Source organism: Mesorhizobium sp. M0018 (assembly GCF_040323955.1).
Taxonomy (GTDB): Bacteria; Pseudomonadota; Alphaproteobacteria; order Rhizobiales; family Rhizobiaceae; genus Mesorhizobium.
This window is the reverse complement of sequence record NZ_JAMYVL010000013.1, coordinates 54,547-109,017: the sequence shown is the minus strand read 5'-3', so window position 1 is coordinate 109,017 and position 54,471 is coordinate 54,547. Positions and strand designations below refer to the sequence as shown.

58 protein-coding genes, 1 tRNA gene and 1 pseudogene (1 of these 60 only partly in view) are annotated in these 54,471 nt (G+C 62.7%); 25 read left to right on the top strand and 35 right to left on the bottom strand.

The genetic code is table 11. The features are described 5' to 3' along the window. A protein-coding gene (locus NKJ81_RS19500) for a cysteine desulfurase-like protein (RefSeq protein ID WP_352541420.1) crosses the window boundary here: on the top strand, positions 1–1,202 show its 3' portion. The gene continues 64 nt to the left of window position 1, outside the view; the window shows 1,202 of its 1,266 coding nt (coding positions 65–1,266); its start codon lies off the left edge, out of view; its stop codon occupies positions 1,200–1,202. Positions 1,203–1,220: 18 nt separating this feature from the next. Here the strand turns inward: NKJ81_RS19500 and NKJ81_RS19495 are convergent, their stop codons facing one another. The 5 genes from NKJ81_RS19495 to NKJ81_RS19475 are packed head-to-tail and all read right to left on the bottom strand — an operon-like array spanning position 1,221 to position 6,720. After that, entirely contained in the window at positions 1,221–2,252 is a 1,032-nt protein-coding gene (locus tag NKJ81_RS19495) for a histone deacetylase family protein (protein ID WP_352541419.1), read from the bottom strand. Further along, positions 2,249–2,761, bottom strand: coding sequence for a GNAT family N-acetyltransferase (locus NKJ81_RS19490; RefSeq protein ID WP_352501604.1), 513 nt, complete (start codon positions 2,759–2,761; stop codon positions 2,249–2,251). Before NKJ81_RS19490 ends, NKJ81_RS19495 begins: the two co-directional genes overlap by 4 nt. A gap of 9 nt (positions 2,762–2,770) precedes the next feature. Next, the gene (gene kce / locus NKJ81_RS19485) at positions 2,771–3,700 is read right to left on the bottom strand and encodes a 3,5-dioxohexanoate:acetyl-CoA acetone transferase (RefSeq protein ID WP_352541418.1); all 930 of its coding nucleotides are present in this window, start codon (positions 3,698–3,700) and stop codon (positions 2,771–2,773) included. Positions 3,701–3,710: 10 nt separating this feature from the next. After that, complete coding sequence (locus tag NKJ81_RS19480) at positions 3,711–5,078, bottom strand: aminotransferase family protein (RefSeq protein WP_352541417.1); 1,368 nt, start codon at positions 5,076–5,078, stop codon at positions 3,711–3,713. A 1-nt stretch (position 5,079) separates the two neighbouring features. Next, complete coding sequence (locus NKJ81_RS19475) at positions 5,080–6,720, bottom strand: N,N-dimethylformamidase beta subunit family domain-containing protein (RefSeq protein ID WP_352541416.1); 1,641 nt, start codon at positions 6,718–6,720, stop codon at positions 5,080–5,082. A gap of 155 nt (positions 6,721–6,875) precedes the next feature. On the opposite strand from NKJ81_RS19475, the gene NKJ81_RS19470 reads away from it, so the two are divergent. The 5 genes from NKJ81_RS19470 to NKJ81_RS19450 all read left to right on the top strand — a co-directional run bounded on the left by NKJ81_RS19470 (position 6,876) and on the right by NKJ81_RS19450 (position 9,638). Further along, positions 6,876–7,124: a ParB N-terminal domain-containing protein gene (locus tag NKJ81_RS19470; RefSeq protein WP_023674751.1), complete on the top strand. Its 249-nt coding sequence runs from the start codon at positions 6,876–6,878 to the stop codon at positions 7,122–7,124. Positions 7,125–7,245: 121 nt separating this feature from the next. Beyond that, positions 7,246–7,731, top strand: coding sequence for an SRPBCC family protein (locus NKJ81_RS19465; RefSeq protein WP_352541415.1), 486 nt, complete (start codon positions 7,246–7,248; stop codon positions 7,729–7,731). A gap of 24 nt (positions 7,732–7,755) precedes the next feature. Continuing rightward, complete coding sequence (locus NKJ81_RS19460; RefSeq protein ID WP_352541414.1) at positions 7,756–8,712, top strand: alpha/beta fold hydrolase; 957 nt, start codon at positions 7,756–7,758, stop codon at positions 8,710–8,712. A 195-nt stretch (positions 8,713–8,907) separates the two neighbouring features. Then, on the top strand, positions 8,908–9,306 hold the full coding sequence (locus tag NKJ81_RS19455; RefSeq protein ID WP_352541413.1) for a GFA family protein: 399 nt from the start codon (positions 8,908–8,910) through the stop codon (positions 9,304–9,306). A gap of 119 nt (positions 9,307–9,425) precedes the next feature. Further along, the gene (locus NKJ81_RS19450) at positions 9,426–9,638 is read left to right on the top strand and encodes a hypothetical protein (protein ID WP_352541412.1); all 213 of its coding nucleotides are present in this window, start codon (positions 9,426–9,428) and stop codon (positions 9,636–9,638) included. Positions 9,639–9,651: 13 nt separating this feature from the next. Here NKJ81_RS19450 and NKJ81_RS19445 read toward each other — a convergent pair whose 3' ends face one another. After that, positions 9,652–10,566, bottom strand: a complete 915-nt coding sequence (locus tag NKJ81_RS19445; protein ID WP_352541411.1) for a hypothetical protein — start codon at positions 10,564–10,566, stop codon at positions 9,652–9,654. Positions 10,567–10,825: 259 nt separating this feature from the next. Between NKJ81_RS19445 and NKJ81_RS19440 the strand changes: the two genes are divergently transcribed. After that, the gene (locus tag NKJ81_RS19440; protein ID WP_352541410.1) at positions 10,826–11,845 is read left to right on the top strand and encodes a glycoside hydrolase family 25 protein; all 1,020 of its coding nucleotides are present in this window, start codon (positions 10,826–10,828) and stop codon (positions 11,843–11,845) included. Positions 11,846–12,077: 232 nt separating this feature from the next. Continuing rightward, complete coding sequence (locus NKJ81_RS19435) at positions 12,078–12,449, top strand: endonuclease domain-containing protein (protein ID WP_352467292.1); 372 nt, start codon at positions 12,078–12,080, stop codon at positions 12,447–12,449. 264 nt (positions 12,450–12,713) lie between these two features. On the opposite strand, the pseudogene NKJ81_RS19430 reads toward NKJ81_RS19435, so the two are convergent. The 7 genes and pseudogenes from NKJ81_RS19430 to NKJ81_RS19400 form a co-directional block, all read right to left on the bottom strand. Then, positions 12,714–12,827 (bottom strand): annotated as a pseudogene (locus tag NKJ81_RS19430) (type II toxin-antitoxin system HicB family antitoxin); the annotation flags it as partial. Between the two features lie 111 nt (positions 12,828–12,938). After that, positions 12,939–13,541 (bottom strand): hypothetical protein, encoded by a 603-nt coding sequence (locus NKJ81_RS19425; protein WP_352541409.1) that lies wholly within the window; start codon positions 13,539–13,541, stop codon positions 12,939–12,941. Positions 13,542–13,577: 36 nt separating this feature from the next. Further along, positions 13,578–17,342 carry a vitamin B12-dependent ribonucleotide reductase gene (locus NKJ81_RS19420; RefSeq protein ID WP_352541408.1) on the bottom strand — a complete coding sequence of 1,255 codons (3,765 nt, stop codon included), beginning with the start codon at positions 17,340–17,342 and terminating at the stop codon, positions 13,578–13,580. 651 nt (positions 17,343–17,993) lie between these two features. Further along, entirely contained in the window at positions 17,994–18,482 is a 489-nt protein-coding gene (locus tag NKJ81_RS19415) for an NUDIX hydrolase (RefSeq protein WP_352541407.1), read from the bottom strand. A 222-nt stretch (positions 18,483–18,704) separates the two neighbouring features. Then, positions 18,705–19,205 (bottom strand): xanthine phosphoribosyltransferase, encoded by a 501-nt coding sequence (gene gpt / locus NKJ81_RS19410; protein ID WP_352474044.1) that lies wholly within the window; start codon positions 19,203–19,205, stop codon positions 18,705–18,707. A gap of 112 nt (positions 19,206–19,317) precedes the next feature. Next, the gene (locus NKJ81_RS19405; protein WP_352474045.1) at positions 19,318–20,151 is read right to left on the bottom strand and encodes a universal stress protein; all 834 of its coding nucleotides are present in this window, start codon (positions 20,149–20,151) and stop codon (positions 19,318–19,320) included. Between the two features lie 78 nt (positions 20,152–20,229). Beyond that, positions 20,230–20,979, bottom strand: a complete 750-nt coding sequence (locus NKJ81_RS19400; RefSeq protein WP_352541406.1) for a competence/damage-inducible protein A — start codon at positions 20,977–20,979, stop codon at positions 20,230–20,232. A 146-nt stretch (positions 20,980–21,125) separates the two neighbouring features. Between NKJ81_RS19400 and NKJ81_RS19395 the strand changes: the two genes are divergently transcribed. Further along, complete coding sequence (locus NKJ81_RS19395) at positions 21,126–22,112, top strand: alpha/beta fold hydrolase (protein WP_352541405.1); 987 nt, start codon at positions 21,126–21,128, stop codon at positions 22,110–22,112. Positions 22,113–22,200: 88 nt separating this feature from the next. On the opposite strand, the gene NKJ81_RS19390 is transcribed toward NKJ81_RS19395, so the two are convergent. The 8 genes from NKJ81_RS19390 to NKJ81_RS19355 form a co-directional block, all read right to left on the bottom strand. Continuing rightward, on the bottom strand, positions 22,201–23,094 hold the full coding sequence (locus tag NKJ81_RS19390) for a carbohydrate ABC transporter permease (protein ID WP_023674766.1): 894 nt from the start codon (positions 23,092–23,094) through the stop codon (positions 22,201–22,203). A 1-nt stretch (position 23,095) separates the two neighbouring features. Then, positions 23,096–23,947, bottom strand: coding sequence for a carbohydrate ABC transporter permease (locus NKJ81_RS19385; protein ID WP_376705884.1), 852 nt, complete (start codon positions 23,945–23,947; stop codon positions 23,096–23,098). Between the two features lie 186 nt (positions 23,948–24,133). Further along, positions 24,134–25,459, bottom strand: coding sequence for an ABC transporter substrate-binding protein (locus NKJ81_RS19380; RefSeq protein ID WP_352541403.1), 1,326 nt, complete (start codon positions 25,457–25,459; stop codon positions 24,134–24,136). Positions 25,460–25,492: 33 nt separating this feature from the next. Continuing rightward, positions 25,493–26,578, bottom strand: a complete 1,086-nt coding sequence (locus tag NKJ81_RS19375) for an ABC transporter ATP-binding protein (RefSeq protein ID WP_352541402.1) — start codon at positions 26,576–26,578, stop codon at positions 25,493–25,495. Positions 26,579–26,742: 164 nt separating this feature from the next. Continuing rightward, on the bottom strand, positions 26,743–26,982 hold the full coding sequence (locus NKJ81_RS19370) for a DUF2188 domain-containing protein (RefSeq protein ID WP_023674770.1): 240 nt from the start codon (positions 26,980–26,982) through the stop codon (positions 26,743–26,745). 28 nt (positions 26,983–27,010) lie between these two features. Next, positions 27,011–27,304 carry a DUF982 domain-containing protein gene (locus tag NKJ81_RS19365; protein ID WP_352541401.1) on the bottom strand — a complete coding sequence of 98 codons (294 nt, stop codon included), beginning with the start codon at positions 27,302–27,304 and terminating at the stop codon, positions 27,011–27,013. A gap of 61 nt (positions 27,305–27,365) precedes the next feature. Beyond that, positions 27,366–27,683, bottom strand: coding sequence for an SH3 domain-containing protein (locus NKJ81_RS19360; protein WP_352541400.1), 318 nt, complete (start codon positions 27,681–27,683; stop codon positions 27,366–27,368). Between the two features lie 109 nt (positions 27,684–27,792). Beyond that, the gene (locus NKJ81_RS19355) at positions 27,793–28,896 is read right to left on the bottom strand and encodes an NADH:flavin oxidoreductase/NADH oxidase (RefSeq protein WP_352474055.1); all 1,104 of its coding nucleotides are present in this window, start codon (positions 28,894–28,896) and stop codon (positions 27,793–27,795) included. Between the two features lie 153 nt (positions 28,897–29,049). On the opposite strand from NKJ81_RS19355, the gene NKJ81_RS19350 reads away from it, so the two are divergent. Continuing rightward, positions 29,050–29,628 carry an NUDIX domain-containing protein gene (locus tag NKJ81_RS19350; RefSeq protein WP_352541399.1) on the top strand — a complete coding sequence of 193 codons (579 nt, stop codon included), beginning with the start codon at positions 29,050–29,052 and terminating at the stop codon, positions 29,626–29,628. Positions 29,629–29,676: 48 nt separating this feature from the next. After that, entirely contained in the window at positions 29,677–30,066 is a 390-nt protein-coding gene (locus tag NKJ81_RS19345; RefSeq protein ID WP_352541398.1) for a hypothetical protein, read from the top strand. 101 nt (positions 30,067–30,167) lie between these two features. Here the strand turns inward: NKJ81_RS19345 and NKJ81_RS19340 are convergent. Next, positions 30,168–30,256 (bottom strand) — tRNA-Leu (locus NKJ81_RS19340). A gap of 57 nt (positions 30,257–30,313) precedes the next feature. Further along, positions 30,314–30,646, bottom strand: coding sequence for a tyrosine-type recombinase/integrase (locus tag NKJ81_RS19335; RefSeq protein ID WP_352541397.1), 333 nt, complete (start codon positions 30,644–30,646; stop codon positions 30,314–30,316). Between the two features lie 349 nt (positions 30,647–30,995). Between NKJ81_RS19335 and NKJ81_RS19330 the strand changes: the two genes are divergently transcribed. From NKJ81_RS19330 to ade, 3 genes are all read left to right on the top strand, one after another. Further along, positions 30,996–31,478 carry a class I SAM-dependent methyltransferase gene (locus NKJ81_RS19330; protein ID WP_352541396.1) on the top strand — a complete coding sequence of 161 codons (483 nt, stop codon included), beginning with the start codon at positions 30,996–30,998 and terminating at the stop codon, positions 31,476–31,478. A 572-nt stretch (positions 31,479–32,050) separates the two neighbouring features. Continuing rightward, positions 32,051–32,503 carry a cupin domain-containing protein gene (locus NKJ81_RS19325; protein WP_352474063.1) on the top strand — a complete coding sequence of 151 codons (453 nt, stop codon included), beginning with the start codon at positions 32,051–32,053 and terminating at the stop codon, positions 32,501–32,503. Positions 32,504–33,188: 685 nt separating this feature from the next. After that, complete coding sequence (ade, locus tag NKJ81_RS19320; protein ID WP_352541395.1) at positions 33,189–35,000, top strand: adenine deaminase; 1,812 nt, start codon at positions 33,189–33,191, stop codon at positions 34,998–35,000. 140 nt (positions 35,001–35,140) lie between these two features. Here the strand turns inward: ade and NKJ81_RS19315 are convergent, their stop codons facing one another. From NKJ81_RS19315 to NKJ81_RS19305, 3 genes are all read right to left on the bottom strand, one after another. Then, complete coding sequence (locus tag NKJ81_RS19315; RefSeq protein WP_352541394.1) at positions 35,141–36,304, bottom strand: alpha/beta hydrolase; 1,164 nt, start codon at positions 36,302–36,304, stop codon at positions 35,141–35,143. Positions 36,305–36,436: 132 nt separating this feature from the next. Beyond that, entirely contained in the window at positions 36,437–37,510 is a 1,074-nt protein-coding gene (locus NKJ81_RS19310; RefSeq protein WP_352451120.1) for an alpha/beta hydrolase, read from the bottom strand. A gap of 104 nt (positions 37,511–37,614) precedes the next feature. Beyond that, the gene (locus NKJ81_RS19305) at positions 37,615–39,009 is read right to left on the bottom strand and encodes a hypothetical protein (RefSeq protein ID WP_352541393.1); all 1,395 of its coding nucleotides are present in this window, start codon (positions 39,007–39,009) and stop codon (positions 37,615–37,617) included. Positions 39,010–39,135: 126 nt separating this feature from the next. On the opposite strand from NKJ81_RS19305, the gene ilvA reads away from it, so the two are divergent. Together ilvA and NKJ81_RS19295 are read left to right on the top strand one after the other, a co-directional pair. After that, positions 39,136–40,392: a threonine ammonia-lyase IlvA gene (gene ilvA / locus NKJ81_RS19300; RefSeq protein WP_352541392.1), complete on the top strand. Its 1,257-nt coding sequence runs from the start codon at positions 39,136–39,138 to the stop codon at positions 40,390–40,392. Next, positions 40,389–40,961 carry a DUF1697 domain-containing protein gene (locus tag NKJ81_RS19295; RefSeq protein WP_352541391.1) on the top strand — a complete coding sequence of 191 codons (573 nt, stop codon included), beginning with the start codon at positions 40,389–40,391 and terminating at the stop codon, positions 40,959–40,961. Before ilvA ends, NKJ81_RS19295 begins: the two co-directional genes overlap by 4 nt. A gap of 8 nt (positions 40,962–40,969) precedes the next feature. Here NKJ81_RS19295 and NKJ81_RS19290 read toward each other — a convergent pair whose 3' ends face one another. Further along, positions 40,970–41,263, bottom strand: coding sequence for a DUF2218 domain-containing protein (locus NKJ81_RS19290; RefSeq protein ID WP_352472739.1), 294 nt, complete (start codon positions 41,261–41,263; stop codon positions 40,970–40,972). A gap of 78 nt (positions 41,264–41,341) precedes the next feature. Then, positions 41,342–41,782 carry a lactoylglutathione lyase gene (gene gloA / locus NKJ81_RS19285; protein WP_352541390.1) on the bottom strand — a complete coding sequence of 147 codons (441 nt, stop codon included), beginning with the start codon at positions 41,780–41,782 and terminating at the stop codon, positions 41,342–41,344. Between the two features lie 236 nt (positions 41,783–42,018). Here gloA and NKJ81_RS19280 point away from each other — a divergent pair, with 236 nt between their 5' ends. The 4 genes from NKJ81_RS19280 (at position 42,019) to NKJ81_RS19265 (ending at position 44,473) form a co-directional block, all read left to right on the top strand. Beyond that, positions 42,019–42,594, top strand: coding sequence for a cold-shock protein (locus NKJ81_RS19280; protein ID WP_352541457.1), 576 nt, complete (start codon positions 42,019–42,021; stop codon positions 42,592–42,594). 19 nt (positions 42,595–42,613) lie between these two features. After that, positions 42,614–43,177, top strand: a complete 564-nt coding sequence (locus tag NKJ81_RS19275; RefSeq protein WP_352458459.1) for a DUF192 domain-containing protein — start codon at positions 42,614–42,616, stop codon at positions 43,175–43,177. 20 nt (positions 43,178–43,197) lie between these two features. Next, a complete protein-coding gene (locus tag NKJ81_RS19270; protein ID WP_352472740.1) occupies positions 43,198–43,965 on the top strand; it encodes an alpha/beta fold hydrolase in 768 nt (255 codons plus the stop codon). A gap of 166 nt (positions 43,966–44,131) precedes the next feature. Further along, on the top strand, positions 44,132–44,473 hold the full coding sequence (locus NKJ81_RS19265; RefSeq protein WP_352501630.1) for a hypothetical protein: 342 nt from the start codon (positions 44,132–44,134) through the stop codon (positions 44,471–44,473). A gap of 42 nt (positions 44,474–44,515) precedes the next feature. Here NKJ81_RS19265 and NKJ81_RS19260 read toward each other — a convergent pair whose 3' ends face one another. Beyond that, entirely contained in the window at positions 44,516–45,130 is a 615-nt protein-coding gene (locus NKJ81_RS19260) for an HD domain-containing protein (RefSeq protein ID WP_352501631.1), read from the bottom strand. 159 nt (positions 45,131–45,289) lie between these two features. Here NKJ81_RS19260 and cysE point away from each other — a divergent pair, with 159 nt between their 5' ends. Both cysE and NKJ81_RS19250 read left to right on the top strand, forming a co-directional pair. Further along, the gene (gene cysE, locus NKJ81_RS19255) at positions 45,290–46,138 is read left to right on the top strand and encodes a serine O-acetyltransferase (protein WP_023717455.1); all 849 of its coding nucleotides are present in this window, start codon (positions 45,290–45,292) and stop codon (positions 46,136–46,138) included. Positions 46,139–46,303: 165 nt separating this feature from the next. Next, positions 46,304–46,507 (top strand): DUF3126 family protein, encoded by a 204-nt coding sequence (locus tag NKJ81_RS19250; RefSeq protein WP_023674799.1) that lies wholly within the window; start codon positions 46,304–46,306, stop codon positions 46,505–46,507. A gap of 264 nt (positions 46,508–46,771) precedes the next feature. Here the strand turns inward: NKJ81_RS19250 and NKJ81_RS19245 are convergent, their stop codons facing one another. Continuing rightward, positions 46,772–47,503: a hypothetical protein gene (locus NKJ81_RS19245; RefSeq protein ID WP_352541389.1), complete on the bottom strand. Its 732-nt coding sequence runs from the start codon at positions 47,501–47,503 to the stop codon at positions 46,772–46,774. A gap of 118 nt (positions 47,504–47,621) precedes the next feature. Between NKJ81_RS19245 and NKJ81_RS19240 the strand changes: the two genes are divergently transcribed. Next, positions 47,622–47,966: a DUF6949 family protein gene (locus NKJ81_RS19240; RefSeq protein ID WP_352541388.1), complete on the top strand. Its 345-nt coding sequence runs from the start codon at positions 47,622–47,624 to the stop codon at positions 47,964–47,966. 18 nt (positions 47,967–47,984) lie between these two features. Beyond that, on the top strand, positions 47,985–48,512 hold the full coding sequence (locus tag NKJ81_RS19235) for a gamma carbonic anhydrase family protein (protein WP_352541387.1): 528 nt from the start codon (positions 47,985–47,987) through the stop codon (positions 48,510–48,512). 57 nt (positions 48,513–48,569) lie between these two features. Here NKJ81_RS19235 and NKJ81_RS19230 read toward each other — a convergent pair whose 3' ends face one another. Next, complete coding sequence (locus tag NKJ81_RS19230; protein ID WP_352541386.1) at positions 48,570–49,316, bottom strand: SDR family oxidoreductase; 747 nt, start codon at positions 49,314–49,316, stop codon at positions 48,570–48,572. A gap of 30 nt (positions 49,317–49,346) precedes the next feature. After that, complete coding sequence (locus tag NKJ81_RS19225; protein WP_352541385.1) at positions 49,347–50,534, bottom strand: MFS transporter; 1,188 nt, start codon at positions 50,532–50,534, stop codon at positions 49,347–49,349. A gap of 96 nt (positions 50,535–50,630) precedes the next feature. Here NKJ81_RS19225 and NKJ81_RS19220 point away from each other — a divergent pair, with 96 nt between their 5' ends. Continuing rightward, positions 50,631–51,527, top strand: a complete 897-nt coding sequence (locus tag NKJ81_RS19220) for a LysR family transcriptional regulator (RefSeq protein ID WP_352541384.1) — start codon at positions 50,631–50,633, stop codon at positions 51,525–51,527. Between the two features lie 301 nt (positions 51,528–51,828). Here NKJ81_RS19220 and NKJ81_RS19215 read toward each other — a convergent pair whose 3' ends face one another. The 3 genes from NKJ81_RS19215 to NKJ81_RS19205 form a co-directional block, all read right to left on the bottom strand. Further along, entirely contained in the window at positions 51,829–52,428 is a 600-nt protein-coding gene (locus NKJ81_RS19215) for a transglutaminase-like cysteine peptidase (RefSeq protein ID WP_352472794.1), read from the bottom strand. A 396-nt stretch (positions 52,429–52,824) separates the two neighbouring features. Then, complete coding sequence (locus tag NKJ81_RS19210) at positions 52,825–53,442, bottom strand: PilZ domain-containing protein (RefSeq protein ID WP_352541383.1); 618 nt, start codon at positions 53,440–53,442, stop codon at positions 52,825–52,827. Between the two features lie 117 nt (positions 53,443–53,559). Next, the gene (locus NKJ81_RS19205) at positions 53,560–54,198 is read right to left on the bottom strand and encodes a PAS domain-containing protein (RefSeq protein WP_023674809.1); all 639 of its coding nucleotides are present in this window, start codon (positions 54,196–54,198) and stop codon (positions 53,560–53,562) included. Between the last annotated feature and the right edge of the window lie 273 nt (positions 54,199–54,471).

Below are 54,471 nucleotides of genomic sequence, written 5' to 3'. Positions count from 1 at the left end.
GCCGGCGCATCTATCTCGACAATCCTGCCGGCACGCAGGTGCCGCAGTCGGTGGCCGACGCAGTATCGCGTTGCTTGCTGACCACGAATGCCAACCTCGGCGGCTTCTTCGACACCACCGTTGCAGCACAAGGCATCGGGGACGAGGCCCATCTGGCGATGGCGGATTTTCTCGGCGCTGCGAGCCCGCAGGAAATTATCATCGGTGCCAACATGACGACATTGACCTACCACATGTCGCGAACGCTCGGCCGCACGATGAAGCCCGGGGACGAGATCATCCTCACCCGCACGGACCATGAGGGCAACGTCTCGCCTTGGCTGCAACTGGCAGAAGACCTTGGCCTTGTCGTGCGCTGGCTGCCCTTCGACCAGCAGAGCTGGCAGATCGAAGAGGCGGCGCTCGCCGCGCTGCTTTCCGAGAGGACGCGGCTCGTCGCGCTCAACTACGCCAGCAATCTCACCGGGTCGATCAACCGGGTGAAGGCGTTGACCGGCATCGCCAGGCGGGCTGGTGCGTTGGTCTACGTCGATGCCGTCCAGTTCGCGCCGCATGGCCTGATCGACGTCCAAAACCTCGGCTGCGATTTCCTGATCTGCTCGGCTTACAAGTTCTTCGGCCCGCATATGGGGATTTTGTGGGGCAGGCTGGACGTTATCGATGCGCTTAAGCCGTATAAATGCCGTTGCTCGTCCAATGCCTTGCCGGAGCGCTTCGAGCTCGGCACGCCGCAAATTGAATTGATGGCCGGCCTGTCGGCGGCTGTCGATTATTTTGCCGAGTTGGGCGCGGCAGCCGGCGCGCAAGGATCGCGTCGGCTGAAAATCGCCAAGGCCTTCGAAGTTTCAATCGCTTACGAGAACCCGCTGGCGCAACAGCTGATCGACGGTCTGTCGGATATTGCCGGCCTGACCATCCACGGCATCACCGATCCGAAGCGGATCAATGAGCGTGTGCCGACGGTGTCGTTCACTGTCGAAGGCATCGTGCCGGAGACGATCGTGCGGCAGATGAATGCCGAAAACATCTTCCTGTGGTCCGGCCACAACTACGCCTGGGAGATCGTCCACCAGCTCGGCATTCCGGCCGAGCAGGGGGTGGTGCGCATCGGCATCGCTCATTACAACACTTCAGCCGAAATCGACGAGACGCTGGAGAGCGTGCACCGCGTTGTCGCCATGCTGAGGCAGGAACGATCCTGAGCGGCCCTCGCGGGCGGATCATCGCTTGTGGGCGCCGTCAAAACCGGTGAGGAAGGCGGTGAGATTGTCGCCGAGCTCGTCGCAGAGATAGCCGCCTTCCTGGACGATGACCGTTGGCAAGCCGAGCCCGGCGATCACCTCGCCAATGCGCGAAAAACCAGGCGTGCTCACCGACAGCCCGCCGAACGGATCACCTTCGAAGGCATCTAGCCCCAGCGCCACCACAAGCGCATCGGGCGAGAAGGTGTTGACGCGCTGGAACGATGCCTCCAGCGCTTCGAGGAACGCTGCATCGCCGGATTTGCGCGGCAGCGGCAGGTTGAGATTGTAGCCGAGGCCGGCGCCTTCGCCGCGCTCGTCGCCATAGCCCCAGAAAAACGGGTAGAAGCGCACCGGGTCGGCATGCAGCGACACGGTGAGCACGTCCGGCCGGGCATAGAAGATGCCTTGCGTGCCGTTGCCGTGGTGCAGGTCGACATCGAGGATCGCCACCCGCGCCGCCTGCTTGCGCAGAACCTGTGCAGCGACGGCCGAATTGTTGACGAAGCAGAAGCCGCCGGCGACATCGGCAAAGGCGTGATGGCCGGGCGGCCGGCACAGCGCATAGGCGGCCGGCGCTCCCGACATCACCGCCGCGGCCGTTTCAACCGCGCTCCAGGCGCTCCAAAGCGCGCTCTGCCACGTCTCGCCGGAGATCGGGCAGGCGGTGTCGGCCATGTGGTAGCCGGCCTGGCCGACCGCCGAGGCCGGATAGGAGCCGTTCCGCGCGATCGGATGGATATTGGGGATGACCTCGGCCGACGCGCCCTCGATGCGCTGCCAGCGCGCGAAGATATGCTGGAGAAAATAGAGATATTCCGGCGTATGCACCGCCGCAATCGGGCCGAGCCCGTGATCCCGCGGCCGTTCGATCGTGCAGCCGGCAGCCTTTGCGCCGGCCAACAATCGCTCGACCCGTTCCGGCTTTTCCGGATTGGGCTGCGGCGCGCCGCTCGAGAGGAACGCCTTCGGGTCGTGGCGCTTCTGTTCTTCGGCATAGAAGGCTTTCATGTTGGCTCCTCCGGTGCATCGGCAAAAGCGAAAAAGGCGTCGCCGACGATCTTCTGCACCTGCTCGTAGCTGGACCAGGCAATGCCCAATCGTTCGTAAAAAGCCTTGGCGGTCTCGTTGTCGGTATCGACGGACAGCCTGAGATAGGCGCCGCCGTTCTTCCGGCATTGCGCCGCGACTCGGCGCAGCAGGCGTTCGCCGATCCTGCGGCCACGAAAACGGTCCTCGACATAGAGGTCCTGCACATAGACGCCGGGCCGTCCCATCCATGTCGAGAAGATCGGGAAATACAGGCAAAGCCCGGCAAATTCGCCACCGATTTCGGCGATCAAGGTCGAGAAGGCAGGCTTTTCGCCAAAGCCATAGGTGCGGAGATCCTGAGCTGTCGAGGTGATCTCCTGATGTGCGCCGACATGCGCGCCGAGCCGCAGGAGCGCGGCGTGGATGGTTTCGACGTCCTCGACGGTCCCGGGCCGGATGACAATGTCTCTTGACGGTGGGTTGGTCACGGTCGCATCTCAGAACGCCACGCGGTCGCCGCCTTTGAGCGCCAGCATCTGCCGCGCCTCGGCCGGCGTCGCGACGTCCAGCGACAATCCGTCGAGCACGCCGCGGATGCGGCGCACCTGGTCGGCATTGGACTTGGCGAGCTGGCGCCCGTCGTAGAGGCTGTCCTCCAGCCCGACGCGGACATTGCCGCCCATCGCCGCCGCAATCGAGATCATCGGCATCTGGTGGCGTCCGGCGGCCAGCACCGAAAACCGGTAGCTGTCGCCGAACAGTTTGTCGGCGATGCGCTTCATATGGATCAGGTTTTCTGGATCTGCGCCGATGCCGCCAAGAATGCCCAAAACAAACTGGATGAATAAAGGTCCGGACACCAGTCCACGATCGCGAAAATGCGCCAGCGAATAGAGATGGCCGACATCGTAGCACTCGAATTCGAAGCGCGTGCCGCAACCACGCCCGAGCTTCTCGAGCACCGTCTCCATGTCGGCAAAGGTGTTCTTGAAGATCGTGTCATGGGTAGCCTCGAGCAGCTTCGGCTCCCATTCGTGCTGCCATTCGCGCGGCCGGTCGAGCATCGGGAACAGCGCGAAATTCATCGAGCCCATATTGAGCGAGCACATTTCGGGCTCGGCCCTGAGCGGGGCGGCCAACCGCTGGTCGAGCGTCATCAGCGACGATCCGCCAGTGGTGATGTTGATCACCGCATCGGTCGCCTGCTTGATGCGCGGCAGGAACTGCATGAACACCTCGGGGTCGGCGGTCGGCCGCCCGTCGCTGGGGTCGCGGGCGTGAAGATGCAGGATCGCGGCGCCGGCTTCGGCGGCGGCGATCGCGTCTGCGGCGATCTGGTCTGGCGTCACGGGCAGATGCGGCGACATCGACGGGGTGTGCACCGACCCGGTGATGGCGCAGGTGATGATGACTTTTCGCGACGCCATGGTTCGCCTCTCAGCCTTCGACCGGCAGGTCGAGCTCGCCGGCCAGCACCTCGAGCGAGTCGCCGATGATGGATATGATCTCGCCGATCTGCGCGGCGGTGACGATCATCGGCGGCGCGACCATGAAATTGTCGCCGTCGACGCCGCCCTTGACCTTGCGTCCGTAGATGATCAGGCCGCGCTCATAGGCGAGGTCGAGCAGGCGCTGGGTGGCCTTTTTCGCCGGCTCTATCGGCCTCAGCGTGTCCGGATCGGCGACCATTTCGGCACCGGTGAGCAGGCCCTTGCCGCGGATGTCGGCGATGAACGGAAACCGCTTCGCCAATCGCTTCAACTCGTCCATCAAAAGCTCGCCCATGTCAGCCGCATTGGCGATCAGGCCGAGACGGTCCATTTCGCCGAGTACGGCGAGCCCGGCGGCGCAGGCGAGCGGGTTGCCGGCGTAGGTGTGGCCGTGCTGAAAGCCGCCCGACGCGAGCAATGGCTGCACCAGCCGCATCGGTGCCGCCAGCGCGCCGAGCGGCGCGTAGCCAGAGCCCAGCCCCTTCGACAGCGCGACGATGTCGGGCTTGCAGTTCCAGTGGTCGCCGCCGAGGAATTTTCCGGTGCGGCCGGCACCGCTCATCACTTCGTCATGGATGAGCAGGATGCCGTAGCGATCGCAGATCTCGCGGATGCGCGGATAGTAGCTGTCGGGCGCCACCAGTGCTGCCGTGGCAGCGCCGCCGACTGGCTCCATGATGAAGGCGAGCACGCTCTGCGGTCCCTCGGCGAGGATCTTTTCCTCCAGCATGTCGGCGTAGCGGATGCCGCGCTGTTCCATCGAAAGATTGTCGCGGTCGCGCCAGGCGATGGGCGCCGGCACGGTCGGCATCATCTGCATCATCGGCACAAATGTTTCGGACAGCGCATCGTCGCCGGTAACGGCGAGCGCGCCGAGCGTGCCGCCATGATAGGAGGGAAAGCGCGAGATCACCTTCCAACGGCTGGGCTGGCCGGTGGCGACCGCCCATTGCCGCGCCAGCTTGATGCAGGATTCGGTCGCTTCCGAGCCGCCGGAGACAAAGAAGATGCGGTCCATGCCTTCAGGGAGTTTGGCCGCCAGCTGCCGCGCGAGCTCCTCTGCCGGTTCGTTCTCGAAATGCAGACGGTAGGCGAAGGTGGCGCGGTCCATCTGCCTTTTCATCGCGTCGAGCACGTTGCGATTGGAGTGGCCGATATTGGCAACCATCGGACCGCTCGATCCGTCGATGAAGCGGCGGCCATCCTGCGTCCACATGTAGATGCCTTCGGCGCGGTCGATCAGCGGCCGGCGCAGGCTGGATAGATAAAACAGATGCGAGGCTTCGCGAGTTTCCGGGGCAGGAGACTTCAACATGTCATGGCTTTCCAAGATAGCGGTCAAGGACATTTCTGGTGACGCGCTCGACAATCGCATCCTGCCTTAGCAGGCCGGCAACCCATTCGCAGCTTCCGGCGTGAAACACCTCGCCTTTGCCGCGCGGGAAATTGACGATCATGCCGTTGCCGCGTTTGACCTTGTCGAGGTTGGCATCGCTTGCCTCGCCGAACAGCGTCTCGGCGGTGAAGCGTCCGTCCTCGTCGCCGAGAAACTGGTCCTCGAACGCAATGTCGGCGCTTTCCTCGACCTGGCTCGCCATGCCGACCGCGAGCACCTGCAGGCCGTCCGGCGCACCGCTAGTGGTCGTGGGGTAGGGCAGGCCGCCGCGGATCTCGAAATCGAGCCCGTCGACCTCGTAGCCATAGACATGGCTGTCGGCGCCGAGCAGATCGCCATAGTAGATGCCGGTGCCGGCAAACGCCCAATGCTCCGGCCGGTAGACCGGAAAGCCGCGTACGCCGCGCGGCGCGCAGCCGCCCCAGCCGGCATAGACGCCTCTTGTCGCGTTGAGACCGAAGGTCGCGGCACCCGGCCGGCCGATTTCCGGCGCTTCCCAGGAATTGGTGGCGCGCCTTATATCGCCGCCGCGATAGGCCGGGTCTTCGGCGCGAGCGCAGTATTTGTAGCAGACCTGCCGGCGGCCTTCGTCCTCCAGCCTGGTCTGCCACATGAAATTGCCGGCAAAGCGCGCCGCATGACCGCCGCGCTCGACATAGGTGTCGACCGCATCGCGCATTTCCCAGGTCCAATATTCGTCGTGGCCGACCAGGACGACGCAGTCATAGCCGTCGAGAATGTCGGGCGAAAAATGCAGATCGTGCTGGCTGGCGAGATCGACGGCGTAGCCGGCACGCTCGGCGAAGCGGAAGAAATGGCTGTCGTAGCTTGCCCAGCCGGACGAGGCGTATTTCTTCGAATGGCCGGTAGCAAAGGCCCATTCCATGTGCGGATAGCGCGGCACGGTTTTTGGCGGCACGGCGACTTCGAGCGGCACGCGCGGCGCGTCCCTGGGCAGCACGACGAAGCCGCGGCACCACGGCCGTTGGGTCGACACCATTCGTGCAAACTGGTCGCGGGCCGGCCCGGTGATGCCTTCGTAATGGTTGGAACCGCCCCATGTGTTGTAGGCGAGCCAGGTGCCGGTGGCCGCGACCTGCAGCACGCGGCCGGGTTTCTTGCCGGGCTGCGGCGAGACGATAAAAAGGTGATGACAGCGGATCGGCTTGCCGTCGCGAGCGTCCGCTTCAAGCGTGACGCGATAGGCGCCGGACGGCCAGTCGTCGCCGATGCGAAACTCGAACGACGCTTGCCAGCCGCAGCCTTCGACCGAACATTGGTCCGGCGTATCTTGCCAGCGCGCCGCGATTCCGGTCCCTTCGAACATTGTCGTTTCCGCGCCGCCGTCGCGGATGATCGCGATGCCGAAACTGACGGCCGTCGAACTGACATGCAGTGCCACCATCTCGCCAGGACGGTAGGAAAAACGGTCGCTGTAGCACCAGATTTCGCCGCGCCCGCCATCCATCCCCGGCCATTCCCAGTAATGGCTGCGCACCGCCTGGCCTCGCTGCTCCGGCGTCAGTCCGAAATCGGGAAACTCGGTCGGCAGGTGGTTCATGGACACCGCTAAGGTCGAAGGCCGCCATTTCGGCCATCCGCCGGCCAAGCGTCAATTGGAAACGATCGGGCCAGCCATTGCCGGGCGCTCCCTTGGCGTTGCCGGACAAACAGACTATCTCACAAAACGCGGCCTTGTCCGCCACGGGAGCCGACATGCTGAGAGTGCAAAAGGTCAGGGTCAACGATATCTACGTGCCGACGGCGCGCAAAAAGACGCTGCATCCCGAGACCGTCCGCCATCTGGCCGAGGACATTCTGGAAAACGGCATGAAGATGCCGATCCAAGTGCGCCATGACGGCAAGCGCCATATCCTGGTCGAAGGGTTGCATCGGCTGGAAGCGGCCAAGTGGCTCGGCGAGACCGAGATCGACGCCTATCTGGTGCAAGCCAAGCGCCACTGAAGCCACTTATTTCCGTCGTTCGAATCTCCTGTCCCGCGGATTTTTTCGCGGGCCGTGTCGGCTTGCGTCGTGTCGGTTCGTCCTAGACACGGAAGCCAAAACCGACGTGTGAGGAAACACCATGACCACCAAGCTCGACATCGCCCCCAACTCCGACCGCGAGCTGGTTCTCGCGCGCATCATCGATGCGCCGCACGAGAACGTCTATCGCTGCTGGACCGAGCCAAAGCTGTTGACGCAATGGTTCTCGCCGAAGCCGTGGATGACGCCGCGCGCCGAATTGGATGTGCGGACCGGTGGCTCCACCCTTGTCGTCATGGCCGATCCCGACGGCAAGGAGTTCCCGAATCCAGGCATCTTCCTCGAAGTCGTACCGGGCAAAAAGCTCGTCTTCACCGATGCCTATACGAAGGCGTGGGAGCCGTCCGAAAAGCCGTTCATGACGGTCGTGCTGACCTTTGAGGACGAGGGCGAGGGTAAGACCCGCTACATTGCCCGCGTCGCGCATTGGTCGGTCGCCGACCGTGAACAGCACGAGAAAATGGGTTTTCACGAGGGCTGGGGCCAGTGCGCCGAACAGCTTGAGGAGGTCGCAAAGCGACTTTGATGCAAACGGGAGAGGGAGACTGACGTGTCCAGATCGGTATTTTTCGCCATACTCGCCTCGGCCGCCGCGCTATTTGCCGCACCGGGCACCATCAACGCAGAGGAGGCCAAGCCCGCCATGACGACCGCAACCGCAACACTGCCGACGCCGGAAAAATCCGGCCTGCTGCCGATCAACGGCCTGAACTATTATTACGCCGTCTACGGCAAGGGCGAGCCGCTGCTTCTGCTGCATGGCGGTCTCGGCACGACCGACATGTTCGCGCCGATCCTGCCGAAGCTTACCGAGAACCGCACCGTCATCGGCGTTGACCTGCAGGGCCATGGCCGCACCGCACTCGGCGACCGGCCGCTCAGCCTGGAGGCGATGGGCGACGACATGGCGGCGATCGTCAAGGCGCTCGGCTACGACAAGGTCGACGTGATGGGTTATTCGCTGGGTGGCGGCGTCGCCTTCCGCATGGCCGTCCAGCAGCCTGAAGCGGTGCGCCGCCTGGTGCTGGTCTCGACCGGCTATGCCGCGGACGGCTTCTATGCCGAGATGCGTGGCGAGCAGGCACAGGTCGGCGCGGCGATGGCCGACATGATGAAGGACACGCCGATGTACAAATCCTACGTCGCGGTTGCGCCGCATCCTGAGGATTTTCCGAAACTGCTCGATCAACTTGGCGCCTGTATGCGCAAGGACTACGATTATTCCGCCGACGTGCCGGAGCTGAAAATGCCGGTCATGCTGGTGTTCGGCGACAGCGACATGTACCGGCCCGAGCACGAGATCAAGTTCTACCAGATGCTTGGCGGCGGGTTGAAGGACGCCGGCTGGATGCGCGAGAACCTGTCGCAAAACCGCCTGGCGATCCTGCCGAACCGCACCCACTACGACGTGTTCTTCGCGCCGGAACTGACAGCTGCCACGCTGCCGTTCCTCAATGGCGAGACCAAGGTCAAGACCTGGGATGAGGTCGTCAACCAAACGAACTGACGCCCGGTTAATTGTCTGCCGGCCGTCTCCTGCGCGATGGCCGGCATTTCGTTGATGAGGCCTTGGCGCGGCGCATCTAGCCGATCGCCCATCGGCCGGATCACAGCTTTGGATGGCGCCATCAAAGCTTTTCAATTGACGCCGCCACGCCTATCGATAGGTATCGCCTATCCTCGCAGGGAAGGGACACGGGCGATGGCAAGATATCAGGGCGGGTGTTTGTGCGGTGCGGTGCGCTACCGTGCCGAGGCGGCACCGATCAATGAGCGCGTCTGCCATTGCCGGCTCTGCCAGAAGGCACTGGGTGCCGCCTTCAACGCGCGCGTGCTGTTCCGCATCGACGATGTGACGGTCGACGGACCGCTGGCGACGGTGAATTCATCGCCCGATCTCAAGCGCGGCTTTTGTCCCCGCTGCGGCACGACGATGTTTTCCCGACGCGATTCCGGCGGCATCATCGGCATCACCACCGGCTCCCTCGATGATCCATCGGTGTTCAGGCCTGAGATGCATATCTGGACCGCCTCGAAGCAGCCCTGGGTGCAGATCGATGACGGCCTGCCGCAATATGAAGGCGCGCCACCTCCGGCTTGAGGTGAAATCTGGACAAAAATTTAATCCGAAGCGACACGAGATAGCCGGCAAAGCGTCATTGGCGGGCCATCATTGCTGCCTATCTATTGCGTGCGGGCGGCAGTCGAGGAGGCGACGGAATGAACGACAGCATCAACACCCTGGACGAGCTCTTGAGCGATCCGATGATCAAGCTGGTGATGGAGCGCGACCGCGTGCAGCCGGCAGAACTTCGTACGCTGCTCGAGGAAAAGGTCCGCCGGGCGGACGATGATGTGGCGGTCAACGATCGTTTTGTACCGCCGGCCCACCTGATGGCCACGACCTGCCACAAGCTGTGGTTGTGCAGCTAGGGTCTTGAAGCGGTCAGCCGGAATTTGCCGGCAAATAGCTGTAATGGCTGCGGAAATAGGCAAGCTTGAAGCCGAGGCGCGCATAGTTGCGATACGCCGGCCCGTCGCGTTCGGCGCGCGGCGCCTCGATGTCGGCCACGAACGGTTTTGCACCGGCCGCAAGTCCGTCGCGCACCATCGCTTCGCCAAGCATTGCATCGAGGTCGAAGCTCGGCGCCATGATGCCGGGAACCGGCGCGTCGATGCCGCTCCAGGCCATGCCGTCGACACCGATGAACATCGAGCGCACCGCCGCCACCGCGCCGTCCCGCCGCAGCATGTAATGATGCCAGCCGCGTCGGCCGGCCAGCGCCAGCAACCACGGTGAGGTCGGCAACCGATATTGGCTGTCGATGAACCCAGCCCATTCCCTTGCCGTTGCCGGCGTCACCCGCTCGACCGAGACATTCTTCTTCGGGAAAAGCGGCTCCGTTGGCAATGGGGCGGCGTCGCGAAAGATGCGTTCCCACCCGCCCTGACGCTGCAGGCCGCGCGCCTCGAGCCAGCAGCTGAGCGTCGCCGGCTCGGTATGTGGATTGGTGTAGAACCAGGGCCTCAGAATACCGGCCTCGCGATAATGCGCCAGAAGCGCGTCAAGCCGGCTCTCGGTGGCTGCGCTATCGACACCGAAATTCTTGACGCAGTTGAAATGGATGAACGGGATCGTCGTGCAGGTGGTCCAGACGAGATCGCCATCTTCGGCGATGGCAAGGCCTTGCCTTGCGGCAAAGTCTGCCGGGGCGGCGCGATAGAGATCGAGCCAGGCATCGACCTCGGCGCGTTCGATGACGCGGCTGAGATCGCCAGATATCTCGTCGATCCCGATGGCGGGCGAGTGTGGCTCGGGCGGGGCTACGGGCTGCAATTCTGACAAGGCGGCGGGCTGCATGACTTCCTCCCAAGTATGGCCTTACACCGTAAGATTAGTGGAGACTAATCTCATGCCGTGAGTTGTCAAGCGGGATTGCGAGGCAGCCAGGTGGCCGAACGCTGGGGGATAGCGCACCTCCGTCCGGGCCAACGTCCCGATGCAAAGCCCTAACAATTCGATTCAAACTTTGTTGGTAGTTTCTTGTTAGGAATCCAGCTTGGTTTGTCCGGCGGCGTTGTCCTGCCTACGGTCTGTTGTGTTTTGCGTACAGGTCCAGATGCGGTTATCAGGCGTCGTCATCTTCTCGATCGCAGCGCTGTGCCTTGCCGGCTGCACGTCGACCTCCGGCGTCGATGCGCTGCAAGTGCCGTCCAGTGAGACCACCAGCTCGGTTGTGCGGCCACCCGCGCCGGTGGCATCCGTGGCGAAAACTGATGCTGCGCCAGCCTTCGCGGAACAGGAGCAGGACGAACAACAGGTCGCGATGGACGTACCCGACCAAAGCATCGATCCGCCGGCCGAGGTGATCGCGCTGATGGCGCCGCCGAAGCGGCTGACACGCGCAGCACCGGCGATGCTTGCCGAGCCGGTCACGCGCTATGGTTTTCGCGACGCCAAGCCGATCAATTTCGGTAAATCCTCCTCGCCGAGGCGCCTTGCCGTCCACGGCGTCGACGTTTCGCGCTGGCAGGGCAATGTGAACTGGCAAAAGCTGCGCGCCCAGGGCGCCAACTTCGCCTACATCAAGGCCACCGACGGCGGCGATCATCTCGACCCGATGTTTACCAGGAACTGGCGCAATGCCGACGCTGCCGGCCTGAAGCGCGGCGCCTACCACTTCTTCTACTGGTGCCGCACCGCCGGCGAGCAGGCCGACTGGTTCATCCGCAACGTGCCGAGGGTCGAGGGCGCGCTGCCGCCGGTGATCGACGTCGAGTGGAACGGCGAATCCAGCTGCAAGCGCCGCCCGTCGCGGCAAAAGGTGCTGGAGAAGATGCAGGTGTTCATGGACATGCTCGAGCGCTACTACGGCCAGCGCCCGATCATCTACACCGCGCCTGACTTCTACCGTGACAATCTCAGGGGCGCCTTCCCCGATTATCCATTCTGGCTGCGCGCTGTGGCGGCGCACCCATCAAAGGTCTATCCCGACCGCAAATGGCTGTTCTGGCAATATTCCGGCTCCGGCCTGTCGCACGGGGTAAGGGGTCGCATAGACCTCAACGTCTTCCACGGCGATGAGAAGGCGTGGCGCGACTGGGTTGGTGGAAGGCAGATGGTGGCCGAGGCGGAGTAGCGCGGCAGCTTCTTCCTTCTCCCCATGTGGGAGAAGGTGGATTGGCGCGCAGCGCCGAGCCGGATGAGGGGTGTTGGACGGATCGCCGTCGGTGCCAAGCTGGAACACCCCTCATCCGACCTCGCTTCGCGAGGCCACCTTCTCCCACAAGGGGAGAAGGGATAGCGCTCGGTTTTCCACACTTGGTCTCAAATTCCTTGGACGTCATGCCCAGATTGGATACCCTCGTCCCATGCCGCACCAGCCCGTCGCGCCGACCAAGCGTCGTTTCGCCCGCTCTATGCGACGCGAGCCGACCGAGGCGGAAGACCGCCTGTGGCATGAGCTGCGCGGACGCAAGCTCGACAGCATCAAATTCCGGCGTCAGGTCCCGGTCGGCCGGTTCATCGCCGATTTCGTTTGCGCCGAGGGCAGGCTGATTGTCGAGATCGACGGCAGCCAGCACGCGGATTCGGGCTATGATCGGGAGCGGGATGCCGAATTGAAGGCGAGGGGCTTTCGCGTGCTGCGCTTCTGGAACGATGACGTGCTGCGGGATCTGAACGCCGTCTGCGATACCATCATCGCCTACGTACGGGACGAGAGTTTGCAGCCTTGGCGGTAGCGCGCTCTTCCCTTCTCCCCCTGTGGGAGAAGGTGGCTCGGCGCGGAGCGCCGAGACGGTTGAGGGGTGTTGGACGGAGCGCCGCCGGTGCCAAGCTGGAGCACCCCTCATCCGACCTCGCTTCGCGAGGCCACCTTCTCCCACAAGGGTAGAAGGGGAGATCGCACCTTCTACGCCTCTACATATTCCGCCAGGCTGACCCCCTTTGGGTACATCCAGCCCATTGGCCCGCAGGCCTTCGATATGAAAGCGTATTGCGTCACGAATTTCGGCTTCAACCTCAGGCACCGTCGCACCGGTGGCGATGCAGCCGGGCAGATCCGGCACATAAGCGGAAAAATTGTTTCCGGCTTTTTCAATCACCACCGCGTAACGCATGTCATCGCTCCTTTAGGCGGACTGCCGGCCACGGCGACGAAGGGGCTGGCGGCATTGACGCGATAGACGGCAATTGCTGGCAGAAGCAATTGGGCGGCTATCTTGGCGTCGTTAGCTCGGGTGGCGCATCCCATGCCAGGTTTCGCCGGGGTCCTTCGGGATCAGCTTCGGGCGCCACGTTATCGAGGAAGTCGGATCTAGCCCCTTTGAAAGCGTCGCATCTGCTCGTTCTAGAAGGTAGTCTGGTGACTCGCCGATAGACGCCCTGCCTTCCCAAAGAGCGCCGCTCTCGAACTGATGGAATTGGATGCGAAATACCGGCCAACTTTTCTTCTTCGCGCGCATTAGCTGGGTGGCCTGATTGTACTCGCGCGATGCATAGATATGCATACAGTGGTAAAGAATGGTGTCAATCGAGGTGCGTCCTGAGAAGATCGTTATGAATTCGACTCCATTTGTGGAGGTCTTAGATAGGATCCAGCAATTTTTTATTATTGAGTATTGGCGATTAAAGTAGGAACGAAACAGGTAAATTTGATACTTGATAAACTCTTGGCCAGTTTTTCTATCTTGAAAATACTTTTCGATCTCGCGTTCTATTTCTATTTTCGACGCGCCTGAACGGATCGCGTTTGAAATGGCAGTAAGTGCTCGGCGTTCGTCGTTTGGGTGTACGGCGAAAGGGGCGCTATCAAAGGCAAACGCCCCCTTCAATTGTCTACGCCAATCGGCCATCGAAGATGTGAGCGCTCAACTACACCCGCTCGTCGCCCCGCAAGTATCGCACTTCTCGCAAGTGCCGTTCCGCACCATCGTGAAGTTATGGCATTCCGAGCATTCGTTGCCGGTGTAGCCCTGCATCAGTGATTGCTGGCGCCGGTTGGCGGCGAGTGCTTTGGCTTCGGCTGCTTCTTTCGCGGCCTCATCGGTGAACAGCTCCGTCGGGTCGGAGGCTTCCGCGTAGACGATGTCCTCGACCAGTTCCCTGGCGCGCTCCTCGTAGTCGCGCTTATAGGCGATGGCTTCGTCGCTGGCCGGCTTCAGCGTCAGCACGTTGGAGCCGGAGAAGGCGGTCGGGGCGGTACGGGCTGGAGTTCCGGAGCCCGAGCCAGCAAAGCCTTTCGGCTCGGCGCCCATGCCCGACACCAGCTTGACCGGCGAGGCGCCGCGGGTCAGGCCCTTGGAGAAGGGCGTTGCCTTGCCTTCGTTGATGCCGCGCCCGAGCGCAGTCTTGTCGAAGTCCGACTGGTCGACATGGGCGAGGTCGTTGCGGCCGAGATAGGAGACGGCGAGTTCGCGGAAGACATAGTCGAGGATCGACGTGGCGTTCTTGATGGCGTCATTGCCTTGCACCATGCCGGCCGGCTCGAATTTGGTGAAGGTGAAGGCTTCGACGAATTCCTCGAGCGGCACGCCATATTGCAGGCCGAGCGAGATGGCGATGGCGAAGTTGTTCATCATCGCCCGGAAGGCGGCACCTTCCTTGTGCATGTCGATGAAGATCTCGCCGAGGCGGCCGTCGTCGAACTCGCCGGTCCTGAGATAGACCTTGTGGCCGCCGACGACCGCCTTCTGGGTATAGCCCTTGCGGCGGTTCGGCAGTTTCTCGCGGTCGCGGTAGAGACGCTCGACGACGCGCTCGACGATCTTCTCGGTCACCTGCACGGCGCGCTGCGCGGCCGGTGCCGCGATCAGCTGCTCGATGGCTTCGTCCTCGTCGTCTTCGACGTCGGCAAGCAACGAGGCGTTGAGCGGCTGCGACAGCTTCGAGCCGTCGCGATAGAGCGCGTTGGCCTTCAGCGCCAGCTTCCACGACAGCATGTAGGCGCCTTTGGCGTCTTCCACCGTCGCGTCGTTCGGCATGTTGATGGTCTTGGAAATGGCGCCGGAGATGAAGGGCTGCGCCGCCGCCATCATCATGATGTGGCTGTTGATCGACAGCGAACGCTTGCCGATCTTGCCGCACGGGCTGGCGCAGTCGAACACCGGCAGGTGTTCGGCCTTCAGGAACGGCGCGCCTTCCAGCGTCATCGCCCCGCAGACATGGATGTTGGCGGCCTCGATGTCCTTCTTCGAGAAGCCCAGCGCCGGCAGCATCTCGAACGAGAAATCGTTGAGCTGCTCATCGGTGAAGCCGAACGTCTCCTTCACCCAGTCGGCGCCCAGCGTCCACTGGTTGAAGACGAACTTGATATCGAAGGCCGACTTCAATGCCGCATTGAGCGCGGCGATCTTGTCGTCGGTAAAGCCTTTTGCCTTGAGCGAGCCGGGGTTGATGCCCGGCGCCTGGTTGAGATTGCCGTGGCCGACGGCATAGGCCTCGATCTCGGCGATCTGGGCCTCGGAATAGCCGAGCGTGCGCAGCGCTTCCGGCACCGCGCGGTTGATGATCTTGAAATAACCGCCGCCGGCGAGCTTCTTGAATTTCACCAGCGCGAAGTCGGGCTCGATGCCGGTGGTGTCGCAATCCATCACCAGGCCGATCGTGCCGGTCGGCGCGATCACGGTTGCCTGTGCGTTGCGGTAGCCATGCTCCTCGCCAAGCTCGATGGCGCGGTCCCAGGCGGCCTTGGCATGGTCGGCAAGCTCCTGCTGCTTGAGATCCGAGGCGACCAGCGGCACCGGGTTGACGGCTAGCCTCTCGTAGCCGTCCCTTTCGCCATAGGCCGCGCGGCGGTGGTTGCGCATGACGCGCAGCATGTTCTGCGCGTTGCGGTCGTAGTCGGGGAAGGCGCCGAGCTCGGCGGCCATTTCGGCCGAAGTGGCATAGGCGGTGCCGGTCATGATCGCGGTGAGGGCGGCACAGATGGCGCGGCCCTCGTCGGAATCATAGGGAATGCCCGAGGTCATCAGCAGGCCGCCGATATTGGCGTAGCCGAGGCCGAGCGTGCGGTACTCGTAGGAAAGCTTGGCGATCTCCTTCGACGGGAACTGCGCCATCATGACGGAGATTTCCAGCACCATGGTCCACAGCCGCACCGTGTGCTCGTAGGCAGCGATGTCGATGGTGCCGTCGGCATTGCGGTAGGGCAGAAGGTTGATCGAGGCCAGGTTGCAGGCGGTGTCGTCGAGGAACATGTATTCCGAGCACGGGTTGGAGGCCCGGATCGCACCGGCCGAGGCGCAGGTGTGCCAGTCGTTCATCGTCGTGTTGAAATGCAGGCCCGGATCGGCCGACGCCCAGGCGGCATAGCCGATCTTTTCCCAGAGATCGCGCGCCTTCAGCGTCTTCAGCACCTTGCCGTCCTTGCGAGCGGTGAGATGCCAGTCGCCGTCCTGCTCGACGGCGCGCAGGAAATCGTCCTTCAGCGACACCGAATTGTTGGAATTCTGACCGGAAACCGTGAGATAGGCGTCCGAATCCCAGTCGGTGTCGTAGGTCTTGAACGACATCGAGGTGTAGCCCTGCTTTGCAAACTGGATGACGCGGTAGATGTAGTTCTCCGGCACCGCGTCCTTCTTGGCCGCCTTGATCTCGCGCTTCAGTGCGGTGTTGACCGCCGGGTCGAAGCAATCGTCGCCATTGCCTTCGCAGTTGATGCAGGCCTTCATGATCGCTTCGAGATGCTTCTTGACGATCTTCGAGCCGGTGACCAGCGAGGCGACCTTCTGCTCCTCATTGACCTTCCAGTCGATGAATTCCTCGATATCGGGATGATCGGCGTCGACGATGACCATTTTCGCGGCGCGACGCGTCGTGCCGCCCGACTTGATGGCGCCCGCCGCGCGGTCGCCGATCTTGAGGAAGCTCATCAGCCCCGACGAGCGGCCGCCGCCCGACAGCTTTTCGCCTTCGCCGCGCAGGAACGAGAAGTTGGAGCCGGTGCCGGAGCCGTATTTGAACAGGCGCGCCTCACGCACCCACAGGTCCATGATGCCGCCTTCATTAACGAGGTCGTCCTGCACGCCCTGGATGAAGCAGGCATGCGGCTGCGGATGCTCGTAGGAAGACTTCGACTTGGTCAGCTTGCCGGTGAACGGGTCGACATAGAAGTGGCCCTGGCTCGGACCGTCGATGCCATAGGCCCAGTGCAGGCCGGTGTTGAACCATTGTGGCGAGTTCGGCGCGACGCGCTGGGTGGCCAGCATATAGGCGAGCTCGTCGCGGAAGGCGCGCGCGTCTTCCTCCGACTTGAAGTAGCCGCCCTTCCAGCCCCAATAGGTCCAGGTACCGGCAAGCCGGTCGAAGACCTGGCGGGCGTCGGTCTCGGAACCGTAGCGCTCGGCTTCCGGCAGCTTGGCCAGTTCAGCCTCGTCGGCGACGGAGCGCCACAGGAAGGAGGGGACTTGCGTCTCTTCGACCTTCTTCAGCCGTGCCGGGACGCCCGCCTTGCGGAAATATTTCTGCGCCAGGATATCGGCGGCAACCTGGGAGAACTGCGCCGGCACGTCGATGTTGTCCAAGCGGAACACCACCGACCCATCCGGATTCTTGATCTCGGAAAGCGCCTTGCGGAATTCGATCTCCGCATAGGCAGATTGTCCTGGCTTGGTGAAACGACGCTCGATGCGCATTGGTCCGGTCCCTTTTGTCTACATATAGCGCTTTTCCCAGAGGATTTCTGCCCTCTTGACGAAACGCGCATGTCCGCCGTCTGCCGGCGTTCGAAACCCGCCGGCCCTCATTCTTCACAGTCTCCGCCGCCCTGCCGGTCGAACCTCTTGCGAGGCCGCTGTCCAACGCGCTCACGGACCCTGTGGGTCCCTCAAAACTGAAAACTTTTTGTAACGCCCTCGATCGAGGGAAATTCACATTATCTAGCGTCGAACCTACCTGCAAACACTAAATATAGTATTAACAGACAATTTATTCAAGTCCGACAATCCTCCCCTTTCGCCCCCCAAGGCTTCAAAATCCCACGCCTTCGCCGGCCTCGTAAACAGGCGGGAATGCGGCTCAAAACGCACATATTCCGGGAAAAAGACCGGCCTCGAAACTTTTCCGGTCGCACTCTCAACAGGAGCGCATGGCCTATAAAAGGCGACTCGTTTTGCGCCGTCAAGGATTCGTTTGCGTAGCTTTTATGACCCCCACATCTTGTGTGTCACATATGTGGATAACGGGGATAGAAGCGGAGCGCAGCGAGGAAGGTTCGGCTCTGGGTGGAGGCGCTTCGGCAACGACGTTCACAGCACCTGAGCGAATAGGCTATGCGCGACTGAGACTCAGGAGAACCGATGCGGATCCGCGCAGAAATGGGCGATGATCTGGCTGAGGTCGGGTTCGTTGACCATGCGCACAGCCTCGGCGGCGCTGACCCATTTGCGGGTGCGTGCCCGCTTTTCCTTCCATCGGTCGGCGACCTTGTCGACCTGCAGCGGGAACACCAGCACCTCGCACGGCACTTCCTCGCCGGAATCCAGCACCTTGGCGTAGAAATAACGGCCGGCCTCGTGATGCGAGATCGTGCCGCGCAGCCCGGCCTCCTCGCCCGCTTCGCGTGCCGCCGCTTCACAAAGCGGCTCCTTTGCTTCCGGCCAGCCCTTGGGAAGCACCCAGCGGCCGGTATCGCGGCTGGTGATCAGCATGATTTCGACGCCGTCCCCGCTATCGCGCCAGGGCAGCGCTGCAACCTGCAGGCGGTACGGCACCGCGCCTAAGAGTCGCCGGACCCTTTCGGCCTTATGGTTGTGCGTCGTTGGCCTCGTCAACATCGGAGAAGCTTGCCCCAGCTTCCAGAATCATTTGCCGTCTCACGAATCTTACGGCTAATTATAAGCAATGAAAGTAAAAAATGTTTCACGGATCGGCCAGATTCCGTCAATCTGCGCCGATCTCAGCCTAATGGCGCGACTGCAGCAGCGTCGCGCCACGCCTTTATCGGTGTGCGGAGGTCCTCTGGGCGGACTCGGTGCATCAAGCGGCGTTGCCGCGAATCAGCCGGCGTGGTCGTCGGCGATCGGCTTCTGGTAGGTGAAGCCCATGTCCCAGGGGAAATAGATCCAGGTGTCCTGGCTGACCTCGGTAACGAAAGTGTCGACCATCGGCCTGCCTTTCGGCTTGGCATAGACGGTGGCGAAATGCGCCTTGGGCATCATCGCGCGCACGATGCCCGCCGTCTTGCCGGTGTCGGTGAGGTCGTCGATGATCAGCACGCCGGCCCCGTCATCGACGAGCAGCGCCGGCGTGACCTCCTTCAGCACCTGCAATTGCCCCTGGCTGGTATAATCGTGGTAGGAGGCGACGCAGACCGTCTCGATGATGCGGATGCCAAGCTCGCGCGAAATGATAGCCGCCGGAACCAGGCCGCCGCGCGTAATGCAGACGATCGCCTTCCATTGCCCCTTGTTGGCGCCGGCAAGCCGCCAGGCGAGCGCGCGCGCATCGCGGTGGAACTGGTCCCAGGAGACCGGGAAGGCTTTTTCGGGCAGGGACATCTTTCGCGCACTCCGCAAAGCGCGCATCGCGCGCAGACACCATGGAATGCGCGCGGAATTAACTGGAAAGGCTTGGCCTTGGCAAGGGGCGTGGAAAGCTATCCCTGTGAACCTACCGCGACAGAAAGGCCGCCACGGGTGCGGTGCGCAGCACCGTTCGCGTCACGCCGCCGAACAGCAGCTGGCGCAGCCAGGAATGGCTGTAGGCGCCGAGCACGAGCAGGTCCGCACCCGACTCGGCGACCCTGGTCTGGATGATGTCGTCGACCGAGGCGCCGCCGGACCTCAGCACCGAGACACTGACGGTCGCGCCATGCCTGGACAGCGAGGCGGCGATCTCGGCGCCGGCTGTTTCCGGCGCCTCGTCGAGCGTATCGGGCGGGTCGATGACGACGATGTCCGTCTTTTCGGCCTCGATAATGAAGGGCAGGGCATCGAAGGCGGCGCGCGCGGCTTCCTTGCTGCCGTTCCAGGCGAGCAGCACATGCTTGAAGCTGGTCACCAGCGAACCCGAATGCGGTACCACCAGCACCGGCCGGCCGGCATCGTAGACCAGGGTGTCGACGTCGGCGCTCGGGTCGCTGCCCGATTCGCGCTGCGCGGCGATGATCAGGTCCGCGGTGCGAACGGTCGAGATGCCGGTCAGCGCACTGTCGCCGGAAAAACTCTCGAGGCTGCGCCACTCGAACGACAGGCCGGAATTCTCGATGCGCTTGTGAAAGGCGGCCTGCAACTTCTCGGCGCGCTCCCGGTTCATATCGGCGGAAACCTGCAGGAACTCGGTGTCCGGAAAGCCGGTGGCAGAGGTGTAGGGCACGGGCAGCGCCTCGGCATGGATGCCGATCAGATGGCTCTGGAATCGGCTGGCCAGCGGGATCGCGCAGTCGAGGACGCGCTCGGCATCCGGTTCATTCTGCAATATGGCGACGATGGTCTTGAAGCGCATGGCAGTCCCTCACTTCATACGGCGATCCCACTCGTGACAAACGTCACTGCGCGATGCTGGTTCCGTCGGGCCGGCCGATCAGCCTTCCCTGCTTGCCCTGATCAAGCCCGCCACCATAGCCTCTACGTCGGCGCGTGCGGAGTCCAGCGCCTGCTGGCTGCGGGCGCGCACCACCAGTTCCGTCCAGAACTTGCCGTCGCTATATTTCGGGTAGGAGCCGATGATCGTGTCCGGATGCGCCTTCTGGATGTCGCCCAGCGGCCCGCCGATCAGGCCTTCGCCGAACGGGCATTCCACGGTTGCCGACAGCATTTTGGTGCCGGCCCGCAATGTCGGCACGACATTGTCGAGCATCGCCTGGAAAATCGCCGGCACGCCGGCCATGACATGGACGTTGCCAATGCGAAAGCCCGGCGCAACCGACACTGGATTATCGATGTGGTCTGCCCCGCGCGGCATCCGCGCCATGCGCTTGCGCGCTTCGGTGTATTCGATGCCGCGGGCGGCGTAGCTTGCCTCCAGCAGGGCGTAGGCCTTGGCGTCGTATTCGCATGGCACGCCAAAGGCCTTGGCAACCGAATCGGCGGTGATGTCGTCATGCGTCGGGCCGATGCCGCCGGTGGTGAAGACATAAGTATAGCGGGTGCGCAGCGCATTCACCGCAGCGACGATCTCGTCTTCCTCGTCCGCAACGATGCGCACTTCCTTCAGGTCGATGCCGATCGCCGTCATGATCTCGGCGAGGTGGCCGATGTTCTTGTCCTTGGTGCGGCCGGACAGAATCTCGTCGCCGATGACGAGCATGGCGGCGGTGACGATTTCGGTCATGGCAGGCTCCGGCAAACGGGTCGCCTGAGATAGCGCGGCAAACGGCCGGCGGCAATGCCGCCAAACGACGGATCCACCTGTGCCACCTCCCTTGCAGTGGAGCCGTCGGCGGGTGATGCTGCGCCGGTTTGGGCGCTGAGGGAAAGATGCCGGTATCAATTCTGCTATGGCTACCCGGCGCGCTGTTTCTGCTGGCGCTCGTCGTGGCAGCCTATCCGCTGCTGGCGACGCTGCGGATCGCGGCGAAGGCCGAAAGGCTGGTGCCGGCCAGTGGCAGATTCATCGAGATCGACGGCAACCGCATCCATTATGTCGAGACGGGCGAGGGGCGGCCGATCGTCTTCCTGCACGGCCTCGGCGCGCAGCTTCATCAATTCGGCCACACGCTGTTCGGACGGTTCGGCCCGAACTATCGGCTGATCGCGCTCGACCGCCCGGGCTCCGGCTATTCGGTGCGGGCCAGGGCCGCCAGCGGACGGCTGTCCGAGCAGGCCGAGGTCGTGCGGCATTTTATCGACGCGCTTGGGCTGGGAAAGCCGCTGGTCGTCGGTCATTCGCTGGGTGGCGCCATCGCGCTGACGCTGGCGGTCGAGCATCCAGAGGCGATTTCCGGCATCGCCTTGCTGGCACCGCTGACCCATCTGGAGCCGGACGCGCGCGAGAAGTTCGGCCCGCTGTACGTCAAGTCGCCGCTGCGGCGCCGGATCATGGCTTATACGGTGGCGATCCCGGCGGCTCTCAAATATGCCGAAGCGACGCTTGCCTTCATTTTCGCGCCGCAGACGGCGCCGGCCGACTATATGGTCGAGGGCGGCGGCTGGTGCGGGCTCAGGCCAAGCCATTTCTATGCAACGTCGACCGATGTCGTGGCCATCGAGCATGACCTTGGCCGCATCGAGCAACGCTATGGTGAAATCACCATGCCGGCCGGCATTCTGTTTGGTGCTTCCGACCGCGTGCTGGGGATCGATATCCACGGCTGGCCGGTGATGGAAAAGATCAGCGGGCTCGATTTCGAACCTGTCGAGGGGCTTGGCCACATGCCGCAATTCGTCGAGCCGGAACGGGTCGTCGCTTTCATCGAACGCATTGCCGACCGCGCATTTGCGCCGAAGTCCGACACCAGCAGCTGACACCCTCCCGGAACGCGGTCTCGGCCGGCAGGGTGCCCGCCCCGGGCATCCGGGCCGCCGGGAATACCTCCGAACTTAATCACGTCGGCTATTCCTTCACGGCTCCGGTCATCGAGGAAACATAGTGCTCGACAAAGAACGAATAGAGCACCACGACCGGCAGCGAGCCGATCAGCGCTCCCGCCATCAGCGCCCCCCATTCATAGACGTCCGAGCGCACCAGCTCGGTGAGCACGCCGACCGGCACAGTCTTGTTTTCGGACGACTGGATGAAGGTCAAGGCGTAGATGAACTCGTTCCATGACAGCGTGAATGCGAAGATGCCGGCGGAAATCAGGCCCGGCACCGATAGCGGCAGCACGATCTTGGTGAGGATCTGCCAACGGCTCGCCCCGTCGATCAGCGCGCATTCTTCCAGCTCGAACGGGATCGAGCGGAAATAACCCATTAGCAGCCATGTGCAGAACGGGATCAGGAAGGTCGGATAGGTGAGGATGAGCGCGAACGGCGTGTCGTAAAGTCCAAGGTTGAACACCATCACAGACAGCGGAATGAACAGGATCGACGGCGGCACGAGATAGGCGAGGAACACCGCGAGGCCGACCTGCCGCGCCCCGGAGAACCTCAAGCGTTCGATCGCATAGGCAGCGAACACGGCAGCCAGCAGCGACAGGAACGTGGCGGCGGTCGAGATGATGATCGTGTTGAGCAGCCAGCCCGGATAAGACGTCTCGAAGAGCAGGTAGCGGATATGCTCGAGCGTCGGATGCACCACCCAGAACGGATTGAAATTGGCGTAGTCGGTCATCTCGAGGTTGGGCTTAACCGCCGTGATCGTCATCCAGTAGAACGGAAACAACAGCACGATGACGAAGATCAGCAACGGCAGGTAGACCGTCACCACGCGGCGCGGCAAACTCTGCAGGTAGCCCATGCCGCCTTCGTCGAGTTCCGGGCGTTTGCTCGTTTCGATCGCGGTCATGTCAATCTCCGCCGCCCTGCTGCCATTTGCGACGCTGCAGGCCAAAATAGCTGAACAGGATCGCCGCCAGCAGGAACGGGATCATGGCAACTGCGATCGCGGCGCCTTCGCCAAGCTGGCCTCCGGAAATGCCGCGCTGGAACGACAGCGTCGCCATCAGATGCGTGGCGTTCACCGGCCCGCCGCGCGTCAGCACATAAATCAGCTGGAAGTCGGTGAAGGTGAACAGCACCGAAAACGTCATGGTGATGGCGATGATCGGCGTCAGCAGCGGCAGCGTCACATAGCGGAACAATTGCCAGCGGCTGGCGCCGTCGAGCGTGGCGGCCTCGTAGAGCGACTGCGGAATCGTCTGCAGGCCGGCAAGCAGCGTGATCGCCACGAAAGGAATGCCGCGCCAGACATTGGCGGCGATGACCGAAGCCCGCGCATTCTCCGGATCGCCGAGGAAGTTGATGCGATGGTCGATCAGGCCCATTTCCATAAGCGCCCAGGACAGGATCGAGAATTGCGAATCGTAGATCCACCAGAAGGCGATCGCCGACAGCACCGTCGGCACCACCCAGGGCAGCAGGACGATCGCGCGGAAGAACGACTTGAACGGCAGGTTCTGGTTGAGGATAAGCGCCAGCCACAGGCCGAGCGCAAACTTCAGGATCGAGGCGCTGATCGTGTAGAGCAAGGTGTTGAAGACCGAGAGCCAGAAGACGGCGTCATCCCACAGATATTCGTAGTTCTCGATACCGATGAAGATGCCGGGGCGGCCGATGCGGGCATCGGTGAAGCCGAGCCAGACGCCGAGCCCGAGCGGATAGGTCAGGAAGACCAGCAGCAGCGCCGCCGCCGGCAGCATGAAGCCGAAGCCAAGCGCGTTATGACTTTCGGACACGAACGTCAGAATGCGCGACAGCGCCGACCGGCGTGGCTGAGCGGCAGTGGAGGTCACGGCCATGGGTCGGCTCCTCTAAGGTCTCATTGAACGGCCGGGCGGCCATGCGCGATTCGAAGCCGGGCAGCATGGCTGCCCGGCTGAACCGGCTCAAACGCGATAGTAGCGGTTGGCGCGCTTCTCGGCTTCTTCCATCGCTTCTTGCGGCGTCGCCTGGCCTGTCACCGCCTTGGCGAACATGTCGACCAGCACATAGTCGGCCATGGTCGCTGCCGAGGCATAGCCAAGCGGGCCGGCATAGCCGTTGGGCCGCAGCGTCGCCGAGGCCTTGGCGTAGGCGGCATTGTTCGGATCGGCCGTCCACACCGGGTTGTTGTCGAAGGCCTTGAGCGTCTGGCAGCAATAGCCTGCCGACGACGTGATCCACTGCGACATTTGCGGATCCTCGAACATGAACTGCAGGTAGGCCTTGGCGGCGTTGGGGTAGGGCGTGTAGTCGAAGATCACGGCCGTGGTCACCTGGAACAGCTCGACGGATTTTCCGACCGGGCCGATCGGCAGGTTGGTGGTGCGGATGTCCTTGGCCATCTCGGCCAGTTTCGGATCCTTGTCCTTGTTGATCTTGGCGGTGTTGTAGGCCGAAATGCCGTTGGCGATGACGCTCAATTCGCCGGCCAGGAAGGCGCGGTTGTTGTTGACGTCGAGCCAGCTTTCGGTGCCGGGAATGAAGGTCTTGTAGAGTTGCTGCGCGTATTCGATCGCCTTCAGCGTCTCGGGGCTGTTGATCGTCACCTTGCTGCTCTCGTCGACCATCTGGCCGCCATGGCTCCACAGCAGCCAGTGGGCGTAGTTGTTGCCATCGCCGACGCCGTGGCCATGCGTGAAGCCGGCCGGGTGCCCCTTCGCCTGCAATGCCTTGCAAAGCTCGAGCAGGCCTGCCGTGTCCTTCGGAAATTCGGAGAAGCCAGCCTCTTTCACCCAGCTTTCACGATAGACGATGGCATTGCCGATGGTCGCCAGCGGCAGGCCGAGGAACTTGCCTTGCCGTGTCGCATATTGGTGCGGTCCATCGTGCCAGCCGCCATATTTCGAGCCCAGATATTCCCCCAGCTCCGTCACGTCGTGTAGCTTGTCGGGATATTGGTGCGGGTCGTCGAACCAGACGAACATCAGGTCCGGACCGGAGCCGACATTGGCGGCGACCGCCGCCTTGGGGCGGATGTCCTCCCAGCTTTCCTTGTCGACGCGAACCTCGACACCGGTCGCTTCGGTGAAGCGCTTGGTGTTGGCCAGCCATTGGTCCTCGTCGCCCTTCACGAAAGGCGACCAGCGCAACAGCCTTAGCTTGGCGCCGTCCTCGGGCTTGTATTTCAACCCCTCCTGGGCAAAGGCGGGAGAGCCGATGAGCCGGCTTCCCAAGGCTCCCGCCGCCGCACCGGCGGTGGTGCGGATCACGTCGCGTCTGGTGAATTTCATGCTCGCTTCCTCCTGCTTATTGTCATTGCCGTCCTACTGCTCGATGGGTGTTTCGAACCGCTGTCCGGTTTTGCCGTGAAAGAGATGGATGAGGCCAGGCTCGGCCGTAAGCCGGATGGTTTCGCCCGGCGTGAAGGAATGGCGTTCGCGGAAGTTGGCGACGATCTCCTCGCCGCCGGCGGTGCGGCCGATGAGCTGCACTTCGGACCCTGTCGGCTCGACCACCACGACGGTGACCGGGATGCCCTGATGGTCGGACAGCCGTAAATGCTCGGGCCGTATCCCCAGCACGACCGGCTCACCATTGCCGATGGAAAGTGCAGACGCCAACGGGACCGAAATCCCGCCGGCGCCGCGAAACGACGGCGAGCCGTCGCTTACGATCTCGCCCCTGAGCATATTCATGGCGGGCGAGCCGATAAAGCTGGCGACAAAGAGGTTGTTCGGCCGGTCGTAGAGTTCGAGCGGCGGCCCGATCTGCTCGACGATGCCGTCATGCATGACGACGATCTTGTCGGCCATGGTCATCGCCTCGATCTGGTCGTGGGTGACGTAGACCGTCGTCGTCTTCAGGCGCTGGTGCAGTTCCTTGATCTCGGCGCGCATCTGCACCCGGAGCTTGGCATCGAGATTCGACAGCGGCTCGTCGAACAGGAAGACCTGCGGATCGCGCACGATCGCCCGGCCCATGGCGACGCGCTGGCGCTGCCCGCCGGAAAGCTGGCGCGGATAGCGGTCGAGCAGCGGCACCAGTCCCAGGATTTCGGCCGCGCGCCGCACGCCGGCATCGCTCTCCGCCTTGGGAACGCCCTTGAGCATCAGCGAGAACGCCATGTTCTCGGCGACCGTCATATGCGGGTAGAGCGCATAGTTCTGGAAGACCATGGCGACGTCGCGCTCCTTTGGCGCAACGTTGTTGACGACACGTTTGGCGATCGCGATCTGGCCGCGCGAGATCTTTTCCAGGCCGGCGATCATCCTGAGCAGGGTAGACTTTCCGCAACCCGAAGGCCCGACCAGCGTGACGAACTCGCCGTCGTCTATATCGACGCTGACCCCGTGCAGGACCTCGACGGTCCCAAATGATTTGTAGACATCCCCGATCGCGACAGACGCCATCGATCTCCTCCCGATTGATTCCCGCAACGACTTCGAAGGAAACCGCTTTCCTGCCTGGCTCGCGACGGCGCCCAGGCTCCTCCCCGGTCACGCGCGATTTGAGACGGTAGCGCTACCAAACCGACCTGTAAAGCACGCCGGCATCACCTGGATATCGGCACACTCTAATCCGAAACCTCGGTCTGCGGCCGGTCGCGGCCGTCGGCGAGCTCGTCGTGCCATTTGCCGTCGGCGTCCTCGTACTGGATGCCGTCGGTGTTGCCGGCGACCTGCTGTTCGGCCGAAGCGATCTCGGCGGCGCGCAACGCGTCCTGATGGGTGGGGAACGTTTCGGAGAATGTCGAGCCGACCTTGTAGGCCCAGCCTCCGTCATGCTCGACGATCTTGTAGGTCAGTTTCGCCATGAAACCCTCCGGTTGAAAGCCCGTTGCCTCAATGCAGCCTATCGTCGGCCAGTCTGTCGTCTGGCAGCCTGTCGTCTGGGACCAGCACGTCCGATTCCCTGGCGGCTTCGATCAGTGCCCGGCGCGCATCCGCCGTCGAACGATAACCTTCCAGCACTTTTAGGCAAGTGTCGAGGGCATCACGATGACGCGGCCCGCGGTTGAGTGGCCAGATCGTCATCAGGCACTCCGCCGCCTCCTGGGCGCTGCGGATCTGCCGATATTTGCCGACATGGCCGAGTTCGACCACGACCGGCTTTTCAAATGGCTTGCTGTCCATCATCGCCGCCAACGCGGAGCGGCCGATTTGGTTGCAACTGCTTTTTAGCTCAGGCGAAAATAGCTCAATAGCCGCAGTCGTTGCGCAGCCAGCGTGCATTCGCCCAGCCGGTGCGGCCGCCGAAATCGACCTTGTACCAGTTTCCGCGGCGGTCGAAGATCTCGGTTTGGTCGCCGTTGAACAATTGCCCGACCATGCGCGACGACGAGTTCGGCCGGGCCCGAACGGCGAGAAAGCCGCTTCCCGTCGCCAGATTGTAGTGCCTGGAAAGTCCGTGCACCGTGCCTTCGCAATATTGCGCCCCGGCCGGCGTCGGCGCGGCGAACGACAGCTCGGCCACAACCGCGGCGGCGGCCGCAATGGAAATCCCCCTGAACGACATGTCTCTGCTCCCCCAACCCGCCGCGCCCAGCCGCGGCCCCCGGCCACTCTACACCGGCAGAGGATCCATGCGAAGCTGTGCTGGCCCGTCCAGCGAGACGAACCCGCCGTCAGTTCGCCGCCTTCATCCAGTGCTGCATCGTCGTCACCGAGCGGGCAAGCTGCGGCGCCGGGTGGATTTTTTCACCGAAGGTGGCCGCGGCGCGCCAGCCCCAGCGCGGATCGGCAAGAAAGGCGCGCGCCAGCGCCACCATGTCGGCGCGGCCGTCGGCGACGATCGCCTCGGCCTGTTTCGGATCGTCGATCAGGCCGACGGCCCGCGTCGGGATGCCGACGGCCTTGCGCACCGCTTCGGCCAGATGCACCTGGTAGCCGGGCCCGGAGGGCAGCTTCTGCAAGGGCGAGTTGCCGCCGCTCGAGCAGCAGAGATAGGCGACGCCGGCTTCCTTCAGCGCTTTTGCCACTTCGATCGCATCCTCGACCTCGAAGCCGCCATCGACCCATTCCTTGATCGACAGACGCGCGCCCAGCATCAGCCTGGGCGTCGCCTTCTTTACCGCCTTGGCGATCTCGACGGCGAAACGCATGCGGTTCTCCAGCGAGCCGCCCCAGCGGTCGGTGCGCCGGTTGGACAGCGGCGACAGGAATTGGAAGATCAGATAGCCATGCGCGGCATGCAGCTCGATGAAGTCGAAGCCGGCGCGCTCGGCCCGCCGCGCCGCATCGGCGAAGCGTTCGATGATTTGCAGGATCTCGTCGTCCTCCAGCGCCCGCGGCACCTGCCAGCCGGTGTCGTAGGCGATCGCCGAGGCCGACACGATCGGCCACGGATCCTGATCGGCATGCAGCGGGCCGCCGCCCTCCCAGGGTTTCCGGTTGGACGCCTTGCGGCCGGCATGGGCAAGCTGCGTGCCGAATTTCGTGCCCGGTGCGGCGACACGCTTGGCTGCATCCAGCGTGCGTCGCGCCGCCGCCTCGTTGTCCTCGGAATAAAGGCCGAGACAGCCATGCGAGATGCGGCCGCGCCGTTCGACATCGGTCATCTCGACGGTGACCATGCCGGCGCCGGACATCGCCAGGTTCATCCAGTGATAGAGATGCCAATCGCTGGCCGAGCCGTCCTCGGCCGAATACTGGCACATCGGCGCGACCGCGATGCGGTTGGGGAAGGTGAGGCCGTCGAGGGTGATCGGCTGGAAAAGCGATGAGGTCATAAAAAACTCCGGAGAGGGTTGCCGCTATTTAGGCAGCCGATTGTGCCAGCGCCAGACACGAGACGGTGAACCGGTGCTCTGGACCATTTGGTGGCCCGATTGCACGAACCGCCGTTCGCGGCTACGCCTTGCCGCGGCAGCAGGGAGTCCACCATGGAAGATCGCATTCGCATCCGCTCCGAGGAAGTCCTTTCCGACGAGTGGGCGGTTTTGAAAAAGACCGTCTTCGACTATCGCCGGCGCGACGGCAAATGGGAAACGCACACCCGCCAGACCTACGATCGCGGCGACGGCGCGGTGATCCTGCCTTTCGATCCGGAGCGTTCGACGGTGCTTCTGGTGCGGCAGTTCCGCTACCCGGCCTACGTCACCGGCCACAAGGAGCCGCTGATCGAGGCCTGCGCCGGCCTGCTCGACGAAGACGATCCCGAAACCTGCATCCGCAAGGAGGCCGAGGAGGAACTCGGCTATCGGCTGAAGGACGTGCAGCGGCTGTTTTCGCCCTATATGAGCCCCGGCAGCGTGACCGAGCGGCTCTGGTTCTTCGTCGCCCGCTATTCGCCCGCCGACCGCATTTCCGACGGCGGCGGCGCGCATGACGAAGGCGAAGACATCGAAGTTTTGGAAATGCCGCTCGACGAGGCGCTGGCCGGCATCCACGACGGTCGGATTATCGACGCCAAGACGATTATCCTGATCCAGCATTTGAAGCTGAACCCGATCGGGGGGTGAACGGCTTTGCCGCAACGGGCTGAGATGCAGCTGAAAGGGAACAGATCTATGATTATCAAAAACTTGCCGAAGTGGTTGGGTGCGACTTCGATGGCTGTCTTTCTCCTGGCATCGATTACCCCGTCACACGCTGAATCCTATTCCAACCTGCAAAGCAAAGGATACAAGACCGGCAAGCTGTCGCGAGGTGCATCAGGCTCGCTGGGCTGGTTCGTGTCCAACGGCGAGAAAAAATACTTCTGCAGAATGCGAGCGGCGCGAGCCTATATCGGCACTACAGGGATGGTCGCTTTTACTGCCGCCGGTCGGCAAATCTCGTTGGACAGGGAAGTCTACGAAAAATACGCCGGATTTGATGCATCCATTCCGCAGCTTTCAGACCTGAAGGCTGGTAAGCTCAACAAGCAAGCTGTCGGTAATTGCGGTCCCGCAAAGTGAACCGCCCTTAAGCTGTCTTGGCAAATCCAAATCTGGTGCGGACGACGGGAATCGAACCCGTACGATCGGAGATCGAGGGATTTTAAGTCCGTTGCGAGGGTTGGTGTGGGCGACGGGATTTGAACCCGTAAGTGCTTGAAACACCGGCAGATTTTAAGTCTGCTGCGTATACCAGTTCCGCCACGCCCACCTCCCACATTGTGGGGAAATCCCACCAGTCTCCCACATGGTTTCCCACACGGTCGGCCTAGGATTTGCCGTTCACTACCACGAGCCTCGGAGCCGCGCCACCTTCGAGCGCCGTGAGGTTGTCGAGCAGATGGTTCGGCGCAAGGTGGGCGTAGTTCAGGGTGGTCTGGATCGACTTTTGACCCATCCAGATTTGGACGCGCCGGATGTCGATGCCACGGATGATCTGCCACGAGCAGCACGTATGCCGCGTTGTGTAGACCACGGTGTCGGACAGTCCTGGGATGTGTTCGCGGATGCTGCGCCACACCTCTATGACCTCCCACTTGCCGATGTCGCAGAGGTCGCTGTGCTGCATCAGACGATGGATGCCCTTGCGGTTCTGAGCCATCAGGCGACTGCCGAGAGATCGTGGTCGTGATGCGTTAATGGGGTTGGCTGGACTAGCTTTGAAGGCGATGTCCTAAACACCGTCCTCTCCTACTCCAATGCGAGCGCCTAGTTTCCCGCAAGTTGAGATCAGCAAGGCGCCTCGCAGCGCCCTTGAACGTGGTGTCCATGATGTTTTTCTGTGTTTTTGTGGGGGGCAGGCTTTTCTTGGCCACGACTTATGAATAGTAGAAGGTAACGAGCGCTATATTTCGGCGATCTCTAATTTAGGAGTATATGATTTGTGGTGGTCAAGGTTCAAAAGAGGTTTTGCAGGAACATGGGAGGATAGACTGGACGGGATATTCTCATTGGAGATCGACTATGCTGGGAAATCCATTCTCGATGTTGGCTGCAATATGGGTGTTGTCGCCTATGAGATCTCCAAGCTGAAACCCAGTTCGATCCACGGGATCGACATTGCCAAGCCGCATATCGAGACTGCAAAGATGTTGTTGAGTGGCTCCCCGGTACATGCCAGGTTCGATCGCCTAAACCTCGGCAGCCGGCGCCTCGGCAATATCCTTCTACCGAAATACGATATCGTCCTGCTGCTGGCCGTCTATCAGCACATGCAGCGCAACATCGGCCCAGGCAAGGCGCGAAGGGTGCTTTCCAATATTGTGAGGCGCACCTCGAACGTCGTTGCCCGCGTTCCGCCTGGAACGGATGGCGAATTCATCGAAACGCTTTCTGACGAGGGGTTCCAGGTTAAGAGCACTCACACATCGCCTCTTGGCAGTCATGTGCTGGTGCTTGAGAAACCGCCTCACGCACCTCTAAGATTGTGCTGATTTAATTCGATTTCCTCTTCTGGAGCCAGCCTTGGCGTAGTTGTCTAACTCGTCGTCGGTGCCGGCCTGCAGATTCATGTGGATTGGTTTGGCCATGAACGTCGGTTCTCTTTTTCCCACACGATTCCCACAACGGCGTGTTTCCCACAAAATCCGTTGCACGAATGGAGAGATTAAAATGAAATGAAAAACCCCGGCGCAAACCGGGGAATTACAAGCCTTGAGGGGTTAGTTGCGAGGGTGCAAAGGACTAGGACGGGATTTTAAGTCCCTTGCGTCTACCAATTCCGCCACGTCCGCAGGCCAGTCCTGTTCAGATGCCGGGCAGGGGCCGTCAAGCCGTCTTCTTCCGTAGAGAAATCTGGAAGCTAGCGAGGCCGATCACCTACAGTGATACAAACAAAATCGTTTCACCTGGAAATGTTTTTAGCGGCAGCTTCCGCGGCTATCGCGAATGCGCGTCCCCCGTTCGCAGGATGCGTTCGGGCGCTCTGCCCTGATAGACTCCAATTGGCAAGTGGATCGGCGCGCCGATACTCGACGCCGTCCTCTACAGACACTGGGAGATTGTCATGCTCAAGCTTGCCTCTGCCCTGGCACTGCTGCTTGTTGGGACGGCGCCTCTGTTTGCCGATGAGATGCCGATGAACGCCAAAGACATCAAATGGGGTCCTGCTCCTGCTGTCATTCCCGCCGGCGCGGAAATGGCTGTTGTCGCTGGAGATCCCTCAAAGGACGGCGCTTTTGTGCTGCGGTTGAAGACACCTGCGGGCTACAAAATTGCCGCACATAATCATCCCACCACGGAATACGTAACGGTGCTTTCCGGCAACTTCCATATTGGAATGGGCGATAAGTTCGACGAGGCGAAAGGCGTCGAACTGACTGCTGGCGGCTTCGGCGTCGCGCCGGCCGGAATGAATCACTTCGCCTGGACGACAAGCGATACGATCATCCAGGTTCATGGCGAGGGGCCATTCAAGATCACCTACGTCAACCCGGCAGACGATCCGAGCAAGAAGTGACAGTTCGGGATCGAATTGAGTGAACCGGCTGAAGGCTCGGAACGAGTGCGTCGAACTCCGCCACCGTCGATTCAGAAGGATCCTCTAACGAGACGAAAGCTGATTGGCCGCAACGGAATCGCATTCCGCCTGGGCCATTTGCCATGAATGGCGCAATAACAAAAACCCGCCTCGGGAGGCGGGTCGTTGGAGCCAATTGGCACCATACCCAAATTAGTAGCATAGCTGCCGGCACAAAGCAAGAACAAAGTTGCTGCGGCCCGGCAAAAAAATGCCCTTGGCGATTGGCGAAGGCCATGGCGCATCGATCTCCCTCCTAGAGGGGGAGATGGCCGGCAGGCCAGAGGGGGTCGTCGCGCGTGGATAGGCGACCCCTCTGTCGCCTTCGGCGACATCTCCCCCTCGAGGGCAGGGCTATCGCAGATGGAACGCCGAGGCTTTCGCTCTACGACGTACCCCACCCCTAACCCCTCCCCACAAGGGGGAGGGAGACTTCCGTTGGCGCTGACCTCGGCAAATTTGCCTGCCTTTCGGCGCCAAAAGGGGAAGTAAGGGCGCGCGGCAGCATTCCCTCCCCCTTGTGGGTCCTCGAGGGGGGAGATCTGCAACTTCGCCGTCCGCGCTTACTTCCTCGCTGGTCAAAATCCTCGCGGCTTGGCACAGTCGGGCAAAGAGGAGCCTGTTGATGCCGAAGACCGCCAATGCGACGAAACCAAAACCCTGGGCTGAGATGGCGACGCATCTGGTCGATGTCGCTATGGGTCGCAAACCCGCCGATCTCGTCATCCGCAACGGGCGCTGGGTCAACGTCCATTCGGGCGAGATCATCGCCGGCACCGACATTGCCATTGCCGGCGGCCGCTTTGCCTATTGCGGGCCGAACGCCGGCCATGCCATCGGCCAGGGCACTAAGGTGGTCGATGCCGGCGGCCGCTATCTGGTGCCGGGGCTTTGCGACGCGCATATGCATGTCGAGAGCGGCATGGTGACGGTGACGGAATTCTGCCGCGCGGTGATCCCGCATGGCACAACTTCGATGTTCATCGATCCGCATGAGATCGCCAACGTGCTCGGCCTGCCGGGCGTGCGGCTGATGCATGACGAGGCCGTCGCCATGCCGGTCAATGTACTCGTGCAGATGCCGTCCTGCGTGCCTTCGGCACCGGGGCTGGAGCATGCCGGCGCCGAACTGACCGTCGCCGACGTTGCCGAAGCGATGAGCTGGGAAAACATCATCGGGCTCGGCGAGGTGATGAATTTTCCCGGCGTCGCCGCCAACGATCCGGTGATGTCGGGCGAGATCGCCGCGACGGTGAGGGCCGGCAAGACGGTCGGCGGGCATTATGCCTCGCGCGATCTCGGCCTGCCGTTCCACGGCTATGTCGCCGGCGGCCCCGAGGACGATCACGAAGGCACGCGCGCCGAGGACGCCATCGCGCGCGTCCGCCAGGGCATGAAGGCGATGCTGCGGCTGGGCTCGGCCTGGTACGACGTGGCCTCGCAGATCAAGGCGGTGACCGAGAGCGGCCTCGACCCGCGCAACTTCATCCTGTGCACCGACGACAGCCACTCCGGCACGCTGGTGCACGAAGGCCATATGGACCGGGTCGTGCGCCACGCCATCAGCCAGGGCTTGAAGCCGGTGACGGCGATCCAGATGGCGACGCTCAACACCGCCCAGCATTTCCGGCTGGAGCGCGAGATCGGCTCGATCGCGCCGGGACGGCTCGCCGATCTGCTGATCGTCTCCGACCTCGCCGAAATGACCATCGACGAGGTCTATGGCCGCGGCGTCAGGCTGGCCAAGGGCGGCAAGCTCGAAATCGACATTCCGGCCTACGACTATCCGAAGACGGCGAAGAACACCGTCAAGCTCGGCAGGAAGCTCAAGCCCGGCGACTTCGACATCGCCGCACCCATGGGCGCCAACGAGGTGCGGGTGCGCGTCATCGGCGTGATCGAGAATCAGGCGCCGACGCGGGCGCTGGAGGCCGATCTTGCCGTCGAGGACGGGCTGGTCGCCATGGACCGCCGCAACGATGTCTGCCAGATCGCGCTGGTCGAGCGCCACAAGGGCACCGGCGGCGTCACCAACGCCTTCGTCTCCGGCTTCGGCTATATCGGCGATTGCGCCATGGCGTCGAGCGTGGCCCACGATGCCCACCACATCATCGTCGTCGGCACCAACAAGCAGGATATGGCTCTGGCCGTGAACCGGCTGGGCGAGGTCGGCGGCGGCGTCGTGCTGTTTTCCAACGGCAAGGAGCTGGCGCTGGTCGAAATGCGGATCGCCGGGCTGATGTCGGACGAGCGCGCCGAAATCGTCGCCGCCAAGGCCGACAAGCTCAGCGACGCCATGCGGCAGATGGGCTGCTCGCTCAACAACGCCTACATGCAGCACTCGCTGCTGGCGCTGGTCGTCATCCCCGAGCTCAGAATTTCCGACGTCGGCCTGATTGACGTGACAACTTTTCAGAAGGTTGATTTGTTCGTTTGAAGAATCATTGAACCCTGGAGGGACAGCGCCCGGACAGCGCCCCCTCTGTCCGGCAGGACAGAGGGGGGCGCGAAGGATCGCTGCAGAGCGTTTTTGTTGACAGCTGCCAATCACCGGCGCGTTTGGCAGCAGAGGTCGGCTCACCCGCCGGTGGCGATGGTCAGCACTTTGAACGGCGTGGTGATGACGATTTCGGCGACCGAGCCGACGGCCTTGCCGAGGCCCTGGCCGAGATTGTCGAGCTGGGCCGGCGCGGTCTCTTCGGAGGCGAGGCCGGCCGGGGCGCGCAGGCGGTCGCCGAGCAGCTGCACCAGGAACGGGTTGTCGGCGAATTTGGCGTGGTTCAGCCGGTCGCCGCCCTTGGTCTTGGTCAGGTCGACCACCGAGACGCCATAGCTGGCGAGGTCGGCCGCGTCGCCATAGTCGCCGACGCGTGGCTTGTCGCCGGAGATCAGGGTCGACAGCCTGAGCGCCCGGTCGTCGCCCGAAAGCAGCACGGCGAACGGCTTGTCGGGCTTGCCGTAGCGGTTCATCTGCTTCTTGAACACGTCGACGTCGATATCGGGTGAGGCCAGGATGACGTAGCCGAGCTTGCCGCCGAGGTCGCGGTCGCCGGTGATGGCAAGCTGGCGCAACGCTTCCATGGTCACCCAGGTCCCCATCGAATGGGCAATGATGTCGATGCTCTTGGCGCGGCTCTTGGCGAGCATGCGCAGCGTCGCTTCGAGATCGTCGCGCGCCGCATTGGCGCTTTCCTTGTCGTAGATGTAGCCGGTCGTCTTGCCGCTCGACGCCCACGAAAACAGCACCGGCGTGCCTGGGTATTTCGTGTCGTGCGCGATCTGCGTCAGCCGGTAGATACCGTCATCGAAGCCGTTGTTGAAGCCGTGCACGAAAACCAGCGCGCGGTCGCCGCGCATGGCGATGTCGGCGCCGACCGCCTTGGCGAATTGCGGCGCGCCTTCGTAGAAGGTGACGCCGGTCGCCGTGAAATCCTTCGCCGGATTGCTGTTGGCCGAGCCCTTGACCCGCTCGATGGCGCCGAGCTGGTGGATTTTGGGCACCGTCACCTCGACGCTGGCAAAGCTGGTGGTCGGCGAACGGTCGCCGTCGAACACCTGCCGGGGCTCTTTCATTGCCTTTTGCCGGGTTGTGGCGACGAAGATCCTGTGCGTCGCCGCAATGTCCGAAGCAGGCACGATGATCGTCGTCTTGTTGAGCAGATCGTGCGTGTTCTGGCCGGCGCAGCCGGTAACCGCGAGCGCGAACGCAACGACGAGAAAGATCTTCGAAGGCACGATCACGCGGGCTCCCGCAAAGGCGACGTCGAGCCGGAGACGTCTTGGCCTATTCGATAGAGGCAGAGGCCGGCACGGTCCAGTTCAAACTGTTCCGATGGTGCGGCAATGGTCAACGGTCGCTGCCGCGCAATGCAGCTATTGTCCGACCGAGGCGATGCGGTCTGTCACCTCGCGGTCGCTGGCAAACCCGTCATCCTCGCGCAGCTTCTGGCCGATCAACTGCACCAATTCCGGATTATCGGCGAATTTGGTGTGGTTGAAGCGGTCGGTTCCCTTGACGCTGGAGAGATCGACGACCGACACGCCATAGCTGGCGAGGTCGGCGGCGTTCTTGTAGTCGCCGACGCGCGGCCGCGCACCGGCGATCAGGCCGGAGAGCCGCAGCGCCCGGTCGTCGTCGGAGAGCAGCAGGATGAACGGCTTGTCCGGCTTGCCGTAGCGGCGCATCTGGCTCTTGAACACGTCGACGTCGATGTCGGGCGAGGCCAGCACGACGTCGCCGAGCTTGCCGCCCAGATCACGGTCGCCGGTGATGGCGAGCTGGCGCAACGCCTCCATGGTAACCCAGGTCCCCAGCGAATGGGCAACGATGTCGATGCGTCGCGCGCCGGTCTGCGCCAGCATTCTCAACGTCACTTCCAGCTGGTCGCGGGCAACGCTGGCGCTTTCCTTGTCGTAGACGTAGTCGGTGGTCTTGGCGCCCGACGCCCAGGAAAACAGCACCGGCGTGCCCGGATAGCCGGAATCATGGGTGATCTGGGTGACGCGGTAGACTGCGTCGTCGAAGCCGGTGTTGTAGCCGTGGACGAAGACCATGACACGGCCGCCGCGCGCCGCGATGTCGGCGCTGAGGGCGCTGGAGAATTTCGGCTGGGTGTCGTAGCCGACGACCTCGGAAGCCATGAAGTATTTGGCCGGATCGTCCGACTTGCCGCGCGAGCGCCGCTCGATCTGGCCTGTCTTGTGAATGCCGGGGACGGTGACGTTGACGCGGGCATAGTTCAGCGTCGCCGAACGCTCGCCGTCGAAGACCTTGTTGGGATCGTCGGAGCGCTTGCGCGTCGTGGCGATGAAGATCGAGTGATTGCCGGCGATTTCCGTCACCGGCACTGCCATCATGGCGCTGCCGAGCAGTTCCTCGGTTTGGCGGCCGCCGCAGCCGGCGAGCAGCGCGGCAAGGACAATGATGCAAATCGTCTTCAAGGGCACTTAAGCAATTCCACTCTGGCCTGACCAAAGGCCCATCCACCTCCGCCGCACCTCCCGGACAGGCGAAGTGCGGCAGAAGTAAGTCGCAGGCGCCCGAAATGCGCTCAGCGCCGCGCGACTGCCATCGCACTGTTGCGCGAAAGCCAGAACGGCGGCAGGAACGCCGGAATGTTGGAAAACGGCAGCACTTCCGGCTTCAGTCTTATGCCAAGCACGTCGCGCATGAAGGCGCGGCGCGCCTCGATGCGGCGCCAGGCTTCGGGATAGCGCGCCGCGATCTCTTCGCGCAGCGCCTCGTCGGCCAGCGCGATGCCGTCCTCGATGTTTGTGGTGAAATAATCGGTGCCGGTCGCCGGGATGATGTCGACCTGCAACGCCATGCCCGACTTCAATCTGATGTCGGAGCCGGAAAATACCGGCGAATGCATCCATTCGTCGATATGGATGAGATGGCCGGGGTTGAGCGCTACGCCGAAGAACCGATCGCCGATGCGCTCGTGCACCGCTTGCCACAACGCGCCGCCGGGAACGCCGATGCCGACCGTCTCGTACCAGTCGACGACGGCGCAGAAATAGGGCGCGACCAGCTTCTCGACATAGTCCTGGATGCCCCTCGGAAGCTCGGCCGCGTCCTCGACCAGAAAACCGGCGCGGGCATTGAGCGAGCCCTGGATGCCATAGGCCATGGTGATCGGGTCGCCGCGCTTGATGACGTCAAGACGCGGGCTCGGCAGGCCATAGGCCGCCCGCCTGCCGGCCGACAGCATCGGGTGGCAGCATTGCGGCAGGCCGTTGATGCCCATCAGCCGCGCCGCCTGCAATTCGGTCATGCCGGGTTCGATGCCTTGCAGGACATTGCGCAGGCCTTGCGAGGAATAGGTCGCGGCGAATTCGAACGCGGCCAGTTGGTCGGCCTCGTTGATGGCGCGCAGGCCGTCGGCAGGGTTCATCAAAAGGTTCGCCGCGTTGATGATCACGCCCCTATCGCCGGCAAGGCTGCGCAGCGTGTCGGCGATGAAGGACGGCAGGTCGAGCGTCGTTTCGCCAAAACCCGCATCGCCGGGGCCGAACGGCTTCCAGCCGATGGCGCCGATGCGCTGGCCGGCTTTCAGGCCGCAACCGACGAGGATGTCGGCCAGCGCTTGCGAGCGGTCGCGCGGCTGCGCCGGCAGCGAAAACGTCTGGTAGAGCACGCGCTCGTACGGCCCGTCGCAGATCTCGGCATAGCCCCAGCCCTCATTGCCGACCAGCAGTTTCGGCGGCTTGCCGGGAACGATGACCAGCAGCGTCTCCTCGAAGCGCGGATCGTAGCCGCAGAGGTAGGCGACATTGGCCGCATGTTCGCGGTCGCCATAGACGACGAAGGCATCGAACCCGCCGCGCGCGACCAGTGCCGCTATGCGGGCCTCATAGGTGGCGCGCGTAACCAGCGGCATCACCGTCGGCTCGCCGAACTCCGGCAGCGACACGGTTTTCTGGGCCACCGATGCGACAGGCATGAACACACGCTCCTAACGGCCAACGAGGTTTTGGGAACACCCTTTCGGGTGGCCGGACAATGGCTTCGCGAGGCCGGATATGCAATAGCGGGACCGAATTCGCCTAGCCTGTGGGGTGCTCCAGCCATGACCAGTTTCTCCTCTCGCGTCGCTGCCGCCGCTGCCGCGATCCGCGAGATCTTTCCGGAGACGCCGCTGCAGGAAAACGACTATCTGTCGAAGAAGACCGGCGCGCGGGTGCTGCTGAAGCGCGAGGACCTGACGCCGGTGCGCTCCTACAAGATCCGGGGCGCCTTCAACTTCTTCCGCAAGACGCTCGCCGCCGGCAACGCTGCCGAGCTGTTTGTCTGCGCCTCGGCCGGCAATCATGCGCAGGGCTTTGCCTTCGTCTGCCGCCATTTCGGCAAGAAGGGCGTCGTCTTCATGCCGGTGACCACGCCGCAGCAGAAGATCGACAAGACGCGGCTGTTCGGCGGCGCGTTCGTCGAGATCAGGCTGGTCGGCGATTTCTTCGACGACTGCTACCGCGCGGCACTTGAATTCACCGAAACTGCCGGCGCCCACATGGTGCCGCCGTTCGACCACAAGGACATCATCGAAGGGCAGGCGACCGTCGCCTATGAGATATCAGGCCAGATGCCCGGCGCGCGCATGGCTGATATCGTCATGCTGCCGGTCGGCGGCGGCGGCCTGGCCGCCGGCGTCACCCATTATTTCGCCGACCAGCACCGCGAAACGCGCTTCGTCTTTTGCGAGCCGGCCGGCGCCCCGAGTTTGAGCGAGAGCCTTGCCGCCGGAAAGCGGATCAAGCTCGCCAAGGTCGACAATTTCGTCGACGGCGCAGCAGTGGCCGAGATCGGCCGCGAGCCGTTGCGCCACCTGAAGGAGTTTGCCACCGACACCGTGCGGCTGATCCCGGAAAACCGGCTCTGCGCGACCATGATCGAAATGCTCAATGTCGAAGGCGTCGTGCTCGAGCCGGCCGGCGCGCTGGCGATCGATGCGCTCAAGGATTTTTCCAGGAAGGAAATCAGGGGCAAGACCATCGTTGCCGTGGTGTCGGGCGGCAATTTCGATTTCGAGCGGCTGCCGGATGTGAAGGAACGGGCGCTGCGGTTCGAGGGCTTGAAGAAATACTTCATCATCCGCTTCCCGCAACGGCCCGGCGCGCTGCGCGATTTCCTCGAATTGCTGGGTCCCGACGACGATATCGCCCGCTTCGAATATCTGAAGAAATCGGCGCGCAATTTCGGTTCGGTGCTGATCGGCATCGAAACCAAGGACCGCCGCAATTTCGACCTGCTCAAGGCGAATTTCGACGCCGAGAGCGTCCATTACCAGGACATCACGGACAACGAGACGCTCGCCGGGTTCATCATATGAGCAGCAACGATCTTCCGAACGCTCCGGCGAAGGATTTTATCGCGCTGTTTTCCGGCATCAATGTCGGCGGCAACCGCATCGTTAAGATGGCGGAACTCAGGTCATTTTTGGAGCAGCTCGGCTTCTCCGATGTCGCCACCTATGTGCAGAGCGGCAACGCCGTGTTCCGGTCGCCAGATGGCGATGGGGCGACGCTGACCAAGCGGTTGGAAGCGGAATTCGAGAAGAAATGGGGGTTCCATTCACGCATCATGGTGCGCGATCTCGGCTGGCTCGAGCGGCTGGCGGCGGACAATCCCTATCCGGAAGTGGCCGGCGAGCCGACCAAGCTGCATGCCTATGCGCTGGAGCGCCGGCCGACCGCCGAGGAGGTCGCCCGGCTGGCGGAAAAATGCACCGGGCCAGAACGCTTCGAGATCAAGGGCGACGTGCTCTACCTGCATGCGCCTGACGGGCTCGGCAAATCCGTGTTTGCCAATCAAATTCCGCGCGTTCTGAAGGTGCCGGGCACGGCGCGCAATTGGCGCACCGTGCTGATGCTGCTGGACATGGCCAAGGCCGGCGGTTGACAGGTCGTCTACGCGGTCGGAGCGCGTTTCCAGTCGAATGCCAGCTCTTCACGGAAGGCGAAGCGCTTGATGTGCTCGGCGACGACCGTTTCCAGGCGCTCGAGCGACCCGGCTTCATCGGTCGTCACGGCAATGTGCAGCGCAGCCGGGTCGGCATCGAGAACCGTGCGGCCGAGCGTCAGATCGATGGTGCCGTGGTTCGGGTCGAATTCGACGGGGAACTTGTGCGCCCAATGTTTGCACAGCTGCTGCAGATAGCGGCTGGCGTGTTCGGTGGCGACGTCGACATGGCTGGCCGGCATGAATGAATTCTCCTTGGGAATGCGGACGCGAAAACCGAACCAGGGCCCGCCTGCGTCCGTTCAAGATGGCGTGATCGGTTACCAGCTGCCGGTGTTCGGCATCGACGCCCACGGCTCGGCCTTCGGCTTGGCCGGACCTTTCTGCAACAGCTCGATCGAGATGCCGTCCGGCGATTTGACGAACGCCATGTTGCCGTCGCGCGGCGGCCGGTTGATGGTAACGCCCTTGTCCATCAGCCGCTGACAGGTGGCGTAGATGTCGTCGACCTCATAGGCGAGATGGCCGAAATTGCGGCCGCCCTTGTAGTCTTCCGGGTCCCAATTGTAGGTCAGCTCGACCAGCGGCGCTTTCTCGCTGATGCCGCTTTGCTCGTCTTCGGGGGCGGCAAGGAAGATCAGCGTGTAGCGGCCTTGCTCGTTTTCATGGCGGCGCACTTCCTTGAGGCCAAGCTTGTTGCAGTAGAAATCGAGCGAAGCATCGATGTCGGCGACACGGACCATGGTGTGCAGATAGCGCATGATTTCCTCCTTATGTTGCGTTGCGGCGCAACATAGGGGCGGCCCGGCCAAAGGGCAATTGGCCACGCTTGCCGGCGCCGGCAAACGGCAAATCCGCTATTCCTGTACGGAACCGTGAAAAAAGGCACGTCAGGTCTTGCACACACCGGAAGCCGCGGTGTTAATCTGACACCAAGAATCAGTTGCGGTGTTTGTTGAAAAAAGGGGGCGTTCTTATGGGGGAAAAGGCCTCTTTCATGGGGCGGGACGGGGCCGGTAACGATGCGTTGAAGCGGGATGAGAGCGCCGATACGGCCGATCTCATCGAAATCGCCGGCGCCATCAAATGGTTCGACGTGGCCAAGGGCTACGGTTTCATCCTTCCCGATGATGGTACTTCGGGCGACATCCTCCTCCATGTGACATGCCTTCGAAAGGACGGTTTTCAGACCGCCCTGGAAGGCGCCCGTGTCGTCTGCCTGGTCAAGCAGGGCGAGCGCGGGTTGCAGGCCTTCCGCGTGCTCTCGATGGATGTCACCACGGCGGTGCATCCGGCGGAGCTGCAGGAGCAGCGCACCCATGTCGCGGTGACGCCGGAAAGCGGCCTCGAACGGGCGCTGGTCAAATGGTTCAACCGCACCAAGGGGTTCGGCTTTCTGACCCGGGGCGAGGGCACCGAGGACATTTTCGTCCACATGGAGACGCTGCGCCGCTACGGCATCACCGAACTCCGGCCGGGCCAGGTGGTGCTGGTCCGCTTCGGACGCGGCGACAAAGGCCTTATGGCTGCCGAAATTCACCCCGATATGGGTACCTTGCCGGTCTCGCATTAGTTCCGGCCGAGGATTTCATATGGCTCACAGCAACCGGCTGACGGCGGGCGCGCTCTGCGCCGGGATTTTCCTCATCGTCGCCGCAAGTGCGTTCTTCTATTTTCAGCAACCGAGTTCCGCCGACGGCAAGGCGATGATCCTTCCCGTCGACCCGGCGCCGCTGGTCGCGGTGACGAAGGCCGGCGAGCGTTCTTTTTCCGTGGAAATCGCCGACACGCCCGCCGAGCGCGAAGCCGGGCTGATGTTCCGCCGGCACATGGCCGACAATCACGGCATGCTGTTCGTGTTCGGCGCGCCGCAGGATGTGAGTTTCTGGATGAAGAACACGCCGATGCCGCTCGACCTGATCTTCGTCGGACAGGACGGCCGGATCCGGGCGATCGAGCAAGGCGAGCCGCAGTCGGAGGCGATCATCTCGCCGGACGAACCGGTGCGCTTCGTGCTCGAGCTCAAGGCGGGCACGGCCGCCAAAAAGGGCATTAAGGACGGCGACCTGCTGCGCCATCCGGCCATCGGCACGGCGCCGGGGCCGGCCATGCCGCCGCCCGACAAGGGCGATGCGCCGAGTGTCGATTCCGACTGAGCGGGCAGGATCTTCAGCCGATGCAGTTCTTCTCACATGACGGTTTCGACCTTGCTTTCCTTGACCGCCAGCCGGCATCGGGGCAGGGCGATCCGGTGCTGATGATCCACGGCTTTGCCTCGAGCCATTACGTCAACTGGGTGTCACCCGGCTGGTTCAAGACGCTGAACGACGCCGGCTATCGTGCGATCGCCTTCGATAATCGCGGCCATGGCTCGTCGTCGAAGAGCTATGACGAAGCTGACTACACGCCGGCAAAAATGGCGTCGGACGCGGCAGCGCTTTTGAACCATCTCGGCATCGAACGCGCTCATGTCATGGGTTACTCGATGGGCGCGCGCATATCGGCCTTCCTGGCGCTCTCCGACCCGGATAAGGTGGCGACGCTGGTCTTCGGCGGTCTCGGCATCGGCATGGTCGACGGCGTCGGCGACTGGGATCCGATAGCCAACGCCCTTCTGGCCGACGATCCGTCAGGCACCAGCGATCCGCGCGGCCGCTCGTTCCGCGCCTTCGCCGATCAGACCCGCAGCGATCGCCGCGCGCTCGCCGCCTGCATCGCCACCTCGCGCGAATTGCTGAGCGAGGCCGACATTGCCCGCATTGCCCAGCCGACCTTGATTGCGGTGGGAACCAAGGACGACATCGGCGGCTCGCCGGATGAACTCGCCGCCCTGATGCCGAACGCCAGGGCTTTTCACATCGAAGGCCGCGACCATATGCTGGCGGTCGGCGACAAGACCTTCAAGCAGCGCGTGCTGGAGTTTTATGCCGAGCATCGGTTTTGATGGATGGCTGCCCAAAAGCGGCCATTGGGCCTGAAGCTGGGGTTCTTAGCGGTTTTGCAACGATACGGGAGTAACTAAGCGTGACGCGTGGATCGGTTCAAACCCGCCACGCGCTGAACGAGGGGCAGGGGGTACGATGGCACAATGGGGAAGAAGCGACGCCGCTTTGCTGGGCGTCGTTGCGAAAAGCAGGTTCGGCGAATGGTCCGTTGTTCTAGCGCTGGCTGCATTGGTGGCAGGCGCGATGGCGATCACCGCGTTGATGGCAATGCCGAGCGACGCGTCCGTGCTTATCCAGCACAGTGTGACAGGCTTCTTCATGGCGGTATTTTTCCTGGTCGGGCCATTGGCGCATCTTACCGGCGCGGTCTTCGGGCTGATGGCGCTGGGTCGTCCAAACGACAATCGTTTGCTCGGCCTGGCTGGCATCGTGGTCAACGGCGCGTCGCTTGCCGCCGGGGTGTTTATGCTGTGGGCCATGGCATCGACCATAGGCGCGTTTACGTGATTTCGGGCAGATCTTCCGGACGCAAGTGGCCGACGCGTCGGGCTACGATCGGCGCGGGCTGTGCCCCAGCGCCCTGAGCGAGCGCGCCATGTTATGCCGTGCCTGGGTTTCGAAGCGCCGGCGGAATTCCTCGCTGTGGAAGATATGCGGACGCGCGAGGAAGCCCTCTAGCACTGCGGCACGGCCGGCCCGCCACATCGGCTCATCGACCCACTTATATTCGCGGCGGACCGCCTGTTCATAAGCGTCGAACGCCTCGGGCGCAGCACCCAGGATCGCCAGGTCCATGTCGAGGAACAGCGCCGCGTCGCGAACCGAATGCTGGTCGCCAAGGGGCGGCAATTCGTGGCCGGCGGTGGCAGTGATCATCGCGGCGATGTGGCCGAGGCGTTGTGCATCGGCGCGACCGGCGAGCTTTTCCTCGGCAAGTGCGGCACTCCTCGCCTCATTGTCGTTGGCGCGGCTGTCGTAGATCGCGTCGTGAAACCAGATCGCTGCCTCGACTGCTTCAGGATCATGCAGCAACGCCTTGTAATCATTGGCCAGTGCCAGCATCGCCTCGATGTGGCCAAGGTCGTGGTAGTGGCGATCTTCGGCCTCATAGAGCGCGGAAAGCTCGCGCTTCAGGGTCTCGTCCATCAAGGTTGCGTTTTCCATGGCTGCTTGAAATTCCGCCAACCAAATCCATTTCACGAAGCACTAAGGAAAATTGAGTTCACCCGTGCTATGATCTGGCTTATAGGTGCGGCCGGAGAATAGGCAAGCCGCCAACCGAGACATTGGATGGCCGAGACATTGGATGGCCGGAGACATCAGATGAACAGCGTTACGATTTCCCGTCCCACCAGGGTGCAGCCGGTAGATCCGATCTGGCGTTCGATCCGCGACGAAGCGATGGAAGCGGTCAACCGCGATCCGCTGCTGGCGGCGTTCCTCTATTCGACCATCCTCAATCAGGAAAACCTGGAAGAAGCGGTCATTCACCGGCTGGCCGAGCGCCTCGCCCACCAGGACATCGGCTCCGACCTCATCCGCCAGACGTTCAAGGCGATGGCGGCCGACGACAAGGACTGGTCGACGACGGTGCGCGTCGATATCCAGGCCTATTACGACCGTGATCCGGCATGCGACCGCTTCATCATGCCGGTGCTCTACTTCAAGGGTTTTCACGCCATCCAGACGCACCGGCTGGCGCATTGGCTGTGGAACCAGGGCCGTCAGGACTTCGCGCTGTATTTGCAGAGCCGGTCGTCCTCGGTGTTCCAGACCGACATCAATCCGGCTGCCCGCATCGGCAAGGGCATCTTCCTCGACCACGCCACCGGCCTCGTCGTCGGCCAGACGGCGGTGATCGAGGACGACGTGTCAATCCTGCACGGCGTGACGCTGGGCGGCACCGGCAAAGCCGGCGGCGACCGCCATCCCAAGATCCGCTACGGCGTGCTGATCGGCGCCGGCGCCAAGATCCTCGGCAACATCGAGATCGGCCATTGCTCGAAGATCGCGGCCGGCTCGGTGGTGCTGTCGCCGGTACCGCACAACAAGACGGTTGCCGGCGTGCCGGCCCGCGTCGTCGGCGAGACCGGCTGCGACCAGCCTTCGCGGCAGATGGACCAGCTGTTGCCATCGCAGACGATGGACCACGTCGTCAGCTTCGACATCTGAGTGCTCGGGCAGGGGCTTGTCGCGTCGGATCAACTGTCGATGTCGGCGCCGCAGCGCAAACCTGAGGCGATTGCCCGTGTTCTCTCGCCGGCTTGCCTTTACATGGCCATTGTCGACGTGCCAGAAGCGCGCTCAAACGAAGAAGCCGACGATCGGAGAAGACTGTTGAAGCCGGACGAAATCAGAAAGCTGGACGCCTATTTCAAGCGCACCTTCCAGAACCCTAAACTCGAAGTGAAGGCGCGGCCGCGCAAGGAAGATTCGGCCGAGGTCTATGTCGGCGACGAGTTCCTCGGCATCGTCTTCAAGGACGAGGACGATGGGGACTATAATTTCTCGATGGCGATCCTCGACATCGATCTGGCCTGAGCTGGGAGTTTAGCTGGCCGCTACGCCTCAAGTGCTGCGGCGGTACGGAACCTTGCAGGACGCCGGTGGGACAGCGCCCCCTCTGGCCTGCCGGCCATCTCCCCCACGAAGGGGGAGATTGGCAGCCTCGGCGCTGCGCTCTTCCTGCAACATTGGAGATTGGCGAAAGCCAAGATGACGGCCGATCTCCCCCCTCGTGGGGGAGATGTCCGGTAGGACAGAGAGGGGCGCGAAGGATCGCTACGGAACGGCTCGTTTCGTTGCTTATCGCCCGGTCTTCTGCACACGCGCTGCTTCGGCAGAAATCGCCGCGTCGAGCCCCTGCCAGTCGCCAAGGAATCCCCGGGGGAAGCGGTAGGTGAGGCTGAGATTGTCGCCGACCAGGATGTCGCGTTCGCAGGGCGCCAGCGATTCGTCCGCGCTCGGGCCGCTCAGGCAGCGTGCGACGAACGGATCCTTGCCGGGGCGATCGGCGACCGCCAGCACTTCGTTGAGATAGCCTGATTTTTCGCTGAAGGCGTAAAGCGTGGTGCCGCCAGGGCCGGGCGTACCCGGCTTGGCGATCAGCGCGCTGTAGATCGGCGCGAAGCGGCCGCTCATGTCGCGCGACATCATCTGCGGCTCGAACGACAGGAAGACGATGTCCTTGCTGGGTCCGGTGTGGTTGAAGTCGTTGCGGGCAGCCTCGCTGTAGCCGTCCATCTCGGGATAGCGCAGATAGAGGTCGAGTCGCGAGGCGATGCCGTCGCGCCGGGCCTGGGCAAAGCGGATGACATTGGCCGGCACGGCAATGACGTTGTTGCCGATGACGACCCTGTGGACCGTGGTGTCGTCGGTGTACCCGGCCATGGCGATCGAGCGGCCGAACCATTTGCCGCCGAGGCTGATCGCCACCGAAACCAGCGCCAGCGTCGCGAATGCATAAAACACCCGCCTCATCAGCGTCGAATCGACGACGCTGAGTTGCGGGCCCTCAGTGGCGGCTGCCTGCTTCATCGCGACCCTCGTTTGCCGTCCAACGGGTGTGCCTGAACGGCACATCTCGACGCGGCACGGCTCTTGCTTCGCAGCTTTGCGGGCGACTGTGCAATTTCATGGTAAACGGAGGGTAAAGATGGGCCCGGTCGAACAAATCATATTCAGTTTTATGGCTGGGCTGACGGCTTGCGGCCTGGCCGGATCGGCGATGGAGCTGATCGCCGGCCGCAGGCTTGCCTTCGTCCAACCCTATGTATCGTCGAAGCAAATGCTGCGCTCGCTCGCCGCGACGGCTTGCGCCGGGCCGCTGATGTTTGCCAACGAGGCGCTGGACGCCTGGCGCGAGCGTCGCATCTCGGTGCTGGGGCTGATCTCCTGCGGCTGTACGGCGACCATCTGGGCGCTGGCGCTGGGGATGGTGGTGATCGCCATTGCGTCCTGGGCGGCTTCGCTTCTAGGGTCTGGCAGCTTGTCGGTGTGAGACGATCTGGAGACAGCAATGCCGATCTACGCGATTGACGGAAAAGCGCCCGCCTTCGAGGACGCCGACAGCAACTGGATCGCGCCCGACGCCACGCTGATTGGCAATATCAGGATCGGCCGCAATGCCGGCTTCTGGTTCGGCGTCGTCGTCCGCGGCGACGACGAGCCGATCGTCGTCGGCGCCGACACAAACGTGCAGGAGCACACAATCATGCACACCGACGCCGGCTTTCCGCTGACCGTCGGCCAAGGCTGCACGATCGGCCACCGTGCCTTGCTGCACGGATGCACGATCGGCGACAACAGCCTGATCGGCATGGGCGCCATCGTGCTGAATGGGGCGAAGATCGGCAACAACTCGCTGGTCGGTGCCGGCGCGCTGGTCACCGAACGCAAGCAATTTCCCGACAATTCGCTGATCGTCGGCTCGCCCGCGCGCGTCGTCAGGATGCTCGACGAGGACGCAGTCGCCAGGCTGCGCGCCTCGGCCGCGCATTATGTGGCAAACGGCAGGCGGTTCAGGGCGGGGCTGAAGAAGGTCTAGCCGACCCGGAAATGGCGGAGCCGCGCCTTGAGATACCGAAGCATAACCCCTTCCAAGTCAAACCGGCTGGGCGGTCGGCCGGAACAAGATCTCGTTGATATCGACGTCGTCGGGCTCGTTGATCGCGAAGGCGACCGTTCGGGCAAACGTATCTGGCCCCACGGCGATCTTGCTCACGAAGTCCCTGGTCCCCTGCTGGATATCCTTCTCGCTGATATGCTCGAGCAACTCTGTGCTGACAGCGCCCGGCGAGATCACCGTGGTGCGGATATTGTAGGGTTTCACCTCTTTCCGCAGACCCTCGGATAGCGCACGCACCGCGAACTTGGTGGCGCAATAGACCGCCGCACCCGGGTCGACCACATGGCCGTATACGGACGAGACATTGATAATGTGCCCCGATCGCTGCTCCTTCATGTACGGAAGCGCGGCCGCGATGCCGTAAAGGACGCCCTTGATGTTGACGTCGATCATCCGGTCCCATTCGTCGACCTTGAGCCGTTCGAGCGGGGCCAACGGCATGAGGCCCGCATTGTTGAGCATCACGTCGATGCGGCCGAATTCCCGGACCGCCGTGTTCACCAGGTTCTGGACCTGGCCGGCGTCGGTGACGTCCGTAGTAACGGCCTTGGCTTTGTGCCCAGCGGCGGTCAGTTCCTGGACAAGGGCGTCGATGCGGTGTGACCGCCGTGCACCCAGGACCACGGAAGCGCCTCGTGCGGCAAGATGGCGTGCCGTCGCTTCACCGAGGCCGCTGCTGGCACCGGTGATGACGACGACCTTGTTCTCGATTCCTTCGGACATGAGATTCTCCTTGACAAGAATTGAAAGAGTTCAGGTGCGGGGGCCGGCCGAGGCGGCGAGCAAGGCCGATCCCGTGAGCAGGACGGCGGCGAGAAGGAAGGCGCTCCACCAGCCGGCCACGTCGAACAGCAGGCCTCCTGCAATAGCGCCGCCTGCGATCGCGAACTGGATCAGGGCGACCTGGAGTCCGCCCCCGGCCTCCAGGTCTTCAGGGATGAGCGTGCTCATCCAGGTGTTCCACGCCACCGGGATCGGGGTAGCGAACAGTCCCCAAAGAACCAGCAGGCCGGCCGTGGCGCGTGCAAACGGTCCAAAGGCAATCAGCAGTAGAGCGAAGACCGCGAGTGCACTCGGCAGCCCGATCAGCACGGCTGTGAGGTGCCGCCGGAGTATGAAGCCGACAATCGACAGTCCCGCCACGCCACCGAGGCCGACGCCCAATAGAGCCAGTGAGAGGGTGTTGACCTCAAGGCCCGTCACGTTTTCCAGAAACGGCCGCAGATAGATCGAGAGCGCGTTCTGCCCGATGAAAGCGAGCCCGGTCGCGCCCATGCCGATGGCGAATCTGCGATTCCGCAGCAGGCCGAACATGCTCGACACCGAGGCGATCTCTATCGGCGGCATCTTCGGGAGAACGGCCAACTGCCACACGAGCGCCGCAAGGCCGATGGGGACAGTGACGAAAAACGTTCCCCGCCATCCGATCAGCGATCCGAGGAAGCTGCCAACGGGCGCGGCGATCACCAATGCGAAGGCAGTGCCACCCTGGAGCAAGGCAATGGCCTTGGGCAGGTCGGGTCCCGCGGCCAGGCGGGCCAGAATGGCCGTCGACAGTGACCAGAAACCGCCGATCGCGATGCCCACCAGCGCCCGCCCGGCCAGGAAGACCAGGAAGTTGGGAGCAAGCGCCACCGCCAGGCTCGATGCGGCCAGCACTGCCGTATAGACCAGAACCACCGTCCGTCGATCGACGTTTCGCAACAGCGAGTTGCCGAAGAGGCTGGTAACCACGGCGAAGAATCCGGATACCGCGATTGCCTGGCCTGCCTGACCCTCGGAGACGGCCAGATCCTGAGCGATCGGGGTGAGCAGGCTCACCGGGAGGAACTCCAGTCCGACCAGAAGGAAGGTCAGCAGCGACAGGCAGACCACCGCAGACCATGGGGTCGTCCCGCTGTCAGCAGCAGTGGCCCCGTCCAGCACGAAATCGATGGTCATAAGGCAGTCTCCTGTCCGTTCCCGAACTAAGTAGTCGGGCTGGCCAAATGCGACTAGCGGGTATAATTTTGATGTGGTTGTGAATGAGGCTCATCAATGCCACGCGACGAGTTCGCCGAAATGCGCGCGTTCCTGGAGATCACCCGGACGCGGAGCTTCACCCGAGCAGCCGCCAAGCTCGGGGTCACTCCTTCGGCCCTTAGCCACACCATCAAGTCGCTGGAGTCGCGGCTTGGCGTCCGTCTTCTGTCTCGCACCACGCGCGACGTGGCCCCGACGGCGGCCGGTCAACGCCTCAAGGAAGGCATCGAACCGCATTTCGAAGGCATCGCGGCTGAGGTCAGCGCTCTCGGCGTCCTTCGCGACAGGCCGTCCGGCAACATTCGCCTGGTGTGCACCGATGATTCGGTCGACATTGTCTTCCGCGCCCGGCTGCCAAAGTTCCTGAGCGACTTCCCCGATATCAATGTCGAGTTGGTGGTCGACAACGCCTTCACCAACATCGTCGAGCGCCAGTTCGATGCCGGCGTGCGTCTGGGCGAGTCCATTGCCCGGGATATGGTAGCCGTGCGCATCGGAGCCGACGTGACCTACACTGTGGTCGGCTCACCCCATTACTTCGCCCACCGGACACCGCCGGAGACGCCGCAGGAGCTGACCGACCATAACTGCATCAACTACCGGCTGCCGACGTCAGGATCGGTCTATGCCTGGGAATTGCGGGAAGGAGCGCGCGAGTTCAATGCTCGGGTCGAGGGACAACTGACGCTTAACAATATGGGGCCGGCGATCCAGGCCGCGCTTGACGGAGTGGGCTTGGCCTATCTGCCGCGCGAACTCGTCCTTCCACACATTGAGAGTGGCCTTCTCCAGGAAGTCCTCACCAAATGGTGCCCAACGTTCCAGGGTTACCACCTGTACTATCCAAGCCGGCGCCATCCCTCTCCGGCGTTTTCCGCCTTTGTCGACGCGTTCCGTATCAGGGGCAAGTAACAGCGTTTCGACGGCAAACGGGAGCTCGTATCCCACAAACGATCGTGAGACAGCTTGGATGACGAAGCGCAGTTGGAGGCAAAGCCGAGATAACTTTATCGAGATGCGTTCCGCCAGAAATGGTGGAGCCGGCCCGGGGACGGGGCCGGCTCCTTAAACCCGGTCGTTGGGGACGGGGAGGGTGGGGACTCGACCGGGTTTCTCCTAAAGCGCGAAGTCATGCGACGCACTTAACCTCTGCTCTATGCATGTCGTTATCCCAAAACCGCTACGCGCTTTTGGGCGACATGCCTTGGCGTCCTCAGCGGACGCTGGCGACCGCGTCGGAGCGGCCGTCGTTGATCGTCACCCAGGCGCCGGAATTCCGCTCGGACTGGCGCTTCAGGTAGGTGTAGCCGGTATTGGTCCAGGACAGCACCTTGGGCTGGAGATTGTCGAGGATGAACTCGCCAAGGCTGGTGCGCACGGTCAGCACCGCATGGCCGTCGCCATTGCGCTGGCGCACCACCGTCATCAGCAGATCGCCGGCCGGCACGCCGATGCTCATCAGCTCGCGGCGCTTTTCCAGCGCATAGTCCTCGCAGTCGCCGAAGCCGCTATTGGGAAAGGACCAGACTTCCTCCTTGCCCCACATCTCCATGTCGGTGCGCGGCGCGACCCTGCTGTTGACCGAATTGTTGACCTTGACAATCGTCGTCCACAGCTTGCGGGTCAGCTCGACGGGTGCCCGGCCAGGCGTCCTCTGATTGCATTCCTGCGGAAGCTGCTGGCACAATTCGTAGTGTCCGACCGGCTGCGTGGTGCGGCCGCCGGTGTGCATGAAGGCCGGCTCCGCCGCGTTTACAGTCCCCCAACCGAAAAGCTGCATCGCTATTGCCGCCAGCAACAGCTTGCCCCTCATCCTGTTCATTATTCAGTCTCCCCGTTTGAGGAGACAATGACACGGCTGGATTTATTTGACGCAAAAGCGCGAAGTAGACATTAAGTAAAACGCCAATAGAATAAACATAAAATTTGACACAATTGAATATAGAATTGTTAGGGTGCCCTTTGGGTGCATCCGCGACAGCGGGACAGCGCCCCCCTCTGTCCTGCCGGACATCTCCCCCACAAGCGGGGAGATTGGCAGTTCCGGCGTCCCGCTCATTCCTGCGACGCTTGAGATTGGTGAAAGCCGTTTTGAAAGCCGATCTCCCCCTCGTGGGGGAGATGCCAAGTGGTGGCAAAGAGGGCAAGACAGAGGGGGGCGCGAAGGATCGCCAGCCTCTCTCTTCCCTATAGTGCTGACGCTTCCGCGTCAGCCGCGCGACGAGCTGAATTCGGTATCGAGCGTTTCCGGCCGCTGGATGACGGCGAACTCGATGGCGACGCCATCTTCGAAATGCCGCACTATCTGGCCGCGCATGGTGCCCAGCGTCACCTGGACGCCGATGGCCGGCTTGACGTCGATCTCGATCGCCGCGCCAGACAGCGACAGGTCGATGATGCGGCACTGGTACTGGCGCCCGTCGGCAAGCTGCAGCACGCTCGTCGGGTTGCGCGGTGCGACGCGTTCATGGCGGCGGTCTTCCGGCAGGTCGAGCTCGTGCTTGTTGGCAAGCCAGGTCAGTTGCGCGGCGAGCTTGTCCCTCTTGCGGTCCGACGCGATGACGGTCATCGCAAAGCCATCCTGCAAAGTGCGGGTGATGACGCCTTCGATGCGGCCGATGTGATCGATATAGGCAATGACCTTTTCGCCAGCCAGGCCGGCGCGCTCGGTGCGCAGCGCGACGTTGCCGGGCGACATGTCGACCACCTGGCAGGGATGTTCGGTGCGGTCTTCGAGCATGAAACGTCCGTAAATTTTCACGCGGACGCGCTGAAAGTTACGCCTTTCAGCTTGGGACGGCGCATGGTCGACCGCCGCTGACCTCATCACTGCCATACCCCGTTCGGCATTCCGCGCATGGATGCGGGGAATTTCAGCGGAAAACTACAACAAAGCAGGTTAACAAAGGGGAAAGCCCGGCGCTGTTGCTTTAAGCTTTGGGCATCATTCCTCGCGTCCGCCGTCGAAGACGACCAGGTGACGGATGCGGCGGGCCTGGCCGAGCGCCGAAATCGTCTCGGGCGGGTCGAATTCCGACGGGGCGAGCGAGGGAACCTCTATCGCCGGCCGGTTCCCCGGGAACATCGGCTCCTTGTCGGGATCGACGACGCGGATCGAATCGATCAGCGCGTCGAGAACCGGGTCGGCGCCCAGCCAGAAGGGCTTTTCGACGGCACTTATAACACCGAGGCAACGCGGGCTCTCGACACCGCCGTCGAGCGGCAGCGCGAGCAGCTCGAACCTGTTGGAACGGCCGCTGCGGCTGAAACCCTCGTAGGTGATGAGCACCACCGATTTCAGGTCGAAGACGCCATCGGTCAGCTTCGAGATCAGCCGCTGGTCCTTCTCGCGCCACAGCGAAGGGAATGAAAACCCCTTGAGTTCGCGGCCATAGACCGCGCAGAGCCTGGTGCCGGCGAGCCGGAACACCGCTTCGCCGCGCGTGTCCTTTTCCAGGATGAACGTGTCGGCCAGCAGCGACTTGATGTCGGCGGGTTCGACTTCCGAGCGCTTCGGGGCAGGGCGTCCGTCACGCAACCGGTTCCAATAATGGAACAGCGTGATCGATCCGGTCTGGTTCATGCTAATGCTGCTCCGCGCATTCTGTCTTCTGATGTCCCATCGGTGAACAGAAGGGCGCCCTCCGAAGACCTACATGCGTTGCGGAGCAGGATGCGTGCCAGCATCGTTAATACTTGTTCACGGGTCGGGGCGGTTAAGGTTAACAACTGGTTTACGTTGCGCGCCGGCCAGGCCTGTGGCACACCAAAACCACTCCAGAAGCGGTTGTTTTGCGACGATCGGCAGCACTTCAGTCAAGAGTTCAGGGGGAGCAAGGGGGCTCGACCAGCCGTT

Bases quoted from the DNA above. Each gene is read 5' to 3' on its own strand.
- NKJ81_RS19495 (WP_352541419.1), bottom strand. From the start codon at position 2,252: ATGAAAGCCTTCTATGCCGAAGAACAGAAGCGCCACGACCCGAAGGCG.
- kce (WP_352541418.1), bottom strand. From the start codon at position 3,700: ATGGCGTCGCGAAAAGTCATCATCACCTGCGCCATCACCGGGTCGGTG.
- NKJ81_RS19480 (WP_352541417.1), bottom strand. From the start codon at position 5,078: ATGTTGAAGTCTCCTGCCCCGGAAACTCGCGAAGCCTCGCATCTGTTT.
- NKJ81_RS19475 (WP_352541416.1), bottom strand. From the start codon at position 6,720: ATGAACCACCTGCCGACCGAGTTTCCCGATTTCGGACTGACGCCGGAG.
- NKJ81_RS19470 (WP_023674751.1), top strand. From the start codon at position 6,876: ATGCTGAGAGTGCAAAAGGTCAGGGTCAACGATATCTACGTGCCGACG.
- NKJ81_RS19465 (WP_352541415.1), top strand. From the start codon at position 7,246: ATGACCACCAAGCTCGACATCGCCCCCAACTCCGACCGCGAGCTGGTT.
- NKJ81_RS19455 (WP_352541413.1), top strand. From the start codon at position 8,908: ATGGCAAGATATCAGGGCGGGTGTTTGTGCGGTGCGGTGCGCTACCGT.
- NKJ81_RS19450 (WP_352541412.1), top strand. From the start codon at position 9,426: ATGAACGACAGCATCAACACCCTGGACGAGCTCTTGAGCGATCCGATG.
- NKJ81_RS19445 (WP_352541411.1), bottom strand. From the start codon at position 10,566: ATGCAGCCCGCCGCCTTGTCAGAATTGCAGCCCGTAGCCCCGCCCGAG.
- NKJ81_RS19440 (WP_352541410.1), top strand. From the start codon at position 10,826: ATGCGGTTATCAGGCGTCGTCATCTTCTCGATCGCAGCGCTGTGCCTT.
- NKJ81_RS19435 (WP_352467292.1), top strand. From the start codon at position 12,078: ATGCCGCACCAGCCCGTCGCGCCGACCAAGCGTCGTTTCGCCCGCTCT.
- NKJ81_RS19420 (WP_352541408.1), bottom strand. From the start codon at position 17,342: ATGCGCATCGAGCGTCGTTTCACCAAGCCAGGACAATCTGCCTATGCG.
- NKJ81_RS19415 (WP_352541407.1), bottom strand. From the start codon at position 18,482: ATGTTGACGAGGCCAACGACGCACAACCATAAGGCCGAAAGGGTCCGG.
- gpt (WP_352474044.1), bottom strand. From the start codon at position 19,205: ATGTCCCTGCCCGAAAAAGCCTTCCCGGTCTCCTGGGACCAGTTCCAC.
- NKJ81_RS19405 (WP_352474045.1), bottom strand. From the start codon at position 20,151: ATGCGCTTCAAGACCATCGTCGCCATATTGCAGAATGAACCGGATGCC.
- NKJ81_RS19400 (WP_352541406.1), bottom strand. From the start codon at position 20,979: ATGACCGAAATCGTCACCGCCGCCATGCTCGTCATCGGCGACGAGATT.
- NKJ81_RS19395 (WP_352541405.1), top strand. From the start codon at position 21,126: ATGCCGGTATCAATTCTGCTATGGCTACCCGGCGCGCTGTTTCTGCTG.
- NKJ81_RS19390 (WP_023674766.1), bottom strand. From the start codon at position 23,094: ATGACCGCGATCGAAACGAGCAAACGCCCGGAACTCGACGAAGGCGGC.
- NKJ81_RS19385 (WP_376705884.1), bottom strand. From the start codon at position 23,947: ATGCTGCCGGCGGCGGCGCTGCTGCTGGTCTTCCTGACCTATCCGCTC.
- NKJ81_RS19380 (WP_352541403.1), bottom strand. From the start codon at position 25,459: ATGAAATTCACCAGACGCGACGTGATCCGCACCACCGCCGGTGCGGCG.
- NKJ81_RS19375 (WP_352541402.1), bottom strand. From the start codon at position 26,578: ATGGCGTCTGTCGCGATCGGGGATGTCTACAAATCATTTGGGACCGTC.
- NKJ81_RS19370 (WP_023674770.1), bottom strand. From the start codon at position 26,982: ATGGCGAAACTGACCTACAAGATCGTCGAGCATGACGGAGGCTGGGCC.
- NKJ81_RS19365 (WP_352541401.1), bottom strand. From the start codon at position 27,304: ATGATGGACAGCAAGCCATTTGAAAAGCCGGTCGTGGTCGAACTCGGC.
- NKJ81_RS19360 (WP_352541400.1), bottom strand. From the start codon at position 27,683: ATGTCGTTCAGGGGGATTTCCATTGCGGCCGCCGCCGCGGTTGTGGCC.
- NKJ81_RS19355 (WP_352474055.1), bottom strand. From the start codon at position 28,896: ATGACCTCATCGCTTTTCCAGCCGATCACCCTCGACGGCCTCACCTTC.
- NKJ81_RS19350 (WP_352541399.1), top strand. From the start codon at position 29,050: ATGGAAGATCGCATTCGCATCCGCTCCGAGGAAGTCCTTTCCGACGAG.
- NKJ81_RS19345 (WP_352541398.1), top strand. From the start codon at position 29,677: ATGATTATCAAAAACTTGCCGAAGTGGTTGGGTGCGACTTCGATGGCT.
- NKJ81_RS19335 (WP_352541397.1), bottom strand. From the start codon at position 30,646: ATGGCTCAGAACCGCAAGGGCATCCATCGTCTGATGCAGCACAGCGAC.
- NKJ81_RS19325 (WP_352474063.1), top strand. From the start codon at position 32,051: ATGCTCAAGCTTGCCTCTGCCCTGGCACTGCTGCTTGTTGGGACGGCG.
- ade (WP_352541395.1), top strand. From the start codon at position 33,189: ATGCCGAAGACCGCCAATGCGACGAAACCAAAACCCTGGGCTGAGATG.
- NKJ81_RS19305 (WP_352541393.1), bottom strand. From the start codon at position 39,009: ATGCCTGTCGCATCGGTGGCCCAGAAAACCGTGTCGCTGCCGGAGTTC.
- ilvA (WP_352541392.1), top strand. From the start codon at position 39,136: ATGACCAGTTTCTCCTCTCGCGTCGCTGCCGCCGCTGCCGCGATCCGC.
- NKJ81_RS19295 (WP_352541391.1), top strand. From the start codon at position 40,389: ATGAGCAGCAACGATCTTCCGAACGCTCCGGCGAAGGATTTTATCGCG.
- NKJ81_RS19290 (WP_352472739.1), bottom strand. From the start codon at position 41,263: ATGCCGGCCAGCCATGTCGACGTCGCCACCGAACACGCCAGCCGCTAT.
- gloA (WP_352541390.1), bottom strand. From the start codon at position 41,782: ATGCGCTATCTGCACACCATGGTCCGTGTCGCCGACATCGATGCTTCG.
- NKJ81_RS19280 (WP_352541457.1), top strand. From the start codon at position 42,019: ATGGGGCGGGACGGGGCCGGTAACGATGCGTTGAAGCGGGATGAGAGC.
- NKJ81_RS19275 (WP_352458459.1), top strand. From the start codon at position 42,614: ATGGCTCACAGCAACCGGCTGACGGCGGGCGCGCTCTGCGCCGGGATT.
- NKJ81_RS19270 (WP_352472740.1), top strand. From the start codon at position 43,198: ATGCAGTTCTTCTCACATGACGGTTTCGACCTTGCTTTCCTTGACCGC.
- NKJ81_RS19260 (WP_352501631.1), bottom strand. From the start codon at position 45,130: ATGGAAAACGCAACCTTGATGGACGAGACCCTGAAGCGCGAGCTTTCC.
- cysE (WP_023717455.1), top strand. From the start codon at position 45,290: ATGAACAGCGTTACGATTTCCCGTCCCACCAGGGTGCAGCCGGTAGAT.
- NKJ81_RS19245 (WP_352541389.1), bottom strand. From the start codon at position 47,503: ATGAAGCAGGCAGCCGCCACTGAGGGCCCGCAACTCAGCGTCGTCGAT.
- NKJ81_RS19240 (WP_352541388.1), top strand. From the start codon at position 47,622: ATGGGCCCGGTCGAACAAATCATATTCAGTTTTATGGCTGGGCTGACG.
- NKJ81_RS19235 (WP_352541387.1), top strand. From the start codon at position 47,985: ATGCCGATCTACGCGATTGACGGAAAAGCGCCCGCCTTCGAGGACGCC.
- NKJ81_RS19230 (WP_352541386.1), bottom strand. From the start codon at position 49,316: ATGTCCGAAGGAATCGAGAACAAGGTCGTCGTCATCACCGGTGCCAGC.
- NKJ81_RS19225 (WP_352541385.1), bottom strand. From the start codon at position 50,534: ATGACCATCGATTTCGTGCTGGACGGGGCCACTGCTGCTGACAGCGGG.
- NKJ81_RS19220 (WP_352541384.1), top strand. From the start codon at position 50,631: ATGCCACGCGACGAGTTCGCCGAAATGCGCGCGTTCCTGGAGATCACC.
- NKJ81_RS19215 (WP_352472794.1), bottom strand. From the start codon at position 52,428: ATGAGGGGCAAGCTGTTGCTGGCGGCAATAGCGATGCAGCTTTTCGGT.
- NKJ81_RS19210 (WP_352541383.1), bottom strand. From the start codon at position 53,442: ATGAGGTCAGCGGCGGTCGACCATGCGCCGTCCCAAGCTGAAAGGCGT.
- NKJ81_RS19205 (WP_023674809.1), bottom strand. From the start codon at position 54,198: ATGAACCAGACCGGATCGATCACGCTGTTCCATTATTGGAACCGGTTG.